The sequence below is a fragment of the Microcystis sp. M169S2 genome (genome assembly GCF_020245865.1).
GTDB classification, from domain to species: domain Bacteria; phylum Cyanobacteriota; class Cyanobacteriia; order Cyanobacteriales; family Microcystaceae; genus Microcystis; species Microcystis ichthyoblabe_A.
In genome coordinates, this window is sequence record NZ_JADBUB010000066.1 from 1 (window position 1) to 53556 (window position 53556).

Genomic DNA, 53556 nt, shown 5'->3' on the forward strand with positions numbered 1-53556 from the left:
ACATCTTTCTTAACATTTCAAACCTTTGTCGCACATGGCTTTCAAGACTCGGTTAACAATCTGTAATATTCCTTGTTGACACCCTTACTGACAAAGAAAAAACTGAAATCAAGTCAGGATAAGGGTTGGAGTGCTTACTGCAAAAATTGTTAAGAAAGATCCCTATAAGGGATAGCTTGATAAGGGGGGTGCCGATCCCGCCTTGATAAGGAGGGTATCTGACAATTTTTAATACCTACCTACTTAGCTCGATTCCTAGTCTTTTCGTTACAATCAAGAGGGAATCGATGCCGGGGAGAAGATTACTTTTTTTCTTCCCTCCGATTCGGCATTCTTGACGAACTAATCAAGAATAGTTCCTGTTTAACAAGATTGATTGAGACAAGTATCTCGCACCCTATCACCATGAGTAATACCAGTAATTTTCGCCAAGCTTTACGCGAGGCTAAAAGCCAAGCACTTATCGGCCCCAATGTTATCCCCAAGGCCCTGCCCTATCTCGGTGGTGGTCTAATTTTAACTGCGGTGGGAACCTATGGCGGTTTAGGTGTGATCCAATCCTATCCCCAGATTTTCTTCCCGACTTTCTTTGTCGCCCTGGTTGCCGAGATTATTTTATTTTTTGTCGCGCGTAGTAGTGCGGAAAGCGGCAATAAAAGCACTGCTCTGCCCCTGCTGACTCTCTATAGCCTTCTTTCTGGCTATACTCTCAGTGGAATCGTCTATGTGGCGTTAGGTACTTCCGGTGTTGGTTTGCGGGGAGTGGCAATTGCTGCCCTCGGTTGCGGCATCGCTTTTGTGTTGGGACGGAATATCGGCTCGAATCTGTCGGAAAAAGATGGTTTAGCACTGACTCAAACCGTGAGCATCGGTATTCTCGCTCTTTTTGTTGTTCTCATTGGTCAGCTAATTTTCTCTATCTTTGGTGGCGGTACTCCCACCTGGTTAGAAATCGCTATTTCTGGCATCGGGGTTTTCTTGTTTGCCGGCTCGGCAGTGGTGGACTTTTACATCTTGCCCCGTACCTACAGAGATGAACAGTATCTCAGTGCTGCTTTATCGATGTATTTGACTTATATCAACCTATTTATCTTTATTCTGCGCCTTTTAATCGCTCTTAACGGTCGAGATTAGGGCAAATAGAGAGGAGTTAGAAATTAGTTACAACCTAACTTCTAACTCCGCTAGAATAGTAAAGAAATGTAAACCGCCTGTAAAGATCATGACTGAACCACAACCGACTCAAACCCCCAAATTAGAAGACCCCAAATTTGGCTTTAATGACTATGCCGAGCGCCTCAACGGTAGAGCCGCTATGATTGGTTTTGTGATCACCCTGTTGATCGAGTATCTCACTGGCCAAGGTCTGTTATCTTGGTTAGGGTTACAGTAGTTTTTTAGGCTTTTTTAGGCATTCTACGGGAAATAGAGCCTTGAATGCTAGTTAACGCATACAAGCTTGATGATTTTCCCCGTAGAATCCTTGTAAGACCGAATCACCTCGCTGTTGTGGTGTGCCGTGGGAGTTATTGGGAGCTTCAAAATCGCCCACTTCCGAGGCCGCTTCCGCTAGAAGTTTTCCTGCTATTATATAATCCTGTTTGGATAAACTTCTTGCTTCGGTAAATAACCAAGAAAGGGTATCTCCCGCTAGACAATCGGCCTGTAATTCAATGCCGATGCTCATCCCACCTTCATCGATGCCACCGATACCCCGATTCCACTGAACAGCGTGAGCGGCCTCGTGAGCGACGGCGTAAAGGGGAAATAGGGGATTATCACTAATGCGAGTAACTTGCTGGAGATTGACGTAAACTGTATTATCTACAGTGCAGAAAGCCGCTAGGGAAATTACGCCGCAGGGAGTGGTTATCGGGCCATCGCTTAACAAATACTTAAAATTGATCTGGTGTAATTGAGCCGTATATTCAATTACCGCTTCTAAGGCATCCGTAATATCGTCTGCTTGCGCTCTCTGGGCTAGAGGGGATAAAATCAAGAGGGAACTACAGGAAACAGCAGATATCAGGGATAATAAACGTTTACGGCCAGAGTTAGGTTTCATGATACTAACAAAGTCGGGAGTGAGGAAGAAGTTTAATTGATCTGAATTAGCCTAGCGCTACGATCACAATTCTAAAGGCTATATCTAAGACTTCCAGAGAAAATACAGAATTTACGCAGCTTTTGAGCAAAGTTTACAGAATTTCTCGTCAAGGTTGAGGAAATTAATTTGGCACGACTACTTAGGGTCTGCTGAAAAAGTTTTTCGTTGGGGTGGGGTGTGGGGTGTGGGGTGTAGGGTGTGGGGTGTGGGGTGTAGGGTGTGGGAATTATGAATTATGAATTGGAAATTGGGGAGTTTTTTGCTGTGAACTGATAACTGATAACTGATAACTGATTAAAGTACCATTTCTCTGGTGGCTTCTGCATCTATGGGTTTAATCAGATACAATCGCAATAGATCCCCGACGATACCTAGCTGTAAGGGTAACTTACGGACTGTTTTTAGCCATTGAGGAGCGCTACTTTCATCGATCGCTTTTAATTGTAAATTACGTTCAGCACAACGGTTTAAACGTGGGAAAAATTGGGGATGGTCCACATTTAAAATGGTGGGAAAAGCGCGGGCGGAGGTATTATTAGTCTGACGAATTACCTCTTGATCAAAAGCGATCGCATCCATTCCCAAAGCATCATAAAAGTCTGAGCGTTCGCGTACAGTTAAACTATGGGTAGCAAAGACGGAAAGCAGGAAAAAACGACTCCATAATCTCGATCGCCAATTATTCCACAATTGTGGTTTAGCTCGCAGTAAGGTTTTAAAGATATCTCCGTGGCGATTTTCGTCCTGACACCAACTCTCGAAGTAATTAAAAAGAGGATTAAATTTATACTCTGGATGTTCTTCTAAATGACGATAAATGAGGATATAACGCCAATAACCGATTTTTTCGGAGAGATAGACCGTATATAATACCCATTCAAGGGGGAAAAAGGTGTAGGTGCGGGTTTTAGTAATTTTGGCTAGATCGAGGGAAATATTAAAGTCAGCCATGGCTTTATTGAGAAATCCTGCATGACGCGCCTCATCTCTAGCCATAAGATGAAATATCTCTCCTAACAAGGGATTACGGCTTTTTAGTTGTCGTGACAGTTCCTTAAATAATAAAAAGCCAGAAAATTCGGAGATACAGGAGCGTTCTAGGTAATCTATAAAGGCATTTCTCGTTTTTTCATCGAGATTATCTTGATAGTTCTCAAATTCTTGCTGACGTTCAAAGTGATGCCGGTTGTAATCGGTCCGCATCTCCTCTAACATCGCTTTGATTTCGGTTTCTTGCAAAGAAAGGTCAAAATTAGCGGCAGCCTCAAAATCGGTGGTATAAAAACGAGGGGTGAGGATAGTTTCGCGCAGAACAGCTTTTTTCTGGGAGGGAGGTTCGACGGTAGTGACCATGATGGAAATTACTTGACTACATAGCTATATAGGATTTTAAACATAAATAGGCAAGCCAATGATAATTATTAAGTTTTATCAATATTTTGGGCAGTAGTGAGTAGGGGATAAAGACAAGTTGGCGAGCCGATTAGGGAAATAGGGAGTAGAATAGAAAGGTTGTGAGTCTATAACTATCGTTAAAATACTATGGCTTGTCCCAAGAAGAAAACCTCAAATGCCAAGCGCGACCAACGGAGAGCGCACTGGAGAAAGCAAGCGGCTCGGGAAGCGCAAAAAGCCTTATCTTTGGGTAAATCTGTTCTTTCTGGTCGTTCTAACAGCTTTGTCTATCCCACTAAAGAGGAAGAAGAAGGGGAAGACGAGGAATAACTTGATGATGGGGAGTGAGGTAGAGAAAACCTTTTCGCTCCCTAATATTTTAAGATTTGTTTAGGGTGTTCGTTGTGAGTCTCAACTAATGTTAGGCAAATTCTTTAAAAAACCAGAATCTCCCGATCAAGACCGAGTTCCTCCGGGCCAATATCTCGCTAGTGGTTTTCCTGTGCTTACCTACGGAGATACTCCCCAAATCAAGACCGAGGAATGGTTATTCAAGGTTTGGGGAAAGGTGGCCACGACTAAAATTTTTAACTGGTCGGATTTTATGGCCCTACCGCAGTCGGAATTTACTAAGGATTTTCACTGTGTCACCCGTTGGTCAAAATTAGATGTGACTTGGACGGGAATTAAGGTATCGGATTTTATGGCCTTAATTGACCTGTTGCCGGAAGCTACCCACGTCATGCAACACTGTTATGGGGGTTATACCACTAACCTCACCCTAGAGGAATTCCTGCACGAGGATAATTTTTTCGCTTTTCAACTGTTTGGTCAACCTTTAACCCCCGACCACGGTGGTCCGCTGCGTTTAGTTGTCCCCCATCTCTACGCTTGGAAAAGTTCTAAATGGATTAATGGCTTAGAATTTCTCGATCGAGAGCAATTGGGTTTCTGGGAACTTAATGGCTACCATCGACGAGGTGATCCCTGGTTAGAGGAACGTTATGGCGGTTTTTGACGAGTTTTGTCTTAAAATAGGGTGATATCAGCAAACGGAAGTTACCCCCCCCCACAAAAGAGCATTTGGGTTTCCTTTTCTTGTACCCATGTAATTGAAGTTTTCTTAAGGTTTATAGGGACAGACAGAGTACCTCATAGAAATTCCCCGGAAGACTGGTTGTAGTCATTGATCACTGATACTAAATCCAGTTATTAAAAACTGATTATCTATTCCCTCTTTTGCCTTTTGCCTCTTGCCTTTTGCCTGTCCTAATATGTATCCTATACTCAACGGATTTAGTATGATAACTGAAATAACCGACTAATGAAAAAGAGGATATTGACTTTACTATTAGCTTTCCTTTTAGTTGCTAACATGAATAGCCAAGGGGTTTTAGCAGTGACGATCGATTTTCAATGGTTGGGAAATCAGGGTTATACAGCTAAAGGTTCTTTTAGTTATGATGAAAAAACGGCCCCGACTATCTTTTCAGAAAAAGGTTCGGGAAAAATGCAAGTTTTAGAAGATTTTCAGGTATCTTTTTATGATAAGAGTGGTCAAGAGATCGCTAGATACGATAATGTCAGCGAGGGAATTTCCTCGGCTAATTATTTTCAGTTTAATTTTAATACCAAAACTGGTCAAGTTTTCGGCTCGATCGATCTTGGGGGTGAAGGGATGGGGGAAATCTATCTTCAAGGGGTGGTTAAGGATAATTTGGCACTGTTGCGGGTGGAGTCGGTAGATCTGGTCATGGATGAGGATGATTCACCGGAAATTATCACTCAGTTTTGACTAAATCGATCGGGAAAATAGGGATCATCCTAGCCTAATTTTTCTGCTAATTCTAACCAGCGATCGGTTAAAGTATCAATTTTTTGACTCAATTGAGCTAATTCTTCGGTTAGAGCGGTTATTTTGGTAAAATCTTCTAGGGGTTCTCCATAAAGTACCTGTTCAATTTCGGCTTTTTTTGCTTCTAAAATTGGTATTTGTTTTTCGATGTCTTCGTATTCTTTTTTCTCTTTAAAAGAGATTTTTTTATTGACGGGTGAGGGAAAAGCTTTAACAGTTTTTGGGGTGACTTTTTTTTCTTTTGGTTCCTCCTCCTCTTTTTTCTGATCGAGATAAAGGGAATAATTACCCGGATATTGACGGATATTACCCCCGGTTTCAAAGGAAAAAATAGTATCAACTACTCGATCGAGAAAATAGCGATCATGGGAAACGACGATCACACAACCGTTAAAGTCCTCTAAATATTCTTCTAAAATTGCTAAAGTCTGCACATCGAGATCATTGGTGGGTTCATCTAAGATTAAAACATTAGGCGCACTCATCAAAACTCGTAGCAAAAATAAGCGTCTTCTTTCCCCTCCAGAAAGTTTATAAATTGGTGCATACTGTTGATCGGGAGGAAAAAGAAATTTTTCTAACATCTGGGAAGCGGTAATCACGCTACCGTCTAGGGTTTTGACTAATTCGGCCACACTTTTCAGATATTCGATTACTCTTTGATTTTCGTTGATATTGAGATCATCGGATTGTTGATCGAAGTAACCAATATGAATAGTGGAACCGATGTCAACCGTGCCTGAATCGGGGAGAGTTTTCCTGGTAATAATATCCATGAGAGTAGATTTTCCTACCCCGTTACTGCCAATAATACCGATGCGATCTTCGGGGGTAAAAATATAGGTAAAATCTTTAATTAAAGTATGATCGCCGTAAGCTTTCGAGATTTTTTCTACTTCAATAACTTTTTTGCCGATGCGTCTTCCTGCGGTGGCAATATCGACTTTTCCCTCCACCTGTTTAAATTCCTTATTACCCATTGCCTGAATGCGATCAATCCGCGCTTTTTGTTTGGTACTGCGCGCTTTTGGTCCCCGGGATAACCATTCTAATTCCCGTCGCAAAACTCCCGCGTGTTTGCGTTGACTACTGGCGATCGATTCTTCCGCTAAAGCTTTTTTTTCTAGATAATAGGCATAATTACCAGAATAAGTAGATAAGTCTCCCCGATCGATTTCAATGATGCGATTAGTCACTCGATCGAGAAAATAGCGATCGTGAGTAATTAATAATAATCCTCCCCGAAAACGGGACAAATAACTCTGTAACCATTCCACGGAAAGAGCGTCTAAATGGTTGGTGGGTTCATCCATCAACAAACAGTCAGGATCGGCTAAAAGTGCGGTAGCGATGGCGATTCTTTTGCGATATCCCCCCGATAAATCTCCCACGCGAGCATTAAAATTATCGATACCCAGTTTACTTAAAATAACTTTAGCGTTAGTTTCTAAATCCCAGGCGGCAAGTTTATCAATTTGTTGCGAAACCCTTGACAAACGTTCCATAATAGTATCCAGATTTTCTGGCTCATGGACAAGGCGATCGGACAATTCCTCGTATTCCTTAATTAAAGTCATACTTTCGCCACTATCGGCGAAAACCTGCTCTAAAACCGTTTTATCGTCGTCTAGCTCCGGTTGCTGGGGTAAATAGACGATTTTCATCCCAGAATTGATTTGAATTTCGCCACCATCGATCGATTCTAATCCGGCGATCATTTTCAATAGGGTCGATTTTCCCGATCCATTCGTACCGATCAGGCCGACTTTATCGCGATCATCGAGGCTAAAACTGGCATCTTTGAGAATTTCCTTGATACCGAAGTCTTTTTTGAGCGATCGAACCGTCAGCAGTGTCATGATTTCTGGGAATAATCCTTCTTTTCTAGTGTAGTGTCTGGACTAATGCAAAGGATAGATTAAGCAGGTTCTGCTGAAAAAGTTTTTCCCGAGGAAAAAAAACCTGTCCCTAATGGCGATGATAACCAGAAAAGGGACAGATTGGCTCAATGGAATGAGATTATTTTCAGGGGCCAGACGGCATCAGGAATTACATCATGCCCATGCCGCCCATGCCACCCATGCCGCCCATGCCGCCCATGCCGCCCATGCCGCCCATATCAGGGGCTGCGGCTTCTTTAACGGGTTTTTCGACCACGAGGGCTTCGGTCGTTAGGACCATACCGGCGATAGAAGCGGCGTTTTGAACGGCTGACCGCACCACTTTAGCCGGATCGATAATTCCGGCGGCGATTAAGTCTTCGTACTTGCCGGTGAGGACATTGTAACCGACGCTAAAAGCGGTTTCGCGCACACCTTCCACGATCACATCCCCTTCCACGCCGGCGTTATTAGCTAACTGACGCAGGGGGGCTTCTAGGGCTTTAGCGACGATATCGGCGGCGACTTTTTCCTCATCGTTAGTCAAAGAAGCTTTGAAAGCCTTCACCTTAGAAGCCAGATGAATCAAGGTTGTACCACCGCCCGGGACGATACCTTCTTCCACGGCGGCTTTGGTGGCATTGAGGGCATCTTCGATGCGGAGTTTGCGATCCTTGAGTTCGGTTTCTGTGGCTGCCCCGACTTTAATCACGGCCACACCGCCGGCTAATTTAGCGATGCGTTCCTGTAATTTTTCCTTATCGAATTCAGAATCGGTTTCTTCTAACTGTTTTTTCAGTTGGGCGAGACGTTTCTGCACATCGGCCTTATTGCGGCTGTCTCCGGAGGCGACAATAATTGTATTGTCTTTCTCTAGGGTGATTTTTGCCGCTTGCCCCAGCAGATCGAGGCTAACGGTGTCAAGACTTAAGCCCACCTCTTCGGAAATCAGACGACCGCCGGTGAGGATGGCAATATCTTGTAAAACCGCCTTGCGACGTTCCCCGAAACTGGGGGCTTTGATGGCGACGACATTTAAGACACCCCGGGCCTTGTTGACCACTAGAGTGGCTAAGGCTTCGCCGTCCACATCTTCGGCGATAATTAATAGGGGACGACCTTGACGGGCAACGGCTTCGAGGACGGGGACTAATTCAGCGATCGCACTGATTTTTTTATCGGTAATCAGGATCAGAGGGTTGTCGTACTCGACGATCTGTCTTTCTTGATCGGTGATGAAATAGGGAGAGATATAACCGCGATCGATCTGCATCCCTTCCACTACTTCTAATTCGGTGGTTAAGGATTTCGATTCTTCCACGGTGATTACGCCATCGGTGGTGACTTTTTCCATGGCGGTGGCGATCATTTGTCCCACTTCTTCGTCGTTGCCGGAAGAAACGGTGGCCACTTGAGCGATCGCATCTCCAGCGATCGGTTTAGCGACGGCGGCGATTTCTTCCACCAGATAGGCGATGGTTTTGTCTAGTCCGCGTCTTAAAGCGACGGGATTGGCCCCGGCGGTAACGTTTTTCAGACCTTCTTTAATTAAAGCCTGGGCGATGATGGTGGCGGTAGTGGTGCCATCTCCCGCTAAATCTTTGGTTTTTGCCGCTACTTCCTGAATTAATCTCGCCCCGGTGTTTTCGAGGGGATCGGACAATTCGATTTCTTTGGCGACGGTGATGCCGTCATTAACGATCTGGGGGGCGCCGTATTTCTTTTCTAACAAGACATTGCGTCCTTTCGGACCGAGGGTGATTTTTACCGCATCGGCCAAGGCGTTGACACCTCTTTCTAGGGCGCGACGGGATTCATCTTTAAAGGCAATGATTTTGGACATGGTATCGCTGTTGTAATAGGACTCCTTATAGTTAATTTAGCACTCTTAGGGCTTGAGTGCTAATCTAGGTGTGCGGTCATTGAGGAGATCAGGGTGTTATCTCCCCACGGCAGACTGAATTGAGTTAAAAAAATAAAAATTTATCAAGATTTATGAATAATTGCAGAAAATCAATGATAACTATTGTAGCATCGGGGAGATAATCGAATTTTAGCCCATTTTCGCCTTTTTTTAGGAGAAGACAATCATGATTAATCTTAATCCTGCTATCGAACAAAAAATTAATGAATTTATTCTGAAAGTTAAATTAGCTCACCAAAAAGAAGCCACAGATATCATTCAAGAAACGAAGAATTTAAAAGATGAACTTATTCAAAAACTAGGTGGATTAACTTTTTCAGACCCTTTACCTAGCAGAGAAGAATTAGAAAAACAAATAATAGCTCATACAGAGCAGCTTGTGGAGACAATCAACCTTTTATCTACTGGCAAAAGTTCAGAAACTCCTCTTGATACTTTCAGCCAAGAAACTGATAGTTTAGTTGCAACAATTACGACTCTATTCGATGCTAATGCTAACGATGCAAACTTGCCAAAACTCAAGGAAAAGCTAACTGCTTGGCAAACAAAAGTTAAAGATACTTTGGTTAAATTTTCCGCCACTGTGGAATTACAAAAGAAAAATGAGTCTTTGATTGCTGAACTGAAGGATAACTTAGGCAAATATAGTTCAATTCCTGAAGTAGATGAACCCTTTGAAAAGTTAGTCAAGGAATTTAAAGATAATTTTGCACAACTACAAGAAGCAAGTGTTTTATTTCAAACTTTAGACGATTTAATCAATGAAATTAAAGCTAGAGATGAGGTGATCAAACTAAATAAAAGAATTGATATTTTACTGGGAAAAACCCAAGAACAAGTAGCGGGATGCACTCAAGAATTAGACCGGGAAGTACAGGGAGAATTAGCCAAATTAATTAAAATACTAGGGATGGCACAGGTGGAACTCAAGAACATTTCCAAACCTTGTGATATCATGCAAGTAAAGTCGGTGGTAGATGCCGGGGAAATGGCGATTAAATCTTTAACAGGTCAACCTAATATTATTTTGGCACAAAAATTACGCTATGCTGCAACAACGGGATTAAGAGAAATCCAAAAAGGTTCTTGGTTTAGTGGTTTAGCAAACTTCAGAGATAATCTTTTCCATTCTTTCAAAATACCTACAAAAGTTTTAATTGGATTAGTGTTCGCTTTACCTGTAAATTGGTTCATTATGAACTTCTCTCCGGTGAAAGAGTTACTCTCCTTACCTCCAATCATAAAATCTAGTAACCAAAATACTCAGGGAGAAAGTAGCCAAAATACTCAGGGAGAAGGTAACCAAAATACTCAGGGAGAAGGTAACCAAAATACTCAGGGAAAAAATAGCTCAAATACCGAGGACGGAGTAATAACAATTATACGTTTGATGTGGATAACAGGCACTTTAGGGGGAGGAGTTAGTCTTCTAACTCGTTTGCAAGATTTTGATAATCCCAAAAATCAAAAATATGACGATGACCTCTTGCCATTGTTAATTGGTTTAACCAAACCCATTTTAGGGGGAAGTTTCGCTTTCTTTATTCTGCTAATTCTTAACTCTAACATTTTTCCCATAGATATTCGGCGTAGCACTGAAGATAAGGGGAATGACACCTATTTATATGGACTTTTGGCAATGGCTTTTGTGGCTGGATTTAGCGAACGTCTTATTCCCGATTTAATTAGTCAAGTAGAGAAAAAAGTAATTGTAGAGGCTAGTTCTACTGGACAGGGACTACCTCCAGCGATTTTGATCGCTCCGCCTAGCCAAAATTTAGCATTAAATAAAATCCAGGAATTTAGCATTAATCCCGTTGGTAACTACACCATCACAATCTCACCGCCAGACAGCGGTAAAATTGATAAAAATACCACTGATGCCAAATTTACCTACACTGCACCTGCACAAGGAAATCCTGGGGATAAAATTACTATTACTGCTACTTCTGATTCCGGACAAACTGCCAAGGCTACGGTCACTTTAACTGCATAAAAAAAGACCGAGAGAGCCTTCTAGTTTGACAAAAAAAGTATAACTCCCATTTACCCCGATTTCGGGTTAATCGGAATGGCCAAGGCTTGAACTTGAATTTTTTTTAACTCGGAAACTAATCGAATCGCCTGCTGTTCGTAGAGAGGAGCGCCGAGAGTCGCTGGCAAATTTTCCATGAGATCACTGGCGGTTTTCAGGGGACAATTAGAAAAACGACTGATCACGGTGGGTGCTTCTGCGGCAATATTGCGGTTAAAGGCTTTTTCCACCCGCACGCGCCAAGTTTTGGGAGTGCGACGACCCTGTTCCACCCGTCGCAGTCCGTTGATAGTGGCCAGCACTACAATGCGATCGCCGATGCGTAAATTGAGATAATCTTCGGGCATTAATTTCGGGGCTTGCCGTTCTCGTTGGTGTAGGATCGGCACGACTCGATAACCGTAGGCAATATCCCCGAGCGAGCTACCATTGAGAGTATCCCCAGCTTCGATCTCGTATTCCGTCACCAGAATCGTTTTTTGCGCCCAACGGAACAGATAGATGATATTTTCTCCGAAAGCCGCTCCCGTAAAGGCTTCTGCCGCTACGGTGTTGGTTCCTAAAATGTGAGAGCGGGGCAGAATTTGACTTAATTGTTGACTAAGGGTGTCGTCGGTGGTGCGGATGACTAAGTAGCTTTGGGGGTTGAGTTTGCGGGTGGTTAGGGCCACTTCTAAATTGAGGATTTCGTCATCGGTAACGATGGCTATACTTTTAGCCCTATCTAAATTGACATTTTTTAAAGATTCTTCGATATTTCCCGTCATCAGGGGCATTTTTGGCAGGATAGTCGCATCAAAATCCCTATTTAAGCTGACCCCGATGATCGCCTGTTGCATTTCTAGTAATAAATTAGCCACTTCTCTGCCGACTCGACCTAAGCCAACAATAACGATATGATTCTGTTGGGGAACTGGGGGACGGTTAGGGATAAATTGAAATCTTGATGATAATAAAGTTTCTGTCAAAATGGCATAGAGAACCCCGATAAAAGCGGTTCCAGCTAAGGTTAAAAAGAGACTAAATAGCTGCATCCACCAGGGAACCGCATTTAAATCTTCGGGGTTAGAGCCACCGAAAACATCGCCGTAACCACCTAATAAAAGAATCGCTGTTCCTGAAAGAGAGGAAATAAAGGAAGCTCTCGGGGCGTAGAGATGGAAAAGAAAAGTCCCGATAATTACCAGCAGGATAATGATAAATACTGACATGAAAGCCACCCGGTGAATTTGCTGCTGAAAACTCAATTGCCAGAATTGTTGGATTTCTTTGAGCAATTTTTGCCAAAAATACCGCAACTTCTGGCGATAATTTGACGGTTTCTGGCGGACAGCATCGATGTTTTGGTAGGTAGTTTCGATGGTGGTAATGGTATCACCGGCCCCGATAGTGGTGGTGGGAGACCATTGATAAAATCCGGCCCTTAAAGGTTCATCGGGGGCTGTGTGTGCTAACAGACGACGGGTGGGGGTATTTAAATCACCTAAAAAGCGATCGAGTAAACCATCTTCGGGGCTAATTTGTCTCTGGATAATCCGCAATTTCTGACCGTCGAGATGCAAAAAACCGAGGGTTTCTGTGCCTAATGTGGCTAAAGCAAAGGCATTGGCAGGTAGTTGGGTGGGTTCATAGGCGATAAAATTGCCTAAACGTTCCTTAAGTAGATGATTGAGATTATCTTTAGAAGAACGCACCACTAAGCGGGTAAGGGGATTTAATTGCCGAATAATTAGGGCAGTAGTGGCATTAATTCGCTCATCACTGGTGACAATTAAAGCAGCCCGACAGCGATCGATTTCCGCTCTTGCTAAAATGTTTTTTTGACGACAATCACCGATAATTATTTCCTCTAATAAATCGGGAAAATCATTAATTTCCCAACTGGGAGGCTGTATTAGTTCGATACCGACGACGCTAACCCCAAACTCTTTTAAAGACTTGACGCAGTGTTGTCCGAGACTACCCAATCCACAAACTAAAAAGCGATCGGCTAACTTGACATTCCCAGGGACAAAGCTGAGAGATTCTTGGTTCATAGATTCTGCTTGTCTTAAAAAATAGAATGCTTTTTCAAACTTCTGATCCTCCCTTAATTCCCCTTTAATCCACTCTTAATAAGAGGGGTGTCTGACAATTTTTAACACCTACCTAATTATAACATACCAGCGTTTTTATTGCGTACACGTTGATACATTTCTTCCATTACCTCGATAAAGGAAGTATCCTTATCCCAAAATGCAGGATAATCACCGGCTTTTTTAATGACAATTGCGGGAATAGTTGCGGCTTTAACTAACTGAGGATTTTCTGGTAAACGGTGATGAGAGTGCCAAAATTCTTTGAGATCAATTGTTTCTGCTGCTGGTATGGTTTCGGGTTTAGTGTGATAGGAAGTGACAGGGTTAAGAGGAATTTTTTCCTCTTGGATGGAGGAGGAAAGCAGCTTACCAAGGGGAGTTTTTGCTAACTCTTGCAGTAATTTTTGACGAGAGATACCGCGTAATTCAAATAAGAGGAAAGGATCCTGATCTAATTGGGAAGCAACGAGGTAATAAACTCCAGCAATATGTTTACAGGGATTTTCCCAATCGGGACAGGAACAATTGGTGATAAAATCCTTTTGACTGTGGGGTAATAAGTGCAGATTCAGATCGCTAAATGCTTCATCAATATTATCGGGAACTTCTTTGAGCAGCAGTTTAGAGATCATACTCGCTCTTGAACCAAGATTATATAAAGCTTGTGACCACTCTGCTTTAGTAATTGGTTTAATCTCGATACTCACCTTATACAAAGGTTCTTTGTAAACTCCAAAGTAGGGATTAATGGAACCTCGCACCTGAGCAGTAATTAAATTACCATCAATTGTATAATTCTTGACTTTATCATTTTTAGCGTAGGAACGTCCTCGACTCAAGCGTGCTGAGTCGGTAAATTCCTCTAATGCTTCTATAAAGCGTTGTCCCCACCAAGTTTTACTAAATTTATTCATGGGTTTACCTCGATTAAATAATTGTCTGTTTATTCAATGCGATTAACTGACGAAAACTTTCGTTATCTAATTCCGTTAACCAGGATTCATCATTACTAACAATAGCATTAGCTACCTTTTTCTTTTCCTCGATCATTTCATCAATTCTTTCCTCTAAGGTTCCCAATGTGACAAATTTATGCACGAAAACATTTTTTTGTTGACCAATTCTAAAAGCGCGATCGGTTGCTTGATTTTCCACCGCAGGATTCCACCAACGATCAAAATGAAAAACATGATTTGCTTTGGTTAAAGTAATGCCAACTCCCCCAGCTTTTAAGGATAAAATAAATACGGAAGGTTCTGTTTCGGAATTTTGAAATTCTTCGATCATTTGTTCTCGTTTTGGTTGAGAAGTCCCCCCGTGAAGATAATAAGTATTATAGCGAAAAGTTTGTTTGAGGTACTTTTGTAAGGAGTCACCGATTTCAGTAAATTGAGTGAAAATTAGCAGACTATCTCCCTCTAAAATTACTTCTTCTAGCATTTCTCCCAAACGCTCTAACTTATGCGATCGCTCAGGAGTAAAAGCACTGTTATCCTGTAAAAATTGACGGGGATGATTACAAATTTGTTTCAAGCGCATCAGGGTAGATAAAATTAATCCTTTGCGTTTTATTCCCTCCGCTTCTTCTAATTGTTTTTCCACTTCTTTGATGACAACTTCGTAGAGAGAAGCTTGTTCTTTAGTTAAATTACAATACTGTTTGTTTTCCACTTTGTCAGGTAAATCTTTAATTATCTGCTTATCGGTTTTTACCCGACGCAGAATAAAAGGTTCCACTAATTTTTTGAGAACCGTGGACTGGAGACGATCATTTTGTTTTTGGATTGGCACTTCAAAAGCTTTACGAAATTGAGTTTCTTTACCTAAATAACCAGGGTTAAGGAAGTTAAAAATTGACCATAAATCAAGCAGTCTATTTTCTACTGGAGTTCCCGTTAATGCGAGACGATGTTGTGCAGATAAACTCAAGATTGCTTTAGTTTGTGCCGCTTTAGGATTTTTGATATTTTGTGCTTCATCAATTACTAAACGTTGCCAGGATTGCGAGTTAAATAATTTCAAATCCTTGCGAACTAAGGTAAAAGAAGTAATGACGATATCCTTTTGACTAGCTACTATCTGAAATTCGCTCTCATCTTGATAGCGCTTACTACCATGATGAATTAAAACCTGAAGATGGGGGGCAAATTTTTCAATTTCTTTTGCCCAATTTCCCACCACAGAAGTGGGTGCAACTAGCAGAGTTGGTAAAACCTTATTATCTCCCTCTCTTTCCCCAATCAATCTAGCAATTACCTGTAGGGTTTTTCCTAATCCCATATCGTCAGCAAGACAACCATTTAACCCCAATTGTTCTAGGTATTGAATCCAAGCAACCCCGCGCTTTTGGTACTCCCGCAGCGTTCCTTGTAATTGGGGAGGATTTTCGATCGGTTCTAGTTGACTAGGATTTTGTAATTTCTCTAGCATAGAACCCAAAAATTCATCGGTTTCAACAATAATCTCCTCTGGATATTCGGCAGCTTTTTTCATTAATTCAATCAGATTCATCTCAGGATTTTCCTGCTGATATTTCTGCCAAAAATCCAGCATTTGCTGCATTTTATTTTGTTCTAGTTCTACCCATTGACCTCGAAATTTAACTAAGGGTGTTTTGGTGTTAATTAATTGTTGCCATTCCTCTTGGGTAATAGTTTCTTCACCGATGGCTAATTCATATTGATATTCAATGATGTTTTCGAGGCTAAAAATCCCTTTACTAACGGGGGTAGATTTCCCCGATTTAGAAGTAGTTTTTAGCCGAACTTTGGCGCGTTGACGACCTTGGGGAGTCCACCAAGCGGGAATAATTACCTTATATCCCGCATCTTCTAAAATCCAAGCAGTTTCTTTTAAGAAAGTAAAAGCTTCTGTAAGGTTGAGATAAAATCCCGTCGGTTTATCCGTTTCTAATCCTTGCCAAATGGGGGGATAAATACGGGCAGCATAACCCAAACTTAGTAAAATATTTTTGTCTAAATCTTGACCAAAATGCGCTTGTATGCTTGTTCTATTTTCGGGTACTGCATACCAATATTGGTCTAATTCTAATCGCAGGGAGGGGTCTTGTTTAGAGATGAGGATAAAGGTAATTTGCCACTGTTCAATATTATTTTCTGGTGCTTCCGTTAGTTTAAAACCAAGGCTAAAACTAGATATATTTTGGTCTCCTAGTAATTGCTGTCTCCAAGTTTGCCACTGTTGATATTTTTCTAAAGCGGCAGCGGTTTGCAGAAATCCAGCAGCCTTAGTCACAGAGAAGCAATCACCTATAATTGTTTCGCTAATTTTTTTCTCAAAACTGGCAGGAATTGCCGTGTTAGTGACAATTTCATTGAGGAGACATTCGGAGAAGTGCCGGAGTAGGGTTTTGGGATCGTATAATTGTGGTGAAGCATGGGGATTTTCAGCACCGGCAAGACAAATGCGGGGAAGATATTCGAGATAGCGATCGAGATTTGTTTCGTAGGTTGCCGATATAATTTCCCAAAGAGGATAGATGGCAAAGTGAGCGTTTTTCTGGTTATTTGTGGCTAATTCTCGATATTTAAAGGCAGGAATATAGTTATCTTTAAGAATTATTTCTCTAAAAGCTTGACTGTAGTGATACCAAAAAAGTAAATCTGCTCCTAACTGAATCTCTGAGGAGTTGTAAAGACAGATAAAGTGCAGATCATTGAGCAGTTTAAGTACAGGATTAAGAGGATAACAATCAATTTGCCAAGATTGCCATTGGCTATTTTCTGGGGGTTCTTTTTCTAGATAACGCAGTAATTCTAAGGAGGGTAAAGGTTGATTATCCTGGCTAGGTAAAAGAAAGTAGCGGGGGACAAATTGCCGACTAAGAGGATTATAATTCGATTGAACTATTCCTAATTCTCCGGTGAGAAAGCTAGTTAATTCTTCTTTGCTTAACTGAAAAGGATGATAATTATTAGCAGTGGTGCGACTCTTTTTCGGGGTGCTAGTTTCTCCCCAAAGATAAAAGCTACCCTTCTGAATAAATTCATCCGTTGATTGGGGAATCCAAGTACCGTGAAGAATTTTCATGGTTTTTAATGAGTACAAAAGAACTTAAATGAGGGCAATACTTAGCCTCTAGAAAAATTGTAGCGATTATGGGAGGATTCTCCACACTTTTTTGTCCCTTTGCGAACCCAGAAGTCCTCTGGATAAGAGAAAAAGGTTAATAGAGCTTCTAGGACAAAAAACCATTGAGAAGACGTGATCAACGGTTTTTTTGAGCTTAAAGCTTATCTTTATATGGGTTGAAAGCTATTTTTGTTCTAGGTTTTGTTGAGGTTCCACTAAGAGGAATGTCTAATTATATCAATTCTCCAAAATCCGGCTACAAGAGTTCGATCCCCCTGCCTTCGTCTCCCTTAAAATGGGAAAAAGGGGAAATGGGAACTTAAATTCGATAATTCGATCTGTAGTTTTTATGGGTGAGAATTGGTATTAATTAACTTTTACCCAAATACTACGGAAATATTTTTCGGGATTATTTTTATCGGTAATATCTTTACAGGGAATATTACCAACCCGCTCGATTGTACCATCATCGCTTAAAATCTGAAAGCGATCTTGGAAATGGGGATAAAACAACAAAGCTTCTGGACGAAAACCGTCAGGGAATTGCAGTGATTCTATCTTTTCTGGTGCATCTTCTTTTTTTCCTGACCAAGTATAGAAAACAAATTGATCGCCTCCATGAAATTCTCCAGCAATAATTAAATATACTTCTAAAGCTGGCCAAAATTCAATGCTACGAATTCCTAATCCTCCCAAATCTAACAAGATAGGATCACCAAATTCAGCCCGAGCATTGGTGGAATTAATAACTAAACCTTGAGGATTTTTTAGAGTTAATAAAAGAGCTTTATCGTTTGATATAGGATTACGAAAACCGATTAAGATATTTCCGTCTGGAGTTGCCGTTAAACCTTCAATATTTAATCCACCTTTAGCTTTGGGAGCTTTGGTTTCTGCTGTTTTGAAATCAAATATTTTAGCCAATTGAGAGTCTTCGATAATATCGCGCAAGACTAACTGAGTATAAGACTCACCCACTTGAACTATACTAGAGCCGTCATCGGTAATTTTACTAGCAAAAAATTGATGGCGAGGGAGTTTTCGTTCAGCATTTTTATTGCGGCCATGAGAAGTAATCCAATAGATTATGTCATTTAGTACAGTTACCCCCTCCAAGTCGATTTCTTTATTTTTAGGATAGTTTTTAAGCCAACTATTAATGTCAATTGTTTCCAGTGCTTTTCCCGACTCTTGAGAGGAATAAATCCAGAGAATATTACCTAATTCTGGATCCGCCTCATCATTACCAACAACAAATTTATTTTCTCCTAAAGCAGTGGCTGCAGAAGCATCACAAATTCCTTGATGTTTGATTTCTTGGATAATAGAAAAGTTGAGAGGTTGCATGATTGTATTCTCCTTGTTAATGAGAAAAGTGAGGAAAATTATAGGCAATAAAAGACAAAAAGACAAGAAATCACTAGGAATAATCTGAGAAAGGACTGGTTTAAATAACTAATTTCTCCTAATTTCAAAAGTTTGTCGAGTGTCATAATTAGAGTACCAAGACTTTCTAAGATTATATCAAATAACAACTGTTTTCGCTATCTTTTTTGAATGTACTATTGCACTCTATGTCTTTATATATAGCGGTTCTCCCATCTGTGCGGCACACTTAAACCTTTGCTGATTAAGCTGTTCAGGATCGGGAATGTACCTCTTGTGAATTAGAAACGCTATACATAGACTTGAGCTACTTTTTTCTTGGATCGTTTTCATTAGATTTAATTTATTGCTTGTTGAGATGAGGTACTCTTGCACTCTTGCAGCAGTAAAGGGATTGGAGGAGATTCAGCTAATCTAAGCATAGGTGGTTAAAATGCGTCTTAGCTTATCCATGTCTTGATTCAGCAACGCCAAGTAGGCAATGACTGGTAGAAAAGTTTACAAGCATCCCTTGTAAACTTGCTTTAAAAAGGATAAGTTACCCTAGTATAATGGATAACTTATAGTTAATTTTAATATTGAACTATTACAAAAAGCAGTGACATAAACTAAAGTTTAATAATTCTGCCAAGGATTTCGATTGTTCTACCCAAAAGGTTTAGAAAACCAACCGTATCATCAAGTTTTTTTATTTCTTTATTGATAGCATCTATTCCTTCATTTAGTTCAATTTCATTAGCTTTTAGTTCATTAACTAAAATATTAGCAATATCGATACGAGTTTTATTGACAAGTCCTCTCCACTCTGTACGAAACTGCTTAAATTGCCTTTTTTGGTCATCATTAGGAAACTTACCCAGAATACCAGGAATGGTCAATTGATTTTGAATTGCACTAATTTCATCGAGAAATTTTTGTCTATCAGTATTTGTGGTCATTGTCTTTTAATCCTGTGGTCGTCTTGTTTTGGTTGATTGAGCTTTTTAAATCTTCCGATACGTTGATGAGAGATTCGATCTCAGATAATAAAGCATTGGCACGTCCGATGGTAAATCTATCTTCCAAGAGCAATTTAAAAGACTCCTTAAAAGATTCTGTTGCTTTAGTTGCGTCATCTAACCCTTGAACTGAAAGAGTCATCGTTCTAATTTGTCTGCGTCTAATTATCCAATCATCGGGTTTTTCAATTGGTTGTTCAGCAGCAAATGCGGGTAAAACAGAACGCTCATCTTTCAGGTTTTGAATATCCTTTAAATCAGTTTTAATCTGACTAGTAAGCAGTTTCAGTAAAGCCTCCTGTATAGCAATTTCTCGATAAATTGCTTCCTTCCTTGCCTCTAGTTCTTTCCTTAGTTCACCCTTGATTTTTTGACTGAGGATAATCTCAGGAATTGAAGGTACAGGAATCGAACCAACTCTAGGGTTAGCCTGAATACTGTTACTGATACTATTTAACTGTTTAAAAATATTATCAGTCGCTTTTCTCGCTTCTTGAGGAGCATTAGAAGTGGCTAAATCTTCTAAGGCAAAAAAGTATTCTTTTAATAGACGGTTGTGTTGACGCATTTCGGCAATTAAAGTGAGCCACTCATCATCTTCTTTGGTAGTCTCAGCATAGTTACTACTGTCTCTATCTTGATCCTGTAAATCATTAGCAATCAAATTTTCTGAATTAGCATCCACAAAATAATTACCAGAAATAACTAACAGGCTATCAAGAGCGGTGGCGTATTCCTGACCAGATTTGGCAAACTTCTGATATTCTTCAAGGGAAACTCCACAGGCAACTAAAATAGTTCCTATTATGGTTATAATTGATGTTCTGATCACTGCGCTAGTTTTCAATGAAGAGCCTCCTTAATGAATTAAAAGAATAATCTTGATCTTGTATTTGCTGCTAAGGATAAACAGGATTACGCCTATACCAATCAACGTAGGTTAAACTTTTTGGAGAAATATTTTGCATAAATTTTTCCAAGTTTTGACGCTCATTTATGTTAGTCCCTCCAAGACCCGATGATTCCTCCCATTGACCTAACGTCAAGGACAAAGGGTTTGGGAGCAAAGATCGGTTAGTTAGGGAAATCATTTGGGAACACTTTAACTCATTTAATGATAACTATAGATAGGCAAAAAATACTTAAATGTAACAAAAAAATACATAAGTGGGGAGGTGTAATTAAATATCAGACTTATCGAGGTTGAATTGAGCCACGAACCCCACAACTGGCATAGGTGATCAACTGGACTAACCTATATTACAAATCATTAAGCCGATTGACAGCCTTTCTGCTCAAGATCAAGTCTAACCTAATTTGCTATCGACTACCGACTCCCCAAAAGCAAAACTTTGTACCTCACCATTAAGATAACTGTTATCAAAACGCGGATATCACTGCCAATAGAGTTCGGTTTTACCGTTATGGGATGAGCATTAACGGGGGTACTATTCTAGGTAAGGAATTTGTATCTAGTCAGTGATGAAGACGATGTTAAAGGGGTCTTTACCGAAATTAAGCGATATTTTCCCGCCAACTGACCATCAGGACCGGGAAACCTTCACCCCCAATGCTTTTTATCCTAATTTATCAGAATGGCTCAAGCGCTCGCAACTGAAAGCGGAAAGTGAGTGGTTCGCAGCGATCGCATCTTTAGAAAATATCTTATTACAAAACCCAAATAATGCCGCCAGTCGGGGTTTAATTCTCTCCGGTCCGACGGCTTTAGTCAGAGAAAGCAAGGCTTTAACGGGTTTTGAATTTGGTGTTTTCACCGTTAAAGCTTTAAAACATTTACAATGGCTGGGTTTGCAATTGCCTTCTCAGGAAAAATCCGCCGCCGATATTTCCCCAACAGAGATCCATGAATTACCCCTCTTGCCAACGGATCCGATTGCTAATGAAAGATTTTGTCTGGTTTTTAGCGAAAGTTTCTCTCTTTTGCTGGTTTTAGGCGAGGATCAGTGGGGTTTGTCCTCTTTTCAATTTTCCTTTGATCCCGTCCTCACTCAGCAAGCTTGGCAGCAGTTGCGGCAACGATTAGTTAATCTGCGTTATCCGCAAATCGAGACTTTAGAGGCAATTATCGAGGCTAATGGCAGTCCCTCGCCGGATTATCGTCTAGTTAGCCAATTTAGCCGCCAATTACTGCAAAATTTACCCAACCAGCCTAATTTAGACCTGAAAAAAACGAAATCGCCTATCAATGCCGAAATCACTCCGCCAAAGGAAGATAATTCTAATTTAGAATCGGGTTGTGATTTGGAATTATTGCGAGCTTTAACCCACGAAATTCGCACCCCTTTAACCACCATTCGCACCATTACCCGATTATTATTAAAACGGGCTAAAGTAACGGAAGATGTGGGAAAATATTTAGAAACGATCGATTTAGAATGTAGTGAACAAATTCAGCGCATGGAATTAATTTTCCGAGCCGCAGAATTGGGGATTAATCCTCTGGGGGATAAACCAATTCAATTAATTCCAATTGCTCTAGAAAAAGTCTTTCAAGATAGTATTCCTCGGTGGCAAAAACAGGCTAAACGGCGCAATGTCAATTTAGAAGTTAATGTACCGAAAAAATTGCCTTCGGTAATTACTGACCCGAATTTATTGGATCAAATGTTAAATGGAGTCGTGGAAAAATGTACTCGCAGTATGGCTAGTGGTGGCCTGTTGCAAGTACATATATCAACGGCAGGAAATCAATTAAAAATGCAGTTCCAAACTCAGGTAAAATCGCCTAATCTTACTCTCAAAGCTTTAGGAAAAGTCTTAATGTTTCAACCAGAAACGGGTAGTTTAAGCCTGAATATGAAGGTGACTAAAAACCTTTTTCAAGCTTTGGGAGGTAAATTGATTGTGCGTGAAAAACCCGAAGAAGGTGAGATTTTAACCATTTTCTTGCCCCTCGGACGCATTAAATAAGTTGGGATTATTCTAAAATTTTCATCTTGGAAAATAGGCAAAATTGCCAAGAGGATGCTATACTAGAGCAACAAATATTATTGATAGTTGCTATGGAAAAAACTGTTTTAATTTTAGGTGGCACCGGTCGCATTGGTCAAAGTGTAGCCCTAGATATTATTAATCATACTTCAGCTAAAATTATTATCACAGGACGCAAGGAAAAAGCCATTAAATTACTGCCAAGAATGCAGTTTTTGGCTTTAGATTTAGAAGAAATAGACAAGCTTAGACAGGCAATTAAAAATAGTGATTTAGTTATTCATTGTGCCGGTCCCTTTCATTATCGCGATGGCAGGGTAGTAAAAATTTGCATCGAAGAAAAAGTCAATTATATTGATGTTAGTGATCATCGTTCTTTTTATCAAAAGTTAATCCCCTATCGAGAATTAGCGATAAAAGCGGGAATAACTGCCGTGGTTAATACGGGAATTTTCCCGGGTATTTCTAATAGTATAGTGCGGGAGGGAGTGGAACAGTTAGATAGGGTAGAAACGATCCGTTTAAATTATGCCGTAGCTGGTTCAGGAGGTGCGGGATTAACTGTGATGCGGACTACTTTTCTCGGCTTAAAAAAGCCTTTTTTAGCTTGGATTGAGGGACAATGGCAAGAGATTAAACCCTATACTGCTAGAGAAGTAATTGACTTTCCTGCTCCTTTGGGTAAAACTGGTGTTTATTGGTTTGATATGCCAGAAACCTATACTTTCGCCGAATCTTTTCAAGTGCAAAATGTGATCACAAAATTTGGTTCTATTCCCGATTTTTATAATCATTTAACTTGGATTACTGCCCATGTTTTTCCCGATGCTTGGGTAGAAAGTTCTCGGGGAATTGAGTTTTTTTCCCAAGTTAGTTATCGCATGACAGAAGTAACCGATAAATTTTCGGGAATTGGGGTAGCAATGTTAGCCAAAGTCGCCGGATGGCAAGGGCAGCAAAAAGCAGTTTATCAAGCGACTATGGTTCACGAGAACACTGCTCAAGCAGCGGGTTGGGGAACTGGCAGCGTGGCAGAATTAATCTTAGCGGCAAAACTCGAAAAAGCCGGGATTTATCCCGTGGAACAGGTGTTATCCACAGAACTATTCCATGCTACGATGAAAAAAAGAGGTATTAAACTCGATCGCTCCTGTACAATTGTGGCTTAGAAGATGAAAAAAATCTGGCGTTACCTAGGACTGTTTTGTTTAGTTTTGTTACTGACTTTATCCCCTATCTTCATGATAGCAGCCCAGAATAATCCTGCTAAACAAGGACAGGAAACACCCCTGGAAACTTTGGGAGAAGTTTTTCCCGTCATGCTTGATAATCAAGAACTTTTTACGATTCGGCAGGGAATAGGTTCTTTTTCAGCGCAAGAAAGAGCGAAATCGATTACAGACAGAATTGAAAAAATTGCCGATGACGATGCTCTTTCTCCTGAAGATTTAACTATAAAAATTGATCCTGAAGACAAAAACCCTTCGATTATTTTGGGAGATACGGTTATTGCTACTATTACTTCTAAAGATGCCAAATTACAGGCGGTCAGTCAAGAAGTATTGGCCGAACGAGCTTTAGCAAAGATTAAAGCGGCCATTGTCCGTTATCGTCAAGAACGTCAACCGGATAACCTCTTAAAAGATGCAGTTTTGACGGTAAGTGCTACCTTGGCCACGGTCTTAATTTTCTGGGTAATAATTTTTATATCTTCGCGGGTTTTTCCCCAGATTCAGAGGTTAATCACCTCCCTAGTTCCTGGGGTCGTATTCCAAAATTTTGAGATTATTAGTTCCCAGACAATAGGAATTTTTTCCCTAAGAGTTTTGCAATTTATCCGCACTCTAATTATTTTAACTATTCTCTATTTTTATTTAACTTTTGTCCTTCGTCTTTTTCCCTGGACTAGAAAATTTGGTGATGGTTTTCTGCAATACTTTTTTAGTGCTTTAGAAGTTGTTTCCCAAGAGATAGCAAAATATTTACCCAGTATTTTTATCATACTGATAATTGTTTTTATAACTCACTATCTGTTGAGAGCAATTAAACCATTTTTCACTGGATTGGAAAGAGAAAATTTAGTAATTAATGGTTTCTATCCCGATTGGGCAAAACCAACCTATAATTTACTGTCACTGCTGATAATTGCCTTAGCTATAGTCATCGCTTTTCCCTATCTACCCGGATTTAATTCTCCTGCTTTTCAGGGGGTGTCGGTATTTTTAGGGGTACTATTTTCCTTGGGTTCCACCTCGGCTATCGCTAACGTGGTGGGGGGAATTATCCTCATCTATACCCGCTCTTTTCAACTAGGAGATAAAATTTCTATTGGTGATGTTATTGGAGATGTGATTGAAAAAGGATTATTAGTCACCCGTATTCGCACACCGTCTAATAGAATTATCACGATTCCTAATTCATCGCTGTTAAACACTAATGTGATTAACTTTACTGTCTCTCAACGGGAATTCAAACAGCCTTTAATTTTGCAAACCACAGTCACTCTCGGTTATGATTTACCTTGGCGTAAGGTTCACGCAACCCTGAAAGAAGCAGCCTTAGCCACCCAATTTATTGTCTCAGAACCTGCTCCTTTTGTCTTGCAAACCAGTCTCGATGATTTTTATGTCAGCTATCAGCTAAATGCCTACACCGATCATCCTAGCAAAATGGTGTATATTTATTCTGAATTACATCAAAATATTCAGGATAAATGTAACGAAGTCGGTATCGAAATTATGTCTCCTCACTACAAGGCTCTCCGGGATGGCAATCACAGCACTATTCCTGAAAATTATCTGCCGGAAGATTATCAAAGTCCTGCTTTTGGTATTCAGTCAAATTCTCAGAAGTAATAATTTTTCTAATAGCTTTAATCCCATTTGTCAAGCACTTTTGAGTTATTGTTGATAATTCTTCACCAAATTCACAGTTAATAGCAGGAATAAATATTCCCCAGGCCCTGGGACTTTGTTGATAAATTGCTTGAGTTAATGCTAATAAAGAAGCAGGACTTTCTGCATGACCGAAATTATTCCATTCGGTAACTGCCGCTAATTTTTCTATCTGGATATCAGTTTGATTAGATAATACCGCATCAACAAAAATAACTAGAGAAGCATCAGCTATATCAGCCGCTAACTCAGGAGTCAATTGATGGGTAGCGATGACCTCTAGATTAGGCCAATTCTCCTCGGCGATAATTTCGGCTATTCTCATTCCCACTCCGTCATCATTTCTTAAAGTATTACCATAGCCGATGAGCAGTATTTTGAAATTATTCATGGTTATAGCAGTTATCTTAATGATGAGGTAAACAGTTCTCGTTTTGGGGAATCGGTGGTCGATATCAAATTAGATTACACTTCATCTTGATGAGAAACGCTGTAAAATAAGTATAGGATATCTGGGATGATCTCGATACACAGCTTGACCTAATCGATAAATTAACTGAGTCTGGTAAGAAAACTTAAGCCTTGATAGTAGTTTATTGATGAGGAAAAAATTATGCTAAGGAAGAGCCATAAATACTATCTCTTTTCTCTCACCTAGAAATCATCTCTAGGCGAACCAGAAAATACTGATATTCAATTAAGTCTAGAATTTAGTCTAGCTATGGAGAAATTGCCTATTTAAGCGACTTTTTTCCCTAAAATGATTACATCAGCCAGAAAATCGTCTAGTTCGGCAATTTGAGGTAAATAACCCCATCGTTGAAAGCCGAATTTTTCAAAGAGACGAATACTGGCCTGATTGTGGGCAAAAATAATACAGATAAGATTAGATATACCCAATTTCGGACAGCAATTCAGGGCATATTCTACTAATAATTTACCGATTCCACGACCTTGATAATCGGGGGAAATATATAAACTAACCTCTGCCGTTTTTTGGTAAGCGACACGACCATAAAACATCTGTAAACTTAGCCAACCCACCACCCGACCTTCGATCGCTATTACCCAGATGGGATACTGTTCAGGATCGTGCTTTTTAAACCATTCTCGCCGACTTTCGAGGGAAATAGGCTTTAAATCTGCGGTTGCCTTGCGAGTGGGAACAGCAGCATTATAAATCTCGATAATTGTTGGTAAATCTGTTTCTTTAGCCTCGCGAATAATCATAGAATATCAAGTAAGATGAAGTATAACCTAATTTTGCCTTGTCTCCTAACTTCTGAACTCTCCTATATCTCTCAATCTTACCTTAAAATTGGGTTTGATAGCGGACGGTAAACTCATTCAAATTATAATCGTAGGAGAAGCGGATAAAAGACTGGGAATTAACTCGATAGACGGTTTCCAAATTGGGAAGAATATTAAAATCCGTTGCTCCAATCGCATTACTAACCGCATTCTCTACATCATACACGACTCCTTGAGCTAAGAGGGGAATTGCCAACTGAACCACTCCAAACTGAATTAATTGTTCTGTATTTTTCCCCTGTAAACCATTAAAAACCGACAGCAATTGTTCCCCCAACAGTCGAACGATTTCCCCTTGGCTGCGGGGGGGAGTGCTAGTTAATTTAACTAGAGGAGTATTAAGCAATCCCTCATCTTCACCTCTAGCAAAAGCCAATGCTTGTAAACAATTAGCGACTTTTTGTAATTCTGCATTTGTATAGTTTTCCTCTAGGGGAAAAGGTGGACTATCGGGACGAATTTGGCACACTTCATTGATGTTACGACCTAAATTTGGTAGCAAGCGATTTAATTCACCTTCAACGCTGAGGGTGACATCGATCCTTTGAATGCGATTGAGGCTATCATCGGGAATTTCATTACTAGGAAAATCCCCCCCCGGACGGGAAATAGCAAAATCGCGAGATTGAGAAAATTCGCTGAGAATTGTTCGCAGTTGAATATCAACAAAGGGATTAAAAAGTCCCAACCCGCGACTAGAATCGAAAACAATAACATTTTGATTGCGTCGGTTAAGAAGAAAACGAGTATCGATGTAGCTAACTCGTCCTCGATCGAGATTAATTACTCCGTTGGTTTGTAATTTCTCTACTGGAGTGAGCGGACCGTTCAAGGTTAAAGCACCACTAAAATCAAATTGATACAAAGGTTCTTGTTCAATTGATAATCCTGCTAAAGACACTTGAAAATTATTTAAAACTGGAGTGATATTTGTCGTCTGAGGAATGTTGAGAGGCTGCAGCCAGCGACTCACTGGTTTATCTGTTTCTTGATTAATTTCTGCTGTGCGGGGAAGAAAAACTTTACCCCTAGAAAGACGCACATTACCCCCGATAATTGGTTGCTGAATTGTTCCCGTTATCATAGCATTCCCAGCAATTAATCCTCGATAAAGGCCATTAATTGCTATATCTCCCTCTTGAATATTAATTGTTAAGGGATTAGGATTATTTTTGAAGGCTTGAAAGAAAGGTAAAACTCCCACCACAGAAATTTGTCTGTCAGCGATCAAGCCTTGTAATTCCTCTACTGTTAAGTTTTCAGGGGTTAACCCAATGCGGCCATTTACGGTTAAAATCTCTGGAAAAGCAACACTGCGGATAGCGGCATTATCGAGAGTAACTATACCATTTGCTTCTAAATCTTTGATTTTTAAACCCTCTTTTATATCTAATCTTCCCGTCGCTGAAAGAAGTACCTCTCCCTCACCGTTAACCCATTCAATGGTGTTTTGACTGATAGCTTCAATTAATTTGAGTGCATCGGTTCCCAATTTTGCTTGGATTTTTAATTGATCATTACCCGGTAGGGGAGGATAGGGAATGCTGGCATAAAGTTGTATTGATTCCGAGGAGGTTGTCCGCAAATCAAAACGATACTGATTATAGGTAAATAAACCAATTATATCCTGATTAATATTTTGGGCATTAATTGCACCGTCAATAAAGGCAAAGTTACCCTGAATACGAGGATTTAATAAAGTTCCTGTAATTTGTCCTTGAGTTTTTAGACTACCGGATACATCCAAGGGAAACTGGACGAAATTTCTCAAGAGATCGAGAGAAAGATTTTCCACAGCAAAAGTTCCCTCTACTTTTTTTAAGGAAAAATCACCCGCTAAAAATACGGAAGAATCTCGTGATTTTAATCTAATCGGTTCTATCCTGAGCAACTGACGATTTAAGTTAAGATTAATTGTTACTTCATCAATCGGAATTAATTGGGTATCGGTGGTGACAATTCCCAGAGGTTTAACAATATTTACCGTCGGTTTTTGGGGTCGCCATTCCCATCGATTGCCCTGAAATTGTACGCTAAGATCGGGATTTTGTAAAGTCCCAATTAAGGCTATATTTGCTTGATAACGACCGCGAAAATCTAGTTCAGAAGGTATCCCGACTACCCCTCTTTTACCTGCTAATTGCTGGATTATTTCTTCAATTTTTGCCCGCAAATTTACCTGTTGTGCTAGGGACGCTTCGGGATTACCTACTCCTAGTGTACTAAGTTGAATAGTCTGGTTATTCTCGGAGGATAAAAGGTTGATTAAACTGGTTAAATCATAGATACTAGCAACTGATAATAAATCTTGAATATAACCTTGATCTACCCTGAGTTTAGCTTCTATTGCTTGGGTTTGCCAATTAAATAAACCTTGCAGATTATATTGACTTGCACCCGCTTGTAAACTCCCCGCTTGCAGTTGAACTATGGAATCCCGATAAACCAAATTTGCCGTTAATTTTTCCCCGATTAAGTTACCTAGACTAGGTTGATTAATCTCTAGTTGTCCCTGTCCCTGTAAGTTAAATAAATTGATGTCTAGATTAGCATTCATCTGTCCAGCAATAATCCCTGGAATATTATAGGCTGCCGTTGGAGATATTTTCAGGATTTCTAGGGGAAAATTGGCAATCTGAACATTTAAATTTTCTCCGCTTCGTTTAGCTGTTGCTAGAAAAGGAGTCTTATTTCCAAAAGCTTGGCGAATATTTATCGCTAAGGGAAGATAGGGCAGCAGACAATTCTTTTGTTGACAAGGATCGAAAGTTAGGTCAATAATGTCCTGATTTCCCCGCAGATTTAAACTAATATTTTGACCGATTCCTGCTTGCATACTTCCTTTTAAGACAGGTTCAAAGAGTCGCTCATTAATGCTAAAGTTAGCTAAATTTATATCTCCTTTGATTTGTACATTTCCGACTTTTTGCCAAGCAGTTAAGAGATTTTTTCCTGTGATTTGTCCTTGAAATTCTCCGATCCCTGTTAGTGTTGATTCTTTGGGTTTTAGGTTAGAATCAATCGGTAAAAGCGATATAATCTGAGTTAGCGGTACAGCAGCAAGGTCGGTTTTTGCCTGTAGATTTAAGTTAACCTCAGCGATATCGGGTTGACTGATAAGATTAGTTAAAAGAATATTTCCTCGCACATTAAAGCTATTTTCTCCCCACTGTGCCGAGAGATTATTAACCTGAATTGGTGTTACTCCCTGCCAAATTTCTTTAATATTTCCCGCTAAATTGGCACTAAAATCTAGGTTAGGAATCGAGATTGATTTTACTCCCCCCAATTGCCTTAGTAGGGCAGCGGGATCAAGATTAGCGGCAATAATATCACTTTGCCAGAAATTATTATTCAGTTGTGCCTTAGCTTTAATCTCTCCTTTAGCCACATTAATACGAGAGTTAAAAACTGCTTTAATACTGCTTAAGTTCAGTCGTTTTTCTAGCAGAGAGTCGAAAATAGTTTGGGCATTTCCTGTTGCTTGAAACTTGGTTTGTTCAATATTCAAAGGTATGGGAATATTAGTCTGAAAACGCTCTAAACTACCGAGAATATTAAAAATACCTTTGTTTAACTGAATATCAGTATTGATCGAATTATTATCTACTAACAAGCGAGTATTTACCCTAGCATTGACGGTGGACAGATTTGTTATTTTTCCCGCTAGTAAATTATTGATTGCACTGGTGAAATTGACTTGGGTTTTCCCTAGACTAACAGGAATATTTATCTTGGGTAAAAACGGATTTAAGTTAATGCCAGCCGTATTAACTATACCACTTAAAATCCCTTGTTCTAGTTGTGCTGTCGTTCTTAGAGATTGACTATTGACAAATAACTGTATATCTCCTTGTCCGCGCCAAGTTTTTAAATCCGTTAAAGTACCGCTAATCAGAGAATTTATTCTACCAGCAAAGCTGATTTTTGCCCTGCCTAAACTGACGGGAACTGTTAAATTTTCCACCAGAGGATTAAGACTAATCCCACTGGTATTAACTGTTCCTGTCAGGAAACCTTGATTCAGTTTGGCTGTGGCAATTAAAGGATTATTATCTACTAATAACTCCATATTCCCTTGACCTTGCCAACTGCTGAAAATATTATTTTTATTATTCAGTAATTCCCCTAAATAACCCTGTAAATTAATTTGCGATCGCGTTAATTTAACCTGGGTTGGTAAGTTAGGCAATAGGGAATTAATCGGCAATCCCGCTAAGAAAGCGTTAGCCTGAAGATTTCCTTGCAATACTTGACTATTGACTAAAATTGTGCCTTGTTTACCGCTAATTTTTAAGTTAGCAATTCCGTTTAAAGTATTAACATTGAGTTGATCAATTTTGCCACTGACTTGAATATTAGCTGTCTCTAAATTTAAGGGTTCTAAGGTTTCTAGGTAGGGGCAAATGCTATCTAAATATTGACAAACAAGAGGCACAAAAGGAGTCAATAAAAAGTTATTACCCGTGATTTTTGCCTGGACTAATTTGCTAGTAAAATCACCATTACCATTAACCTGTAGTTTGCCGCCATTTGTTTTAATGACCGTATCGGTTAAATTTATTTTGTTGCCCCCTAAAAATACTTTACCCTCCCCGGCAACATTGATTAATTCTGACTGATTAACCGTGGGTATTTGCCAATTAATTAATAATTGTGGTAGTCCTAAACTACCCCTAGCTTTAATATTAGCTTGCAGATCGTTTATATTAATTTTAGCGGGAATTGTTGCCAGTTGAGATAAAATTTTTCTCGTGGGAAAATTTGCTTGTAAATTCAAATTAATCGGCATTTTTGTCCCGTCAAGAGTTTGATTTTTTTGCAGGGATTGCAGAATATTTAACTGCAATTTTCCTTCTCCTTTAATTTCTCCACCTGCGACGGGTTTAATTTGAATTTTATCTAAATTAAGACGATTGAGATTTGTTTGAAAATTACTGGTTATTGATTGAATGGGAATTTGCTCAAAAATAATCGGTTTGCTGCTGCTAACGGTTCCTTTAATTAGAGGTTGATCTAATTTTCCCGTCACTTGAAAAGTAGAGCGTGCTTCTCCCCGTAAATCTAGAGGTGATTGCAGATAAATAATTCTTAAAAGCTGTTGTAAATCCACCGATTCTAGAGTGACCTTGAGATGATAACCAGTTTGCCAATTTACTTCTCCCTTCACCTCAGTTTTAATCTTGCCAATACTTGCGCTCGCCTGTTCGACTAATACTTTATCTCCCTGTAAATTTAACTTAGTTGTTAGCTTAATTGGATACTGGAAAGGTTGGAATTTCCCCGCCAAATCTGTCACCTGAAAATTGCCATTTCCTTCGGTTTGATTTAGCTTTGCCCAACTGGGAATATTGAGAGCAATATTAGCATTTACTTGTCCTTGATTTAATTGGAAATTGCTCCGAGGAATTAAAGTTAATAGTTCATTTAAGTTCAAACGATCAATCTGAAGATTAGTTTGACTTTCGCCCGTTTTTAACGCCGTTTCTCCTGCAATTTTTACTTGACTTTTGAGGATTTCTGCGCTAAAATCGTAGGTGAGAGGCTGCCTTTGATTATCGATGAATCTTCCCTGACCATCGGCCTTAATTTCTATCGGTTTTTTCAGGGCATAGGGTTGGATAGTAATATCTCCCTTCTCCACCTGAAAACCCAGATTTAACCTGATAGGTGCCTCCCGATCTAAGTTACTAGCTATTTTTTCTAAATTATCGAGCCATTGACCATTTTTATCCTGATCGAGATAAATACTGGGATTAATTAACTTCACATCAACTGGCAGCGGCAGACCTAAAAGTAAGGGCAGCGGATTTAATCCTAATTCGATCGCATCAATGGATAAACTATCGGCAGAATTGGCCGTAGCTGGAATTTCCGATTTACCGATACGAATGCGATTAAAATAAAAGCCCTCTATTTTACCTACCCTGACGGGTCTATGCAGCATTTCACTGAAGATATTATCTAAAATTGGGGTGAGACGTTCATAAACTAAATAACGAGCAGTAAAATAGCCAAGGGAGGTAATTCCTAGTAGAGTAATTCCCCCAACAATTAAAGTAGAAGGCCGGCGTAAAAATCGACCGATACTCAGAAAAAGATTAGGACGAGGAGAAGGATCACCGGGGGAGTTACTCATAATTGTTTACCTCACACACACCAAAGAAAGGGCAACGGCTCACCAGAGCTAATGAACTATGATAATTCACTGCGGCACTGATAGCGATAAATCGATTAATTGCCATTTTTTAGGCAATTATTGGGCTTAAATCCTGTGAGGAAGTCAAGGGATGCGGCCAATTAAAAGCCTCTCTCCCCATCTTAGCCTAAGACTCGAATGGCTGGCTAAAATTTTCAACAATTCGCTAAAATCTCCCCAGTTTTAACAGCTAACCGAGCTAATATTGGTCAACCCAACAGTTCCATCAGAATATTGCTCAGATCAATAGGTTCGGAAATTGAAGATTGAGAGAAAAGTTGTGCAGACAGACAACAATCCGGCGCAGTCTGGAACAACAACCGGAAGTATTCAGTCTTAGAATAGTGGGATTAGCACGTCTATTATTTTTACTGCAAAAATCGTCTTATAGATAAAGATCATGAAAGCTAGATTATCGATCGCCCTAACCGCCCTAATGACCTTGGGCATAACTGCCACACCAGCGGCCAACTTTGACGAACAGGACATCGAGCAGACCCAGGTAGTAGCGATCGCTCGTCCCTACGGAGGTAATAAATTTGACCTGCTAGTCTTGGAACAAATCCAGGGAAAACAGAAGTGTTGGAGCGAAAGCGGCTCAAATCCCGTCATGATCGACCCGCTGCTCCTCAACTTTGACTTTACCGGCATTTGTCGCCGCGCCACCGATAGTAATGGTTATTCTATCCGTCTCGATGGCCGGGATTTTGGGCTAGATTACATCTTGCGTATTGTGGAACGCAATGGCGAATTATACTTAGTGGGAACTCCCCGGGATGCTCGCAGACCGGAATTAGTGGTGGGAAGAACCCGAGGAATGCAAACGGGATTTATGAAAATTATCCTCGAACCGGGTTGGAGATTTAGCCGACGTACCTTTGAAGGCAAAAGTTTAGGCCACTTCTACTTTAGCGGCAAAGAAACGGAAGTTCTCGCAATCGCTGGCAGACCTCCTATCAACGAAACCACTCCTCCCCCCACTGCCCCCCCCACTTCCGGGGCCAGTTTCCGGGATATTAGCGGCGATATCTATAAAACTGAGATTGAAAAAGCGATCGCGCTTGGGGTAGTGGCTGGTTTTAAAGAAGATAACAGCTTCCGCCCCGAAAATCCCGTTACCAGGGAACAATTCATCTCGATGATTATTGAGGGGATGGGAACTGTCACCAAAATTAACCTAGAAGAGATTCCCCCCGGCAGCGGCAGTTTTAACGATGTGGACGCGACGCGTTGGAGTGCCAAAAAAATCCAATGGGCCCGGGCTAATGGTATTGTTGCCGGCAAAGCTAACGGCGAATTCCGTCCGGGCGACCCCATCACCCGGGCCGAATTGATGGCGATCCTCAAACAGGCCGCCACCTACCTGAAAACTCAGCAAAAACAAGCCCCCGATTTGGCCCAAACTAAAACCCCCGCCAATTTTTCCGATACTTCTGGTCATTGGGCCGCTGGTTTAATTACCCAGATGTCGGGATTTTGCGCTGTGGCCTCTCCCTTGAACGAACAGGGTAGTGCCTTTGTACCAAATGATCCCACCCGTCGTAACTACGCAGCAGCCGCCATCGTCCGTACCCTCGATTGTGTTAAAACCGCCAAAAAATAAGGGCTTCTCCTCAATCAGGGTTTGCGGCAAAAAGTTTTTCCTAGGGGTAGGTTGTGGGGTTTCACCCATTTTTGGGTGGTCAATTACCTAAAATTCAGGGAAAAAGTCCCCCAATTTTCCCCCCGACCACTCCCGGACCCAGAACTTTTTGATCTCAAAAAGGTCTAGGCACTCATGCAAAAGGAGGAATCAATAATCAGTCTTTAATAACCAGATTTAGTATGATCACTGATTACTGATTACTGATTACCGATCACTGATCACTGATTGTGGTTATTAATTTTTACTTTAGGTATGCCGTCGAGTATTCCCGCTAGACTGGAAAATAATGCACCTCGGCTAGACAAAATCCTATGGTAAAGCTGCTCGAAAATCCTCTCCGAGTGGGATTGCGACAAGAAAGAACCCCAGAACCCTTAATCTTAGTCATTTTTGGGGCATCGGGAGACTTAACCCAAAGAAAACTGGTTCCTGCTCTCTATCAACTGAAACGGGAAAGACGACTGCCGGCCGAATTAACCATCGTCGGTACAGCGCGCCGAGAGTGGAGTCATGATTATTTTCGCCAACAGATGCGCCAAGGCATCGAAGAATTTTCCGACGGGATTGGTAGTGAGGAATATTGGCAAGACTTCGCCCAAGGGTTGTACTATTTCCCCGGCAACATGGACGATCCGGAAAGTTACGCCAAAATGAAAGTCTTTCTGGAAGAATTAGACGGAATCCGGGGAACTCGCGGCAATCGAGTCTTTTATCTAGCCGTCTCTCCTAATTTCTTTCCCCCCGGTCTTAAAAACCTCGGCGCGGCCGGAATGCTGAAAGACCCAATTAAACACCGGTTAGTGATCGAAAAACCCTTTGGCAAAGACCTCAGTTCTGCCCAAGTTCTCAATCGAGTCGTACAAGAGGTTTGTCAGGAGAACCAGGTTTATCGCATTGACCACTATTTAGGCAAGGAAACCGTCCAAAACTTGCTGGTGTTCCGATTTGCTAACGCTATCTTTGAACCCCTCTGGAATCGTCAATTTATCGATCACGTCCAGATTACCGTGGCCGAAACCGTGGGAGTGGAGGAGCGGGCCGGATATTACGAAAAATCGGGAGCTTTGCGCGATATGGTGCAAAATCACCTGATGCAGTTATTCTGCTTGACGGCGATGGAAGCACCCAACGCTATTAACGCTGATAGTGTCCGTGGCGAAAAAGTCAAAGTCCTGCAAGCGACTCACCTGGCCGATATTAATAACCTAGAAAAATCCGCCATCCGCGGCCAGTATAAAGCCGGTTGGATGAAAGGAAAACCCATTCCGGGCTATCGGGAAGAACCGGGGGTTAATCCCGAATCGACCACCCCCACCTACGTGGCCATGAAATTAATGGTAGATAACTGGCGTTGGCAGGGGGTTCCCTTCTATCTGCGTACCGGTAAACGTCTGCCCAAAAAAGTTTCCGAGATTGCCATCCAATTCCGCCATGTACCGTTATTAATCTTCCAATCGGCGGCCCAACAAACTAATGCAAATGTACTGAGTATGCGAATCCAGCCTAACGAAGGTATTGCCCTCCGTTTTGAGGCGAAAATGCCGGGGTCGGAATTACGCACACGCACGGTAGAAATGGACTTTAGTTATGGTTCCTCCTTCGGTGTCACCAGCGCCGATGCCTATAATCGCCTACTTTTAGACGCTATGCTAGGAGATCAAACCCTATTTACCCGTTCTGACGAGGTAGAAGAAGCATGGCGCATCGTTACTCCTGCTCTTGCCGCTTGGGACGCTCCCGCCGATCCTGCCTCCGTACCCCAATACGAAGCGGGTACCTGGGAACCCACAGAAGCGGAATTTCTCCTTAACCGCGATGGCCGTCGTTGGCGACGACTCTAAAACAGTGAACAGTAATCAGTAAACAGTAAAGTAAAAACTCACATCTGATAACAAGGGCCGAATCTAAGACCTAATTGGTTAAGCTAAAAGCTTTGATGAGCTTAGTTTCTAACCTTATTTTTAGGTAGGAGAATTGTCAGATTCTGTCTTTTGCCTCTTGCCTGTTGCCTCTTGCCTTCAGAAGCTGATAACTGATAACTGATAACTGATAACTGATAACTGATAACTGATAACTGATAACTGATAACTGACATGACTACCCAAAGCCCCCCCATTGTCTCCCTGCAAGCACCGAAAGATGTTTCCATCGATGTGATCGAGCAGGAACTGCGCGATATCTGGCAATCCTATAATAATAATGAGGATGGTATGGCCGCCACCCGGGCCACCACCTTTAGCTTTATTGTCTATGAACCCGATGCGGTACAGGAATTGTTAACCCTTCTCGGCTATTACACCGGCCCGATTGATGGTATTGCCGGTCCGCGAACCCACGCCGCCATCAAAGTCGCCCAGAAAGACCTAGAACTAGAAGTAACTGGGCTTTCTAGCGATGAATTTGTCGCCCGGTTAAGGGCGGCCTGGGAAGCGGAAAAAAACGCCGAGGATGGGGCTAATCATCGTCAATACGCCGCCGATTTGGATGCGATTGGGGTCGCAGATGCGATCGCTGCTTCCAATCCCTGTCGCATTATTACCCTCTGTCCCACCGCCGAGGCCGATGAAGGGGTAAAAGCCTCTGTTTCTGCCTATTGTCCCGTTAACAAACGTAGTCAGAACACTTTAGTTTGCTGTGAATACGTCACTTTAAGCGGCACAGCGGAAGCCTTGGAACGAATTGGCGGCATTATTTCCGAGTTAACTATTCCCAGTTTGCCCAAATTTCTCTGGTGGAAAGCCAGTCCCGATGGCGAATATGGACTATTTAAACGTCTGGCCAGTCAATGTGATACGATTATCGTCGATTCCAGCACTTTTCGGGAACCAGAAACGGAACTGCTGCAGGTGGGGGATTTACTAGCCACAGATGTACCATTGGCTGACCTGAACTGGAGTCGTCTCGCTCCCTGGCAAGAACTAACCGCCGAGGCTTTTGATCCGCCGGAGCGCCGGGATGCTATTCTGGAAGTCGATCGCATCACTATTGATTACGAAAAGGGCAATCCTTGCCAAGCTTTTATGTTCCTCGGTTGGATGGCCAGCCGGTTACAATGGCGACCGGTGGGATATAGTCACCGGTCGGGAGATTACGCTATTCATCGGATTAGCTTCCTCGGTCAGGACCAGCGTTTAATTGAGGCGGAATTAGCCGGTGTTCCCGTGGCCGATTGGGGTGAAGTACAAGGAGATCTGATTAGTATTAAACTCACTTCTACTAATCTTCAGGCTGATTGTTGCACTGTAATTTGTTCGGGAACTACCGGCTGTATGCGGATGGAAGCTTCGGGAGGGGCCCAATCTTGCCGCGTTGAACAAGTGTCCCATCTGGAAGACCAAAAAACAGAAACTCTGCTAGGTAAACAGTTACAGCGTTGGGGCCAGGACGTGCTTTATCAAGAAAGCATGAAAGTCACTAGCTCTATCCTCAAATTATCCCAACCAGACTAGCAAATTAGCAACAATAATCCTACCCACTTTGGAGAGACCTTGTTAACAAGGTCTCTCGATATTTATACAGCAGTCAGCACCTGATTAAAACCGATAATTATAAGTAGGTAGGCGTTAAAAATTATCAGACACCCCCCTTATCAAGGGGGGCAGGGGGGATCTAACCTAAAATCCATTTTTAATTTAATTATAACCAGCTACTTACCTTTTCAGAAAACAGGTTATCATAAAAACAGAGCTTTGCTTTCAAGGGGGCAATATGGTCGCAACCACTGAGAAACGCTACACAGTCGCAGAATACTTTCAACTAGAGGAAACTGCCACCGACAGACACGAGTATCGAGATGGAGAAATTATTATTATGACTGGGGGAACTCCTAACCATAATCGCATTGCGGGAAATTTTTATAGAAGATTTCCCTTAACTATCCAGAATCAAGCCTATGATATATTTATCACCGATCTACGCTTGGCAATACCCGCCTATAATGTGTACACCTATCCCGATCTTATGATCGTTAAGGGAGAACCAATTCTTGAAAGAGGACGCACCGATACGATTACCAATCCACAGGTGATTATCGAGGTTTTATCAAAATCTACTCAAGACTATAATCGGGGTGATAAGTTTAAATTTTATCGCTCTCTTAATAGTTTTGAAGAATATATTTTAATCGATCAATATGGTTATTATATAGAACAATTTCATAAAAGAGGCGATCATTGGGCATTTCGGGATTATCACGATCAAGAAGCGATTTTAACTTTGTTTTCTCTAGATTTTCAAATATCCCTGACAGATTTATATCAGCGTGTCGATTTTACCGCGATTGAAGTATCCTAGTGGCTCAACTATTTTTGCCGCAAAAGTATTTGTATGATTAACTCCCAATCCAACTTTAAAAACCCACTCCCTAATTCATAAAAAAAGGTGGGGCAACACCCACCTTGTTTAAACCTGAGATATTAGCGATAATTAGGCTTCATCGAGAGCGGCAATACCGGGTAAAACCTTCCCTTCGAGTAATTCCAAACTAGCACCGCCACCGGTGGAAATATGGCTCATTTTTTCCGCCACTCCCACTTTTTCCACCGCCGCTACCGAGTCACCACCACCGATAATGGTAGTTGTACCTGTAGCAGTTAAATCGGCTAAAGTGTGAGCGATCGCATCTGTACCCGCCGCAAATTTATCGAACTCGAACACCCCCATCGGGCCATTCCAGAGGACAGATTTACAGTTAGATAAAGCTTCTTGGAAAACTTTAACTGATTCAGGTCCGATATCCAATCCCATCCAACCATCGGGAATATTTTCGACCTTGACGATTTGGGAATCGGCATCTTTATCGAATTTATCCGCTAACACCACATCGGTAGGAAGGAGGAATTCCACTCCTTTTTCTTTAGCTTTCGCTTCCAGGGATTTGGCTAATTCCAGTTTGTCCTCTTCCACCAAAGACTTACCAACACTTAAACCGCGGGCCTTGTAGAAAGTAAAGATCATACCGCCACCGATGAGCAGTTTATCGCACTTTTCCAATAAAGTTTCAATCACGCCAATTTTACTAGAAACCTTAGAACCGCCGATAATCGCCGCTAGGGGACGTTGGGGAGTTTCAATAGCTGCTTGTAGGTAGTTTAACTCTTTTTCAATTAAATAACCCGCCACCGAGGGGCTGAGATAGTGGGTAACGCCTTCCGTGGAAGCGTGGGCGCGGTGGGCGGTACCAAAAGCATCATTAACGTATAAATCGGCATTAGCGGCTAATTTTTTGGCAAAATCGGGGTCATTTGCCTCCTCTTCACCGTGGAAACGCAGATTTTCTAAAAGGGCCACTTGACCGTTAGACATTTGACTAATCGCTGCCGTCACTCCCTCACCAATACAATCGGGACACATGATTACTTCTTGTCCCAATAATTCCGAGAGACGTTTAGCTACAGGGGTCAGACGCAAATTTTCTTTAACTTGACCGTCGGGGCGACCCATGTGGCTGCATAAAATAACCTTAGCCCCTTTTTTGATTAAATCCTCAATGGTTGGTAGTGCCGCCCGAATGCGGGTATCATCGCTGATTTTCCCGGTGGCTTTGTCCATGGGAACGTTAAAATCGACCCGGACTAAGACCCGTTTGCCCGCTAAATCAGCCTCTGTTAAATTCGCTACTGTTTTTTTTGGCACAGCCCATAACCTCCTAGATTGCTTACCGTACAATAAAGATTAAATCAGGGTATCGCTACTTGCGGCAATTACTTTGACAAAGATTATTTCAGATTTGGGGATCAGTTTTGCAGTTCCAAGACCGATTTGCCCAGAAAAATTTGATTGGAGAGACTTGCTAATTATGTTTGAGACGATTTTATTTCCCATCGACCACAGCCGCGAAAGTCGTGACGCTACCAGTAGTGTGATCGAATTAGTCAAAATCTTTGACAGTCGTTTGGTCCTGTTGTCGGTGGTGGAAACGACACCCACTGGAGAAATTGCCCCCGACGATAAGATGAGTTCGATCGAAGCGGTGGATAGATTGTTACAATCGGCCCAAGCGATTTTCGCTCAAGCTGGCATCAAGGCGGAAATGATTGAAAGGGAGGGAATGCCTTCTTTTGTCATCTGTGATGTGGCCGATGAAATTAATGCTCACCTGATCGTTATGGGTTGTCGCGGTTTAGGATTAACCGGCGAAGGTGTGTCCGAAAGCGTCACCACCAAAGTTATTAACCTTGCCCCCTGTCCAGTGTTGATTATCCCTTAATCAGTGATCAGTTATCAGTGATCAGTTATCAGTGAGCAGTTATCAGTTCACTGATTACTGTTTACTGTTTACTGGACGGCTACGCCGTGCCTTTGGCAACACTGAAAAAAAGCCCCCCATCTCCCCACTCCCCACTCCCTTCTCCCCACTCCTGTCTCCTGAGAGAAATGTAACGAATTGTGAGAGTTTCAGCCGTCAACCCTTGAAAACTCGATCTATGGGGTTGCTTGAAGTAATTCTTAGGCCTAAAGTGTAATCTTAAAGTTTTATGATCAATTTTCCTGTTGATCGGAAAAAGGAGAACTCAAACACAATGGCTGAAACTGGATACAAACAGGTGGTGACACCCTACAATGATGATCCGTTCATTGGTCATCTAGCTACCCCCATTTCCGCTTCTGGTTTTACCAAAGCTTTTATTGGTAACTTACCTGCCTATCGTCCCGGTCTAGCTCCGATTCTGCGCGGTCTAGAAGTGGGTATGGCCCACGGTTATTTCCTCGGTGGTCCCTGGGTTGTCCTGGGTCCCTTGAGAGACTCGGAATACGCTAATCTCGGCGGCTTAATCCCCGCTTTGGCCATGGTTCTCTTGGCTACGGGTTGTTTAGCTAGTTATGGTCTTGTCTCCTTCCAAGGTAAGGCCGCTAGTGGTGATCCTCTGCAATCCTCCGAGGGTTGGAGTCAATTCGCCGCTGGTTTCTTTATTGGTGGTATGGGTGGCGCTTTTGTGGCCTATTTCCTCCTAGAAAATCTTGGTGTCGTTGATGGCATCATGCGCGGGGTTTTTAATCAATAATTAACCCTTGTTCTACCTGATTATCATTTCCTTATTTTTTTACTAGGAGCATTTGACATGACTGGTGCCTACGCAGCTTCTTATCTGCCTTGGATTTTAATCCCGATCGTCTGTTGGTTAATGCCAGCCGTAGTGATGGGTTTGTTATTTATCTATATCGAAAGTGAATCCTAATTTAGTCTAGGATTCCTGCAATTAAGGACTTGAAAATTAGCTATTTAATAGTTAGTTTTCAAGTCCTATTTTCTGAGGAAAAAAGAAGATGAAAATTGGTAAAACCCTACACCCTACATCCTACACCCCACACCCCACACCCCACACCCCACACCCCTACCCGCACCGAAAAACTTTTTGCCGCAAACCCCACTTATAAAGCGGTTAGATAGCGGATTTTTTCCAACAATAGGGAGGGTTGAATCGGTTTGAGGAGATAGTCGTCAATGCCATGACGACCGAGGAAATTAACGCTGATTTCGGGGGTATCATTCAAGATTAGCACTTTACTGGCTTGAGTTTGGCTGGATTTTTTTAAGAGATGACAGAGATGATATATATCGGGCATTTTTTGATCGACAATTATAATACTTGGCTGCACGATCTCAATTTTTTTGATAGCGGAGACACTATCGATTAACCAAATAACTTGATAATGTGCCACCATCAATAACTCACAAATAAGATTGGCGATTTCTTCGTCACTTTCAATTAAAACTATAGTGGGATGGTGGTGATTAAAATGGGGATTATACTCTGAGGGTTGGGGTTGAGATTTGGATGGGTTTTGTTGAGGTAAACGGACGGTAAAGATGGAACCTTTATCTAAGCAAGATTCTACCTCGATCGTGCCACGATGGAGTTCCACTAATTGTTTAGTTAAAGCCAATCCTAATCCCATACCACCATAACGACGTTTACGAGAGCCATCCAACTGGGTAAATTTTTCAAACAGAAGCGGTATTTTTTGAGCAGGAATGCCGATGCCCGTGTCTTCTACCTGAAAAATGACCTGACTGCCTTCTTTCCACAGTCTCAGCGTGATAGCACCCTGTTCGGGGGTAAATTTCAGGGCATTTTTTAACAAGTACAAAAGTATCTGCTGAACTCGATCGTAATCGGCGTAAAAATAATGCTCTTTTTCGGCAATTTTCATCTCTAAAATTAGACTAATTTCTTTAATTTCTGCCTCTGTTTTGATAATTTCTAAAACGTGATTACAGAGGTATTTTAGCGAAAATTGTTTAATATCTAAAACAGCTTTTCCTGCCGAAATTTGCGAGAAATTAAGCAAGTTATTGATTAATTCTAATAGTTTATTGCCGTTATCCTGAATAACTTTTAGATAGTGTTTTTGTTTGTCGGGGGGTAAAAAATTATTGGCTGCCGAGCATTTTTGCAGGGTACTGGATAAACCGATAATACAAGTTAGGGGAGTTAATAACTCATGACTCATATTATTTAAAAATTCACTTTTGCAGAGGTTAGCGGCTTCTGCGGCCATTAAAGTATCTTGTAATTCTTGGGTTCTTTCTATTACCCGGCACTCAAAAATATCTTTTTGTTCCTGTACTTGGGAATATAATTGCGCTTGATAGATAGCGATGGCGAGATGTTCACCAATCTGACCTAAAAATTTCTTTTCCTGCGGCAACCATTGGCGTTTTCCTACACATTGATGGGCAATTAACAAACCCCACAATTCTTCTTGTACCACAATCGGGGCGATTAATTTTGATCGCACTTGGTGTTGTCGCAAAAATTCGGACAAACAGAAGGAAGAAGAATAGTTAACATCCACATCATCCACGGCCAGAATTAATCCTTGACGATACTTTTCCTTGTATTGGGGAATATAGGAAAAACAATCGTCTTCGGGGGTTAAATTTAACACGGAATTTATCTGGTCAGAAATGCGCGACTCGGAAGTTATTTTTCCCTTTCCCTCACCGATACCGGGGAAAAATTGATAAATTAACAATCGGTCCACTTGCAGAAACTCCCGCGCTTCCCTGACCACGGTTTCCAGAATCACCGGTAACTCCAGACTCTGACGCATTTGGGTGATGACTTGGTTTAATAATCTTTCCTGTTCGATTTGTTGGGATAGGGCCGCTTCTATCGGTTGACAAACGGAGAAGATGCGGGGACAACCCCCCTCAGCAGACGGAGAAGAAATTATCGAGAGAATTTTGACTAAAATTTTATTTTGAAAACTGCTGACATTAGTGGATAGAGGCAGATTTAAAATTTGATAACCCTGCTCAATTTTCGGTTGGTGGAGAGACTTGACGGCCAGTCCTTGCAGAAAACTTTTAATCGTGTTCGCTTCAAAACTAATGCGGACTTCGTAATCAAAGTTATGTGCTTGGGGACTGGCTAACAATAAAGCTTGTAGGTCAGTGGAAAGCAAGAGTTGATAGATTTCCCCTGTCTGTGGGGGAATATCTCTTTCACTGAGACTAATCCTCGGCCCTGTTACCTGTATTGCCAACTGTCCCCACCAAGAACGAATTTGTTCGAGGTGAGTAGATGACAACACTTGACAGCAAACATAAGCGGGAGAAGCATTCATTTATCAGTTATCAGTTATCAGTTATCAGTTATCAGTCATCAGTCATCAGTTATCAGAAGGCAGGAGGCAGGAGATAGGGTGGTGGGGTGTTGGGGTTTTAGGGTTTTAGGGTTTTGGGGTTTTAGGGTTTTAGGGTTTTAGGGTTTTAGTTGAAATTCCCCCACTTCCCCACTTCCCTACACCCCAGTCATCAGTAAGGTGTTGGGGTTTTAGGGTGTTGGGGTTTTAGTGAAGATTTTGCTTAATCCCTATCCCCTATCCCCTAACACCTATTCCCTATTCTTTAAATTGCCGCAGACAGATATAATCATCTCTATCTACCTAGGAATGATCCCTCGATCGAGACCCTGATTCTCAAAACCTAATCATTATTTAACCTGACTCTCAAAACTTATGCACCGAATTGCTCCCCAAGCGGGTGGTTGGACAGCAGATACCGAAGGGGTGATTATTATTGACCAAAATCCGGCCCCGATTGTTCTCCTCACCATGGCTGATACCGATATTCAAACTCTAGCGGCAGCTATCGACCATCTACCGGATAATTTTCCCGCAATTCGCGCCCTGAATTTATCACAGTTACAACAGCAATACAGTATTGATAACTATGGGGACAAGGTACTATCCCAAGCAAGGGTGATTATTCTTCGCTTATTGGGGGGACGGGGGAGTTGGTCCTACGGGTTGGAAGTAGTTAAGGAAATTGTCGAGGAAACTGGTGCGACTTTATTTGTCCTCCCGGGAGAGGATAAACCGGATTTAGAGTTGATGAGTCATTCCACTGCTTCCCTGACTACTGTTAACCAGTTATGGTGCTATTTCACGGAAGCAGGGATAGATAACTGGATTAATGCTGCTAAATTTATCGCGCATACCTGTCTCCATCTCGACTATCCTCCCTCTCCTCCTAGGGTTGTCCCTAGGTTGGGAATCTATTCCCAGATAACCCTATCCCAACCCCAAGCACGGACTTGGATACTTTTCTATCGTTCCCATTATCTCGCGGGTAACACCAAAGCTATCGATGCTTTAATCAGCGCTTTCACCCAAAGAAATATTGAAACTGTCCCTATCTTTCTCTCCTCTCTCCGGGAAATTGAAGTGCAAGAGGAACTATTAACCCTCTTTTCCCACCATCCCCCAGACCTAATTCTCGATACCACTAGCTTCTCTATCCAGCGACCGGAAGACAAACAAAATCATCACTTCTGGCAGTCCCTCAATAAACCCATCTTCCAAGTTATCCTCAGCAGCAGCAGTTTAGAAGCTTATCAACAGGGTTATCAAGGTCTTTCCCCCCGGGATGTGGCCATGAATATCGCTTTACCGGAAATGGATGGCAAAATTATCACCCGCGCTATTTCCTTTAAATCTGTCCTCACCCGACATCCCAAACTAGAAACGGAAATAGTTATCTATCAACCCCTCCCCCACCGGGTTGATTTTGTCGCTGATTTAACCGCAAACTATTGTCAACTCTCCTCCCTTCCCAACTCCCAGAAAAAAATTGCTCTCATTTTCCCCAACTATCCCAATAAGGATGGTCGTATCGCTAACGGAGTCGGTTTAGATACTCCCGCTAGTGGTTTGGAAATTCTTCGCGCACTACAAACCCAAGGTTATACCCTCACCGACCTACCCGACCATAGCGACGAATTAATGCGATTGCTGATTTCCGGTATCACTAATGACTTGGAAACAAGGGAATTAAAACCTATCTATCAATCTCTCTCCCTAGAAGCATATCTAGATTATTTCTCCTCCCTTCCCCCCGATAATCAAAGCGCTATGCTTGACCGTTGGGGACATCCAGACAGGGATTTTCCTATCCCCGGCATCCAGTTAGGTAATGTCTTTATCGGTATTCAACCTTCTCGCGGTTATGACCTTGACCCGACTCTTAATTATCATTCCCCCGACCTCGAACCTACCCACAGCTATCTCGCTTTTTACCATTGGTTACGACGGGAATTCCAAGTCACTGCCGTGATTAATCTCGGTAAACACGGCAATTTAGAATGGCTACCCGGGAAGAGTCTCGCTCTTTCTCCCCATTGTTATCCCGAAATTGCTTTCTCGTCGCTGCCGAATTTTTATCCGTTTATTGTCAATGACCCCGGAGAAGGGTCCAGCGCTAAAAGACGTTCCCAAGCTGTTATCATCGACCATCTCACCCCCCCAATGACGCGAGCGGAATTGTATGGGGATTGGGAAAAGTTAGAGTCCCTCATCGATGAATATTATCAGGCAGAATCTCTTGATCCTTCTCGTTTAGCTCTGATTCGCGAGCGGATTAACGACCTGGTGGCGAAAACTAATCTCGATCGAGAGCTAGGCACGATCTCGCGTAGCGAGCGCGTTGCGACCAGCGCTTCCTTTAGTCAATTTCTCACCGTCGTGGATGGTTATCTCTGTGAACTCAAGGAAGCACAAATCCGCGACGGTTTACATATCTTCGGTCAATGTCCCCAGGGTCAGCAGTTAATTGATTTAATCCAATCGATTGCTCGTTCTCCTAGTCCCGACCGCCCCGGTTTAACCCGTTCCCTTGCCCTTGACCTGCATCTCGACTGCGACCCCCTGACGGAATATAACGATACTACTACTTATCTGGAAGGTCTCGCTCAGGATTTAATTAGCCGGAAAATTGAACCTGTAGGCGAAAATACGGCAAAAGAATTGGTTTGGCTAGAAAATCAGTTAATTCCTGCTTTAAAACAAACCCCCGATGAACTTACCTATCTCTTAAAAGGTATCGCTGGCCAATACGTCCCCAGTGGTGCTTCTGGCGCTCCTACCCGCGGCCGTCCCGATGTTCTCCCCACTGGCAGAAATTTCTATTCCGTCGATACCCGCGCAATCCCCACAGAAACCGCGTGGGAAGTGGGAAGAAAGGCCGCAGAGGCACTAATTGAACGTTATACCCAAGAAAATGGCGAATATCCCCGCACTTTGGCGATTTCTATCTGGGGAACTTCGACGATGAGAAATAGTGGCGAAGATGTGGCCGAAGCCATGGCTTTACTGGGAATTCGTCCCCTTTGGGATGGTTTTTTCCGTCGGGTGGTCGGGTTTGAAATCCTTACCCCGTCTAGCTTAGGCCGTCCTCGCATTGATGTGACCGTTCGGGTATCGGGCTTTTTTAGGGACAGTTTCCCCAGCATACTACATCTTCTTAATTCTGGCATAAATGCGGTAGCTTGTCAAGAGGAAGAGGAAAAAATTAATCCTTTAGCGGCGAAAGTGAAGACAGAGAGAGAGTTTTGGCTAAGTCAGGGCTTAGGAGAAAAAGAGGCGAAACTGAGAGCTACTGCCAGAATCTTTGGCTGCAAACCGGGTGCTTACGGGGCCGGTTTACAGGGGTTAATCGAGTCACAAAACTGGCAAAATGATCAAGACTTAGCTAATGCTTATATTAACTGGAGTTGTTATGCCTATGATAGCCAAGGAACTGCCCATTCTTTACCGGAAGTATTGAGAAATAGACTGCAAGAATTAGAGATAGTGCTGCACAATCAGGACAATCGGGAACACGATATTTTCGACTCCGATGACTACTATCAATTTCAAGGCGGCTTAACTGCCAGTGTCCGGGCATTAACCGGCAAAAATCCCGTCACCTATTTTGGTGATCATTCCCGTCCGGAAAATCCCCGCATCAGAACCCTAGAGGAAGAAATTCGCCGCGTTTACCGTTCGCGAGTGGTTAATCCCAAATGGATAGCGGGAGTGATGCGACACGGCTATAAAGGCGCTTTCGAGATGGCTGCAACCGTAGATTATATTTTTGCCTACTCTGCCACTACTCATCTGGTGGAGGATTTTATCTATCAGGGAGTAGCCGAAGCTTATTTATTTGACCACAAGGTACAACAATTTATTCAGGAGAAAAACCCCTGGGCATTGCGAGATATGGCCGAAAGATTATTAGAAGCTCAACAACGGGGATTATGGACCCAGGTGGACCAGAAAACTTTAGATCGATTGAGGGCAATTGTCCATGAGGCCGAAGGAGCGATCGAATCGGGTCAGTAATTAATAACTGGTCTAGAATCAGTCTATCAAGAAATTGCTCAGATTACTTTAGTAATGAGAAACGGGACTAAATAATGGCCGGAATTGAGGGATTGAGGATTAAAAATTATCGAGCGCTCAAGGATATAACCCTGGGCAAGTTATGGAATACTCAAAATCGAGATTCTCTGACACCGATGACGGCCGTTATCGGCAAAAATGGTGTGGGAAAAAGCACACTTTTTGATGCGTTCGGTTTTTTATCTGATTGTCTTAAAGGAGGAGTAGAAGAAGCTTGTGATGCGCGAGGTCGAGGCGGGTTTGAGCGTCTTCGTTCCCAGGGTCAGGAAGGAAGCATTGAATTTCAGATTTACTATAAAGAAGATTACAATTCCCGACCAATTACCTATGAATTAGCTATTGATCTAGATACCGATAATAGACCTTATGTAAAAAAAGAAAGACTCAGACAGAGAAGAAAAGGTCAAAAGACCGGATGGCCTTTTTCATTTTTAATCCTCGATGAAGGGAAAGGAATCGTCTGGAAAGGAGAAGAAGAAGGGAAACAAGTAGAAGAAGGTCAAGACCATTTTGATTTACTTAAGTTAATAGAAAAAATTCAACAAGAAGCTGATGAGGAAAGCAAGGAAACCGAGTTAGTGGAACTGAATGATAAGCGCAAACTAGGAATTGCTACGTTAGGTTCTCTCAAACAGCATCCGAGAATTTCCCTATTTCGGAGATTTATTGAGGGATGGTATCTCAGCTATTTTACTCCCGATGCGGCCAGAAGTTTGCCCCTAGCCGGACCCCAGAAACATCTCAATATTCATGGAGATAATCTCGGTAATGTGGTGCAGTTTATGGAAAGAGAGCATTCCAAGAAATTTCAGAATATACTTAATAGTATTTCTCGTAAGATACCGGGTATAGAAAAAATTAGCACCGAAAAAAGTCCCGATAATCGACTACTATTAAAATTTAATGATCGGGGATTCCAAGACCCATTTTATGTACAGCAAATGTCCGATGGTACTTTAAAAGTATTCGCCTATCTCTTACTGTTAGAAGACCCTTCTCCACCGCCATTTATCTGTATTGAAGAGCCAGAAAACGGCTTATACCATAAACTATTAGAAACCTTGGCTCAAGAATTTAGAAAACACGCCACAGGACAGAGAGGAAGTTCTCAAATTTTTATCACCACTCATCAACCTTATTTTGTTGATGCTCTCCAGCCAGAAGAAGTTTGGATTCTGGAAAAGGGTGATGATGGTTTTTCTCGGATTAAACGGGCTAGTGACAATCCCTTAATCAAGAATCTCGTCTCAGAAGGATTGCCCCTTGGTAGTCTTTGGTATAGTGATTACTTAGATGAGAGATAAGGTCATGCACTTTGAAATTTTGGTCGAGGATTTGTCGGGAAAAAAAGCACTTGATATTCTAATTCCTAGGATTATTGACATGAATGCAGGTCATACATTTAGGGTTCATTCCTATAAAGGCAGTGGTCATCTTCCCAGAGACTTACAGTCTGTTTCCGATCCTAGTAAACGGATTCTTCTTGAGCGACTACCTAAACTGATTCAAGGATATGATAAAACTTTTTCTAGTTACCCTGATAATTATGCTGCTGTACTGATTGTGGTTTGCGATCTGGATAATCGATGTTTTCGAGAATTTCGACAGGAATTAAGCAATTGTCTGGAAAAATCTGCTATCCAATCCCAAATTTACTTTTGTATTGCTATTGAAGAAGGAGAAGCTTGGTATTTAGGTGATATTAATGCCATAAAAATTGCTTATCCCCAGGCCAAAAGTGCTATCTTGGATTCCTATATTAATGATAGTATCTGTGGTACTTGGGAAAAACTGGCAGATGCTATATACAGAGGTGGAGCGAAACAATTATCTAAGTTAGGTGGAGCTTCTGTGGGTCAAGAGAAAACAGTCTGGGCAGAAAATATTTCTCCTCAGATGAATGTGGATATTAATCGATCGCCCAGCTTTGGCTATTTTCGAGACAAACTACGTCATCTCAGTCAGGAAGAATCAACAACTTTAGTACAGCCTTTCTCATAAAGATGAAGTGTAACCTAATTTGGTATTAACGACCGACTCCCCAAAACGAAAACTTCCCATCTCACCATTCAGATAACTGCTGTGGGTGCTGAAAACTCAAATCTGATAACTTACAGAGGAATGTAGCGAAATATACGGAGCGATCGAACCAATTTGTAATATATGTGGCCTATAAAATAGGATGATGCGAGCGTTGTCCACACTTGCATCGGGAGGGAACCGTGACGACTTTTCAGGCTTCGCTCAATTTACTGCCTTCTAGTTCTCCCGCTGCCAATTTTCGCACTGGAGAATGGACTTTTCCCACACTCTACTCGACTCTGGCTCCTGCTGCCCTAGCAGATTTAGTTTTTTCTCGTTACGAGATTGATGTACCGAAAAATTGTCAATTTTGGCATCGGGGTTTAAGTGATGTGTATCTCCTCGAAACCCTGACAACTCCCTACATTTTGCGCGTATCTCACTGCCATTGGCGCAGCAAAATGGAAATCGACTTCGAGTTAGAATTATTAGATTATCTCGATCGCTCTCAGGTTCCCGTCGCCGCCCCAATTCGCAGCAAAAACGGTGATTTATCCGTAGAAATTAATGCCCCGGAAGGGAAACGTTACGCCGTCCTCTTTCCCTATGCTCCGGGGGGAATTGCCATTGGAGACATAGATATAGAACAAGCCTATCATTTAGGGGCGATCGTAGCTAATTTACATCGGGTGACAGCAGATTTTCAACCCCTAGCCTATCGTCATCCCCTCAACCTCAAATATCTTCTCGAGGATTCCCTGCAAATTATCGCACCTTTTCTGCACCAACGACCGAGGGACCTAGACTGTGTTTTAGAAACCATTGGGGAAATAGAGGAAGAAACCGCCAAATTACCGACAGAATCTCCCTATTGGAGCATTTGTTGGGGCGATCCTCATAGTGGTAATGTACATATCACCCCAGATAATCAGATGACCCTATTTGATTTCGATCAGTGCGGTTATGGTTGGCGAGTTTTTGATATCGCTAAATTTCTGCAAGTTTCCCTACAATCCGGCTTAAATCGCCAGGTTCGCCACAGTTTTATCCAAGGTTACGATCAAACAGTGCCTTTAACCGATGGTGAATTATCTTGTCTTCAGTATCTCACCCAAGCGGCCTATATTTGGTCTTGGTCAATTAGCTTAAATAACCTGCGTTTAACCGATTATAGTCGTCTCTGTGCCAATTATTTTAGTAGCCGTTTGGCTATTCTCAAACGTTTAAGAACCCAAGAATGGGAATTATTCTAAGCAGCCTTAATCCTGTTGGTGACAGCCGGCCCTAACTAACCAAGATCAACTTTCTTGCTGGTCAATGACCAAACGAGGTATCGATCCCTGTATGCTGGTAAGTATAGATAATCACTAGGTAAAGACTTTCTTCTCCATCTGCCAAAAGTGAAGCAAGCTTTGCCGCTCTTGAATAGTCTCTCACAGCCTCACAGACAGATGGTATTATGTCCAGAAGAAAGAAGAAGTTTCCCTGTGGTCACAAGGGTTATGGCCAAGTCTGCCATCATTGCGCTCAACTAGATGCCGCTTGGGAAGAAAGAAAACGTCAAAAAAATGCTTGGGAAGCCACTTTTTCCCAAGATCCGATCGATCTACGGGAATTACCGAAAAATGTCGTACTTAAAGCTAGGGAAATCCTGCAAGGATTGCAAGATCACCGCAATTATCGAGATTTCCACGGTAAACGATTGCGACACGATCGCTTTATTATCAGTATCCCCGTTACCCGCAATTATCGCCTCATCTGTCGCGACTACGGCAATCTCCTCGTCCCGGAAGCGGTGATCTCTCACGAGGACTATAATGTCTGTAAACCGGGTAGGTGAAGCTAATCTTTAGTTCACCTCGGAAGATTTATCCCTGTTTATATCTTCCCAATCCGGCAGCCAATTTTGATCGAGAATCTCCTCTAGACTAGCTAACACTTCCAAGGGGAAAATACTGGCATCTAATTTGGTTTCGTCAATAAGCAGATTGCGAGCATCGAGATAACATTTTGCTAAAATTTCCCTTAAATAGGACTTTAAGCTGGGACTATCTGCTAAAAGATCAGCAATTTGTAGGCGAAAATTTCTAATTTCTTTTTTCCATCCCGCTTGGTTGTAATCTCGTTGGGATTGCCAGTAGGTTAACTTCAGTAAATGTTCTAGAAGTCGAGTTAAGAGACTCTTAAGCGCTCGTCGATTATTTTTTCCCAAATCTGCCAACTCCTCTAATAAATTCGGCCAATCTACCGCTTGAAAATCCCCCCGACGCAATTGGTTGATAGTGGACTCTAACCAAAGTTGATAATCGCTATCGTAGAGATTTGAAATGGTAATATTCATCATTTTTTACTCCTTAATTTCACTGTTCAGAATTATTGCTGATAGCTTCCCAATTAGGCAACCAATTTTCATCGAGAATCTCCTCTAGATTAGCTAACACTTCCACAGGGAAAATACTTGCATCTAATTGGGTTTCGTCAATAAGCAGATTGCGAGCATCGAGATAACATTCCTGCAAAATTTCCCTTAAATAAGACTTTAAACTGGGACTATCTTTGAGAATTTTTTTGATCTGAATCCGAAAATTGCGAATTTCTTTTTTCCATCCAGCTTGATTATAATCTCGTTGGGATTGCCAGTAAGTTAACTTCAGTAAATGTTCTAAAAGTCGAGTTAATAAACTTTCTAATGCTCGTCGTTCACTTTTCCCCAAATCCGCTAACTCCTCTAATAAATTCTGCCAATCTACCGCTTGAAAATCGCCTTGACGTAATTGGTTGATCGTATTTTCTAACCAAAGTTGATAATCGCTATCGTAGAGATTTGGGATGGTAATATTCATCATTTTAAGTAGCTGGTTATAATTAAATTAAAAATGGATTTTAGCTTCGATCCCCCCTGCCCCCCTTGATAAGGGGAGTGCCGATCCCCCCTGCCCCCCTTGATAAGGGGGGTGCCGATAGGCGGGGGGATCCCCCTTAATAAGCTGTCCTTTAGTCACATCTTTCTTAACATTTCAAACCTTTGTAGCACAAGGCTTTCAAGACTCGGTTAACAATTTGTAATATTCCTTGTTGACACCCTTACTGACAAAGAAAAAACTGAAATCAAGTC

General features: G+C 41.7%; 38 protein-coding genes. 21 read left to right on the forward strand and 17 right to left on the reverse strand.

Annotated elements, in window-relative coordinates; all coding sequences use genetic code 11:
- Window positions 1-405 precede the first annotated feature (405 nt).
- Both IM485_RS06945 and IM485_RS06950 read left to right on the forward strand, forming a co-directional pair.
- On the forward strand, window positions 406-1134 hold the full coding sequence (locus IM485_RS06945) for a Bax inhibitor-1/YccA family protein (RefSeq protein WP_287742155.1): 729 nt from the start codon (window positions 406-408) through the stop codon (window positions 1132-1134).
- A gap of 88 nt (window positions 1135-1222) precedes the next feature.
- Window positions 1223-1393, forward strand: a complete 171-nt coding sequence (locus IM485_RS06950; protein ID WP_002742489.1) for a CAB/ELIP/HLIP family chlorophyll-binding protein — start codon at window positions 1223-1225, stop codon at window positions 1391-1393.
- A 51-nt stretch (window positions 1394-1444) separates the two neighbouring features.
- On the opposite strand, the gene IM485_RS06955 is transcribed toward IM485_RS06950, so the two are convergent.
- Window positions 1445-2065 carry a neutral zinc metallopeptidase gene (locus tag IM485_RS06955; protein ID WP_104396311.1) on the reverse strand — a complete coding sequence of 207 codons (621 nt, stop codon included), beginning with the start codon at window positions 2063-2065 and terminating at the stop codon, window positions 1445-1447.
- A 336-nt stretch (window positions 2066-2401) separates the two neighbouring features.
- Window positions 2402-3460: a magnesium-protoporphyrin IX monomethyl ester (oxidative) cyclase gene (gene acsF / locus IM485_RS06960; RefSeq protein ID WP_104396312.1), complete on the reverse strand. Its 1059-nt coding sequence runs from the start codon at window positions 3458-3460 to the stop codon at window positions 2402-2404.
- Window positions 3461-3649: 189 nt separating this feature from the next.
- Here acsF and rpmF point away from each other — a divergent pair, with 189 nt between their 5' ends.
- The 3 genes from rpmF to IM485_RS06975 all read left to right on the forward strand — a co-directional run bounded on the left by rpmF (window position 3650) and on the right by IM485_RS06975 (window position 5297).
- Window positions 3650-3832, forward strand: coding sequence for a 50S ribosomal protein L32 (gene rpmF, locus IM485_RS06965; RefSeq protein WP_002742494.1), 183 nt, complete (start codon window positions 3650-3652; stop codon window positions 3830-3832).
- Window positions 3833-3920: 88 nt separating this feature from the next.
- Window positions 3921-4520, forward strand: a complete 600-nt coding sequence (locus IM485_RS06970; RefSeq protein ID WP_046661054.1) for a sulfite oxidase-like oxidoreductase — start codon at window positions 3921-3923, stop codon at window positions 4518-4520.
- 306 nt (window positions 4521-4826) lie between these two features.
- Window positions 4827-5297, forward strand: coding sequence for a hypothetical protein (locus IM485_RS06975; RefSeq protein ID WP_287742161.1), 471 nt, complete (start codon window positions 4827-4829; stop codon window positions 5295-5297).
- Window positions 5298-5326: 29 nt separating this feature from the next.
- Here IM485_RS06975 and IM485_RS06980 read toward each other — a convergent pair whose 3' ends face one another.
- Together IM485_RS06980 and groL are read right to left on the reverse strand one after the other, a co-directional pair.
- Window positions 5327-7216, reverse strand: coding sequence for an ABC-F family ATP-binding cassette domain-containing protein (locus IM485_RS06980; RefSeq protein WP_287742163.1), 1890 nt, complete (start codon window positions 7214-7216; stop codon window positions 5327-5329).
- A 190-nt stretch (window positions 7217-7406) separates the two neighbouring features.
- Window positions 7407-9080 (reverse strand): chaperonin GroEL, encoded by a 1674-nt coding sequence (gene groL, locus IM485_RS06985; protein ID WP_002759846.1) that lies wholly within the window; start codon window positions 9078-9080, stop codon window positions 7407-7409.
- Window positions 9081-9327: 247 nt separating this feature from the next.
- Here groL and IM485_RS06990 point away from each other — a divergent pair, with 247 nt between their 5' ends.
- The gene (locus tag IM485_RS06990) at window positions 9328-11157 is read left to right on the forward strand and encodes a coiled-coil domain-containing protein (RefSeq protein WP_287742164.1); all 1830 of its coding nucleotides are present in this window, start codon (window positions 9328-9330) and stop codon (window positions 11155-11157) included.
- A 50-nt stretch (window positions 11158-11207) separates the two neighbouring features.
- On the opposite strand, the gene IM485_RS06995 is transcribed toward IM485_RS06990, so the two are convergent.
- The 6 genes from IM485_RS06995 to IM485_RS07020 form a co-directional block, all read right to left on the reverse strand.
- Window positions 11208-13232 (reverse strand): potassium channel family protein, encoded by a 2025-nt coding sequence (locus IM485_RS06995; protein ID WP_287742165.1) that lies wholly within the window; start codon window positions 13230-13232, stop codon window positions 11208-11210.
- 116 nt (window positions 13233-13348) lie between these two features.
- On the reverse strand, window positions 13349-14188 hold the full coding sequence (locus tag IM485_RS07000) for an SWIM zinc finger family protein (protein WP_287742167.1): 840 nt from the start codon (window positions 14186-14188) through the stop codon (window positions 13349-13351).
- A 13-nt stretch (window positions 14189-14201) separates the two neighbouring features.
- On the reverse strand, window positions 14202-17324 hold the full coding sequence (locus tag IM485_RS07005; protein ID WP_287742169.1) for a DEAD/DEAH box helicase: 3123 nt from the start codon (window positions 17322-17324) through the stop codon (window positions 14202-14204).
- A 408-nt stretch (window positions 17325-17732) separates the two neighbouring features.
- The gene (locus IM485_RS07010; RefSeq protein WP_287742171.1) at window positions 17733-18713 is read right to left on the reverse strand and encodes a DUF3616 domain-containing protein; all 981 of its coding nucleotides are present in this window, start codon (window positions 18711-18713) and stop codon (window positions 17733-17735) included.
- Window positions 18714-19360: 647 nt separating this feature from the next.
- Entirely contained in the window at window positions 19361-19690 is a 330-nt protein-coding gene (locus IM485_RS07015) for a hypothetical protein (protein WP_104396320.1), read from the reverse strand.
- Window positions 19674-20597 (reverse strand): hypothetical protein, encoded by a 924-nt coding sequence (locus IM485_RS07020; protein WP_238141954.1) that lies wholly within the window; start codon window positions 20595-20597, stop codon window positions 19674-19676. Before IM485_RS07020 ends, IM485_RS07015 begins: the two co-directional genes overlap by 17 nt.
- Window positions 20598-21241: 644 nt before the next feature.
- On the opposite strand from IM485_RS07020, the gene IM485_RS07025 reads away from it, so the two are divergent.
- The 3 genes from IM485_RS07025 (at window position 21242) to IM485_RS07035 (ending at window position 25557) form a co-directional block, all read left to right on the forward strand.
- Entirely contained in the window at window positions 21242-22681 is a 1440-nt protein-coding gene (locus IM485_RS07025; protein WP_353846004.1) for a sensor histidine kinase, read from the forward strand.
- 92 nt (window positions 22682-22773) lie between these two features.
- On the forward strand, window positions 22774-23871 hold the full coding sequence (locus IM485_RS07030) for a saccharopine dehydrogenase family protein (protein WP_287742176.1): 1098 nt from the start codon (window positions 22774-22776) through the stop codon (window positions 23869-23871).
- Window positions 23872-23874: 3 nt separating this feature from the next.
- Window positions 23875-25557 (forward strand): mechanosensitive ion channel family protein, encoded by a 1683-nt coding sequence (locus IM485_RS07035; RefSeq protein WP_287742178.1) that lies wholly within the window; start codon window positions 23875-23877, stop codon window positions 25555-25557.
- Here IM485_RS07035 and IM485_RS07040 read toward each other — a convergent pair.
- The 3 genes from IM485_RS07040 to IM485_RS07050 form a co-directional block, all read right to left on the reverse strand.
- The gene (locus tag IM485_RS07040) at window positions 25484-25987 is read right to left on the reverse strand and encodes a hydrogenase maturation protease (protein WP_104396325.1); all 504 of its coding nucleotides are present in this window, start codon (window positions 25985-25987) and stop codon (window positions 25484-25486) included. The two genes, IM485_RS07035 and IM485_RS07040, sit on opposite strands and share 74 nt — an antisense overlap.
- A 347-nt stretch (window positions 25988-26334) precedes the next feature.
- Window positions 26335-26826, reverse strand: a complete 492-nt coding sequence (locus IM485_RS07045) for a GNAT family N-acetyltransferase (RefSeq protein WP_104396326.1) — start codon at window positions 26824-26826, stop codon at window positions 26335-26337.
- 82 nt (window positions 26827-26908) lie between these two features.
- Window positions 26909-33046 (reverse strand): translocation/assembly module TamB domain-containing protein, encoded by a 6138-nt coding sequence (locus IM485_RS07050; RefSeq protein WP_287742181.1) that lies wholly within the window; start codon window positions 33044-33046, stop codon window positions 26909-26911.
- Between the two features lie 460 nt (window positions 33047-33506).
- On the opposite strand from IM485_RS07050, the gene IM485_RS07055 reads away from it, so the two are divergent.
- The 4 genes from IM485_RS07055 (at window position 33507) to IM485_RS07070 (ending at window position 39044) form a co-directional block, all read left to right on the forward strand.
- The gene (locus IM485_RS07055) at window positions 33507-34709 is read left to right on the forward strand and encodes a DUF3747 domain-containing protein (protein ID WP_287742183.1); all 1203 of its coding nucleotides are present in this window, start codon (window positions 33507-33509) and stop codon (window positions 34707-34709) included.
- A gap of 353 nt (window positions 34710-35062) precedes the next feature.
- A complete protein-coding gene (zwf, locus tag IM485_RS07060; RefSeq protein ID WP_036402568.1) occupies window positions 35063-36592 on the forward strand; it encodes a glucose-6-phosphate dehydrogenase in 1530 nt (509 codons plus the stop codon).
- Window positions 36593-36844: 252 nt separating this feature from the next.
- Window positions 36845-38200 (forward strand): glucose-6-phosphate dehydrogenase assembly protein OpcA, encoded by a 1356-nt coding sequence (gene opcA / locus IM485_RS07065; RefSeq protein WP_287742186.1) that lies wholly within the window; start codon window positions 36845-36847, stop codon window positions 38198-38200.
- A gap of 259 nt (window positions 38201-38459) precedes the next feature.
- Window positions 38460-39044, forward strand: coding sequence for a Uma2 family endonuclease (locus IM485_RS07070; RefSeq protein WP_002776136.1), 585 nt, complete (start codon window positions 38460-38462; stop codon window positions 39042-39044).
- Between the two features lie 132 nt (window positions 39045-39176).
- On the opposite strand, the gene IM485_RS07075 is transcribed toward IM485_RS07070, so the two are convergent.
- Window positions 39177-40385: a phosphoglycerate kinase gene (locus IM485_RS07075; RefSeq protein ID WP_104396331.1), complete on the reverse strand. Its 1209-nt coding sequence runs from the start codon at window positions 40383-40385 to the stop codon at window positions 39177-39179.
- 163 nt (window positions 40386-40548) lie between these two features.
- Here IM485_RS07075 and IM485_RS07080 point away from each other — a divergent pair, with 163 nt between their 5' ends.
- From IM485_RS07080 to IM485_RS07090, 3 genes are all read left to right on the forward strand, one after another.
- The gene (locus tag IM485_RS07080) at window positions 40549-40959 is read left to right on the forward strand and encodes a universal stress protein (protein WP_104396332.1); all 411 of its coding nucleotides are present in this window, start codon (window positions 40549-40551) and stop codon (window positions 40957-40959) included.
- A gap of 313 nt (window positions 40960-41272) precedes the next feature.
- The gene (locus IM485_RS07085; protein WP_002737469.1) at window positions 41273-41755 is read left to right on the forward strand and encodes a photosystem I reaction center protein subunit XI; all 483 of its coding nucleotides are present in this window, start codon (window positions 41273-41275) and stop codon (window positions 41753-41755) included.
- Window positions 41756-41812: 57 nt separating this feature from the next.
- Complete coding sequence (locus IM485_RS07090; protein ID WP_002737043.1) at window positions 41813-41929, forward strand: photosystem I reaction center subunit VIII; 117 nt, start codon at window positions 41813-41815, stop codon at window positions 41927-41929.
- Window positions 41930-42122: 193 nt separating this feature from the next.
- Here the strand turns inward: IM485_RS07090 and IM485_RS07095 are convergent, their stop codons facing one another.
- A complete protein-coding gene (locus tag IM485_RS07095) occupies window positions 42123-44324 on the reverse strand; it encodes a hybrid sensor histidine kinase/response regulator (protein WP_287742189.1) in 2202 nt (733 codons plus the stop codon).
- Window positions 44325-44717: 393 nt separating this feature from the next.
- On the opposite strand from IM485_RS07095, the gene cobN reads away from it, so the two are divergent.
- From cobN to IM485_RS07120, 5 genes are all read left to right on the forward strand, one after another.
- Window positions 44718-48359 carry a cobaltochelatase subunit CobN gene (gene cobN, locus IM485_RS07100; RefSeq protein ID WP_287742190.1) on the forward strand — a complete coding sequence of 1214 codons (3642 nt, stop codon included), beginning with the start codon at window positions 44718-44720 and terminating at the stop codon, window positions 48357-48359.
- Window positions 48360-48433: 74 nt separating this feature from the next.
- Window positions 48434-49723 carry an AAA family ATPase gene (locus IM485_RS07105; protein ID WP_104396335.1) on the forward strand — a complete coding sequence of 430 codons (1290 nt, stop codon included), beginning with the start codon at window positions 48434-48436 and terminating at the stop codon, window positions 49721-49723.
- A 4-nt stretch (window positions 49724-49727) separates the two neighbouring features.
- The gene (locus IM485_RS07110) at window positions 49728-50420 is read left to right on the forward strand and encodes a DUF4276 family protein (RefSeq protein WP_104396554.1); all 693 of its coding nucleotides are present in this window, start codon (window positions 49728-49730) and stop codon (window positions 50418-50420) included.
- 221 nt (window positions 50421-50641) lie between these two features.
- On the forward strand, window positions 50642-51694 hold the full coding sequence (locus IM485_RS07115; RefSeq protein WP_104396336.1) for a phosphotransferase enzyme family protein: 1053 nt from the start codon (window positions 50642-50644) through the stop codon (window positions 51692-51694).
- 206 nt (window positions 51695-51900) lie between these two features.
- A complete protein-coding gene (locus IM485_RS07120) occupies window positions 51901-52281 on the forward strand; it encodes a DUF7682 family zinc-binding protein (RefSeq protein ID WP_043998006.1) in 381 nt (126 codons plus the stop codon).
- 9 nt (window positions 52282-52290) lie between these two features.
- Here the strand turns inward: IM485_RS07120 and IM485_RS07125 are convergent, their stop codons facing one another.
- Window positions 52291-52782, reverse strand: a complete 492-nt coding sequence (locus IM485_RS07125; protein ID WP_287742194.1) for a DUF29 domain-containing protein — start codon at window positions 52780-52782, stop codon at window positions 52291-52293.
- Between the two features lie 19 nt (window positions 52783-52801).
- Window positions 52802-53287 (reverse strand): DUF29 domain-containing protein, encoded by a 486-nt coding sequence (locus IM485_RS07130; protein ID WP_194017321.1) that lies wholly within the window; start codon window positions 53285-53287, stop codon window positions 52802-52804.
- Window positions 53288-53556: the final 269 nt, after the last annotated feature.

Coding starts and splice junctions, on each gene's coding strand:
- IM485_RS07035 (WP_287742178.1), top strand. CDS start 23,875: ATGAAAAAAATCTGGCGTTACCTAGGACTGTTTTGTTTAGTTTTGTTA.
- opcA (WP_287742186.1), top strand. CDS start 36,845: ATGACTACCCAAAGCCCCCCCATTGTCTCCCTGCAAGCACCGAAAGAT.
- IM485_RS07070 (WP_002776136.1), top strand. CDS start 38,460: ATGGTCGCAACCACTGAGAAACGCTACACAGTCGCAGAATACTTTCAA.
- IM485_RS06995 (WP_287742165.1), bottom strand. CDS start 13,232: ATGAACCAAGAATCTCTCAGCTTTGTCCCTGGGAATGTCAAGTTAGCC.
- IM485_RS06990 (WP_287742164.1), top strand. CDS start 9,328: ATGATTAATCTTAATCCTGCTATCGAACAAAAAATTAATGAATTTATT.
- IM485_RS07110 (WP_104396554.1), top strand. CDS start 49,728: ATGCACTTTGAAATTTTGGTCGAGGATTTGTCGGGAAAAAAAGCACTT.
- acsF (WP_104396312.1), bottom strand. CDS start 3,460: ATGGTCACTACCGTCGAACCTCCCTCCCAGAAAAAAGCTGTTCTGCGC.
- IM485_RS06945 (WP_287742155.1), top strand. CDS start 406: ATGAGTAATACCAGTAATTTTCGCCAAGCTTTACGCGAGGCTAAAAGC.
- IM485_RS06980 (WP_287742163.1), bottom strand. CDS start 7,216: ATGACACTGCTGACGGTTCGATCGCTCAAAAAAGACTTCGGTATCAAG.
- IM485_RS07010 (WP_287742171.1), bottom strand. CDS start 18,713: ATGCAACCTCTCAACTTTTCTATTATCCAAGAAATCAAACATCAAGGA.
- IM485_RS07005 (WP_287742169.1), bottom strand. CDS start 17,324: ATGAAAATTCTTCACGGTACTTGGATTCCCCAATCAACGGATGAATTT.
- IM485_RS06975 (WP_287742161.1), top strand. CDS start 4,827: ATGAAAAAGAGGATATTGACTTTACTATTAGCTTTCCTTTTAGTTGCT.
- IM485_RS07050 (WP_287742181.1), bottom strand. CDS start 33,046: ATGAGTAACTCCCCCGGTGATCCTTCTCCTCGTCCTAATCTTTTTCTG.
- groL (WP_002759846.1), bottom strand. CDS start 9,080: ATGTCCAAAATCATTGCCTTTAAAGATGAATCCCGTCGCGCCCTAGAA.
- zwf (WP_036402568.1), top strand. CDS start 35,063: ATGGTAAAGCTGCTCGAAAATCCTCTCCGAGTGGGATTGCGACAAGAA.
- IM485_RS06955 (WP_104396311.1), bottom strand. CDS start 2,065: ATGAAACCTAACTCTGGCCGTAAACGTTTATTATCCCTGATATCTGCT.
- rpmF (WP_002742494.1), top strand. CDS start 3,650: ATGGCTTGTCCCAAGAAGAAAACCTCAAATGCCAAGCGCGACCAACGG.
- IM485_RS07130 (WP_194017321.1), bottom strand. CDS start 53,287: ATGATGAATATTACCATCCCAAATCTCTACGATAGCGATTATCAACTT.
- IM485_RS07040 (WP_104396325.1), bottom strand. CDS start 25,987: ATGAATAATTTCAAAATACTGCTCATCGGCTATGGTAATACTTTAAGA.
- IM485_RS07125 (WP_287742194.1), bottom strand. CDS start 52,782: ATGAATATTACCATTTCAAATCTCTACGATAGCGATTATCAACTTTGG.
- IM485_RS07120 (WP_043998006.1), top strand. CDS start 51,901: ATGTCCAGAAGAAAGAAGAAGTTTCCCTGTGGTCACAAGGGTTATGGC.
- IM485_RS07045 (WP_104396326.1), bottom strand. CDS start 26,826: ATGATTATTCGCGAGGCTAAAGAAACAGATTTACCAACAATTATCGAG.
- IM485_RS07105 (WP_104396335.1), top strand. CDS start 48,434: ATGGCCGGAATTGAGGGATTGAGGATTAAAAATTATCGAGCGCTCAAG.
- IM485_RS07025 (WP_353846004.1), top strand. CDS start 21,242: ATGTTAAAGGGGTCTTTACCGAAATTAAGCGATATTTTCCCGCCAACT.
- IM485_RS07090 (WP_002737043.1), top strand. CDS start 41,813: ATGACTGGTGCCTACGCAGCTTCTTATCTGCCTTGGATTTTAATCCCG.
- IM485_RS07030 (WP_287742176.1), top strand. CDS start 22,774: ATGGAAAAAACTGTTTTAATTTTAGGTGGCACCGGTCGCATTGGTCAA.
- IM485_RS06950 (WP_002742489.1), top strand. CDS start 1,223: ATGACTGAACCACAACCGACTCAAACCCCCAAATTAGAAGACCCCAAA.
- IM485_RS07080 (WP_104396332.1), top strand. CDS start 40,549: ATGTTTGAGACGATTTTATTTCCCATCGACCACAGCCGCGAAAGTCGT.
- IM485_RS07015 (WP_104396320.1), bottom strand. CDS start 19,690: ATGACCACAAATACTGATAGACAAAAATTTCTCGATGAAATTAGTGCA.
- IM485_RS07000 (WP_287742167.1), bottom strand. CDS start 14,188: ATGAATAAATTTAGTAAAACTTGGTGGGGACAACGCTTTATAGAAGCA.
- IM485_RS07095 (WP_287742189.1), bottom strand. CDS start 44,324: ATGAATGCTTCTCCCGCTTATGTTTGCTGTCAAGTGTTGTCATCTACT.
- IM485_RS07055 (WP_287742183.1), top strand. CDS start 33,507: ATGAAAGCTAGATTATCGATCGCCCTAACCGCCCTAATGACCTTGGGC.
- cobN (WP_287742190.1), top strand. CDS start 44,718: ATGCACCGAATTGCTCCCCAAGCGGGTGGTTGGACAGCAGATACCGAA.
- IM485_RS06970 (WP_046661054.1), top strand. CDS start 3,921: ATGTTAGGCAAATTCTTTAAAAAACCAGAATCTCCCGATCAAGACCGA.
- IM485_RS07085 (WP_002737469.1), top strand. CDS start 41,273: ATGGCTGAAACTGGATACAAACAGGTGGTGACACCCTACAATGATGAT.